Source organism: Sneathiella limimaris (genome assembly GCF_012932565.1).
Classification (GTDB): domain Bacteria; phylum Pseudomonadota; class Alphaproteobacteria; order Sneathiellales; family Sneathiellaceae; genus Sneathiella; species Sneathiella limimaris.
Genome location: NZ_JABBYJ010000002.1, coordinates 286,174 through 343,844, shown reverse-complemented (window position 1 = coordinate 343,844; position 57,671 = coordinate 286,174). Strand labels below are relative to the sequence as shown.

Sequence of the window (57,671 nt, the reverse complement as noted above, 5' to 3'; positions counted from 1 at the left end):
TATGGATTTCTCTCTGAAAATGCCGAATTTGCAAAAGCCTGCGCTGCTGCTGGGATCGTATTTATTGGCCCCTCTGCTGATGCCATTGATCTTATGGGGAATAAGGCTGCAGCCAAGCGGCGCATGATCGACGCAGGGGTGCCTTGCGTGCCAGGATATGAAGGGCGCGATCAGTCAGATGAAGTTTTATTAAACGAGGGCGAGCTTATTGGCTTTCCCTTGATGGTCAAGGCCGCCGCCGGTGGAGGTGGCCGGGGGATGCGACTTGTTCATGCAAGAAAGGATCTTGGCGCTGCGCTCAAATCGGCTCGCTCAGAAGCGCTCAACGCATTTGGCTCGGAAGAGTTAATTCTAGAAAAGGCCATCTTGCAACCGCGGCATGTTGAAATCCAGGTCTTTGCGGATGCTCATGGCAACGTTATTCATTTGGGGGAGCGGGATTGCTCTGTGCAGCGACGGCATCAAAAAGTCGTTGAGGAAGCCCCATGCCCAGTGATGACTGAAGAGCTTCGCGATCGAATGGGATCGGCTGCGGTAGAAGCCGCGCGGAGTATCAATTATCTGGGCGCGGGAACAGTTGAATTTTTGCTGGATGCCGCGGGTAATTTTTATTTCTTGGAGATGAATACCCGCTTGCAGGTTGAACATCCGGTGACGGAACTGGTCACGGGGCTTGATCTGGTTGAGCTGCAGCTTCGTGTCGCAAATGGCGACCCCTTGGGCCTTGATCAATCCGACATCAATCTCACAGGCCATGCCATTGAGGTGCGCCTCTATGCCGAGGATCCCTCAGAAGATTTCCTGCCATGTGCGGGTGACATTGCACTTTGGCAACCAGCGACAAGTCCGGGTTTGCGGATAGACAGCGGGATAACTAACGGTCAGGCAATCTCTCCTTTTTATGATCCCATGCTGGCAAAAGTAATTGCTTACGGGTCAAACCGGGAAGAGGCGATCGCCAAGCTTATTCAAGGGTTGGAAGAGACGGTTCTATTTGGTTTTGCGACGAACACGAGCTTCCTTCTCGACATTCTCAGGCGTGATAAATTCCGTCAAGGAGAGGCAACAACAGCATTTATCGCTGAAGAATTTACTGAGGATGACCTGAAGGCGCCTGTTCCATCAATTTCCGAATTGGCGGCGAGTGCTGTCCTGACTTATGAGCAGGAGAGAAATATGGCTAAGGCCATGAGCCTTGATGTTCCTGAAGGCCTTCTCAATTGGTCAAGTGGGGGTCTGTTGCAGTCAAATTATGCCTTTAGTTTCGGTGGGATACGCACTGCCGTGACAGTTGCACCTGCTAATGCGGATCATTATTCCGTCTTTGTGGATCAGGAAAAAATTCCTGTCAAAGTCCTCTCGCGAGGCGAGCATAACTATCGTGTGGAGGCTGATGGCACGCGCTTGGATGTGGCTTTTGCCGCAGCGGGTCCGGGACAGATGCATGTCGCGATAAGCGGCAAAACCTATTTGTTTAGTGATGATCTGAAAGCTCAGGCAAGCGGGGAGGCTGCTAAAAGTAGTGGAACCGTTCTGGCGCCAATGCATGGAACGCTGCTCGAAGTTTTTGTGGCTGAGGGTGATACCGTTCAGGTCGGTGATCGCCTTGCCGTGCTGGAGGCGATGAAGATGCAGCATGATATTTTGGCAGAGGTTGAAGGGACTTTGCAGACGGTTCTAGCCACGAAAGGTGCGCAAGCGGCCGCCGATGATCTCTTATTTGAAATTGCCGAACAGGCCTAACAGTTAAAATGGTCAGCCTATAAAATCAATAAGAGCTGACCAGGATGAAGGAGGACAGATATGTCTCAATTACCCGACGCGAAACATCTGCTGCTCGAGCAGGTGGGTGGGCGCCTGAATATCACTTTTAACCGGCCCGAGGTTCGAAACGCCATCAACTCGGAAATGGGAGCAGAGTTTTCGGCCGTGGTGGATTGGCTGGCGGACAACTCCGATGTTCGGGTTGTGGTTCTTCGAGGCGCGGGGGGGCATTTCTGTGCCGGCGGTGATATCAAGGAACGCAAATCCATGGCCGTTACGGAAACATCTGGTGAAGATCCTCTGATGGCCCGCAATCGGCAAGCTGGACTGGCTTTCAATAAATTTGAGAACTTGCCGCAAACCACAATCTCGGTGGTTGAAGGGTCGGCCTTTGGCGGCGGAATGGGATATGCCTGTCTGACGGACATAACTATCCTCTCCAAGACCGCTAAAATGGGGATGCCTGAAACCACGCTGGGTGTTGCCCCGGCTCAAATTGCGCCTTACGTGGTGAAGCGCATTGGTTTAACAAGGGCACGCCAACTGGCGCTTACGGCTGAGCGCTTCGATGGTCAGACAGCTTATGATTATGGTATCGGTCAGTATCTTGCTGAACCGGATGCGCTCGATCAAGTAACAGAGGACGTAGTTGCCCGTGTCCTCAAATGTGGCCCCATGGCCAATGCCGCGACCAAGGCCATCATGCTCCGGGTCGGCACCTTGCCCGCCGAAGAGCTGATCAGTTTTTCCGCTGCTGAGTTTGCCAAGCTCAATCGAAGTAGAGAAGGGGTTGAGGGACAGACCGCCTTTGCCGAAAAGCGTAAACCCAGTTGGCAGGAGAACTAGCATGAAGAGCGCGTCTCAAAAAGAAGTGCGCATTGGCGGTGCCTCCGGCTATTGGGGGGACAGTCAGGAAGCTCCAAGGCAGCTCCTCGAAAAAGGCAATGTGGATTATCTGGTCTTCGATTATCTGGCAGAGGTAACCATGTCCATTCTTGTCCGGGCGAAGCAGAAATCCCCGGATCTGGGATACGCCCGCGATTTTGTTGATCTGGTGATGAAGCCTCTGCTTCCGGCGATCAAGGCCAAAGGGGTTAAGGTTGTGGTGAATGCCGGTGGGGTAAATATCGCTGCCTGCGCCGAAGCCCTTCGAAAGGTTGCAGCCGATCAGGGTCTTTCCTTAAAAGTTGGCATTGTCGAAGGGGATGATGTTCTGGATCAGTTGCCACGCCTTGCCGCTGAAGGCACGCGGGAAATGTTTCAAGATAAGCCGATGCCAGACAGCATGATCAGTGCGAATGCGTATCTTGGGGCCTTTCCGATCGCGGCTGCGCTGGATGCAGGGGCAGAGGTTGTCATTACCGGTCGCTGTGTCGATAGTGCTGTCACGCTGGGTCCCTTGATCCATGAGTTTGGCTGGCAACCCACTGATTTCGATCGGTTAGCCGCAGGCTCTTTGGTGGGACATATTATTGAATGTGGTGCGCAAGCCACCGGTGGTAATTTTACTGACTGGAAAGAAGTGGCGGATGGCTGGGATGATATGGGTTATCCCATTGCAGTTTGCCGTGCTGACGGGACTTTCGCAATTACCAAGCCAGAAGGAACGGGCGGCCGCGTTTCCCGTCTCACAGTAGGTGAGCAGATCCTTTACGAGATCGGTGACCCAGCGGCTTATATCCTGCCGGATGTGGTCTGTGACTTCACAGATGTTACGCTTGAAGAGACAAAGCCGGATTGGCTGGAGGTTGCCCATGCGAAAGGGCGCGCGCCAACCAGCACTTATAAGGTTTCTGGCACCTATCGGGATGGCTATCGCTCCACCGCATCGACAATTATCACGGGATTTGATGCGGCTGCAAAAGGTCAGGCCTTTATGGACAGTCTGATCAAGCGAACCCGCAGGCTGTTTGTCGAGCGAAATCTTGGCGATTATAGGGGCATCTCCAGTCACCTGGTCGGGGCGGAAACTTTATGGGGACAAAATGCCCACCCTACCGCACGGGAGAGCCGGGAAATTATGGCTCGCCTAGATGTCCGTCACGATGAGAGGGAAGCGCTGGAGCTGTTTTCAAAAGAGACGACGGGTGTTGCCCTTTCTATGACCACAGGGCGATGTTCCGCCGGCGCGGCGGGACGACCTAAGATTACACCCGTTGTGGCCCAGTTTGCCTTTAAGATTGCCAAAGACAGGGTGCATCCAAAAGTTTCTGTAAACGGTGAGGAGGTTGCGTTTGCGGCACTTGATCCTTCGCTTTTTCAAGATGATCTTATCCAATCACCAGTCGCCGCCGATGACGCGCCAGATCTTTCGGGCCCCTCAAAAGAAGTGGATCTGATTGAGCTTGCCGTTGCCCGAAGCGGGGATAAGGGAAATAATGCCAATGTCGGTGTCATGGCCCGCAATAAATCCTATTTGCCATATATCCGGGCTGCGCTGGATGAAGCGGCGGTTGCTGGATGGTTTGCCCATGTTCTGAAGGGTGAGGTGACCCGCTACGACTTGCCCGGTATGAATGCGTTGAACTTTCTGCTTACCGATTGCCTGGATGGGGGCGGGACGTCTTCCCTACATTTGGATAATATGGGCAAGACCTATGGTCAGCAGATCCTTGCCATGAAGGTAAGGGTGCCAGAAGGATTGCTCTAACCCTTACTCTCTCAGAAATGTTACGAGTGCAGAGGAGACTTCATCCGCGCGGGAGTAGGTGATGGCATGGGTGCCGCCTTCCAAGAAGGTGACCTTGGCCTGCGGGACCTGCGCGGTTAGAAGCTCGGCGTTTTTCGGCGGTACAATACTATCTTCAGTTCCCCACAAAGCGAGGGTTGGAACGTTTAAGTCTCCAACTGTCTGATAGGAGCCCGATAAATCCCCCATCGGGAAATTCCGAAGGGTGGAAAGGAGTGCTGGTAAGTAACCTTCGTAGGACATTTGCAGCTCGTACCGTTCCACCAGATCCGGGATTGAACTGCCCTGGTTTTCAGGTTTGGACATTTCCGCATGCAAACTCCCCCGACCCAGCACATCCATAATCCAATCGCCAAGGAGCGGCACGCGGATCACCTTAGCCAATATTCCATCGTTCACCGGAAAGCCTGCCGGTGCAATAAGGCCCAATTTCCGGACCTGACCGGGATGACTGGCCGTGAAGTAGGTCGCCACGGCCCCGCCCATGGAATAGCCGATCAGACTGATCTGTTTATCGACACCCTGATTTTTCAAGAGGTTGGCAAGTTGGGCGTCAAACAGCTCTGCAGTGTAATCTAAATCCGGACGATCACTCCACCCACGGCCAAAAAGATCATAGGTCAGGACCCTATAACCTGCGCCGGTTAAGGTTCCAACAATGCCGCGCCAAACAAAGCTGGGGGTGGAAAAGCCATGAACCAGGACAACAATCTCGCCATCATCGGGGCCATGCCACTGATAGTGGGTTACGCCGCGGGGCAGTGTTGTGAATTCTCCAGGGGCCTGCGTGCGAGCAGTTTCATCAAGCGGGAGGAGCTGATCTGTCACATAGCCGCGGTACAAAATCGCTGCGCACAGGACAATCACAATCAGGCTGATCACGGTAATGATGAATTTCATAGTGTTCCCCCTTTTTCCCAAGGCTAGGGAAATTTTCGCCATTTGAAAAGGTTTGACTGATCAGAAAACCCAATCAACTCAGCGAAACTGCTTATGGGGGTAAAAGTCTGTCTTCATTTCGTCATTGTGATGGAATTTTGAATTTTCGTTTGTTTTCTATTAATGTTTCTTTTAATTTCATTTGACTTTCATATTTATCTTTTATCTTATGAAAATCCCTAGAATCTGTGGGATTAAAACCGTTACTCAAGAAGCATAGGATCCTACTCGTGCCAGCAGATTTTGACATTTTTATCATTGGCGGTGGTGTGAACGGCTGTGGTATCGCCCGGGATGCGGTCGGACGCGGTTATTCTGTGGCGCTGGCTGAGAAAAACGATCTGGCGAGCGGGACATCCTCAGGCTCGACAAAATTGATTCATGGCGGCCTTCGCTATCTGGAACATTATGAATTTCGTCTGGTGCGCGAAGCCTTGAGCGAACGGGAACTTCTTTGGAATGTAGCGCCCCATATCATTTGGCCACTTCGTTTCGTTTTACCCCATCACAAGGAGTTGCGCCCGAAATGGTTGTTGCGTCTGGGGCTGTTTCTCTATGACCATATTGGCGGGCGCAAGAAACTGCCGGCTACCCGAACTCTGGATTTGAAAAAGGATGTCACGGGTGAGCCGCTAAAAGATATGTTTGAAAGCGGGTTTGAATATTCGGACTGCTGGGTAAACGATGCCCGGCTTGTTGCGCTGAACGCCCGTGACGCGGCTGATCGGGGCGCAGTTATTCGCACCCGGACGAGCTGCATCCGCGCTATTCGCGAAGGTGGGCTCTGGCACGTTACCTTGCTGGATCATCGAAGCGGTGAAGAGGAGACGTTGACGGCCCGCGTGCTCATTAATGCCTCCGGTCCGTGGGTTGATAATGTGTTGCGTCTGCCGTTGGCGGATCAACAGGCCCATAATGTTCGCCTTGTCCAAGGCAGCCATGTGGTGGTGCCCAAGCTTTATAATCACGATCGTTGCTACATCTTCCAAAACGCGGATGACAGGATCATCTTTGCCATTCCCTATGAGGAAGATTTCACCCTTATCGGTACAACTGATCATGATTTCGATGGCAGCCTGGATAATATCCAGATCACCAAAGAGGAAACAGCCTATCTGTGTTCTGCTGCCAGTGAATATTTCAACAGCTCTATCACGCCGGATCAGGTGGTCTGGACCTATTCTGGCGTTCGCCCACTTTATGATGATGGTGCCTCCAAGGCACAGGAAGCAACCCGGGACTATGTGCTGCGCATGGATGGGGATGCCGATGCGCCAAAACTGATCAATGTGTTTGGCGGCAAAATCACCACGTACCGGCGGCTTGCAGAAAGCATGTTGGAAAAAATTGAGGAAGCGATCGGCAAGAAAGGGGACAAGTGGACAGCCACAGCCAAGTTGCCTGGGGGCCATTTCGCGCCAGAAGAGTTTGATAAGCTGGTGGATGATTATCATGCCCGCTTTGGCTTTTTGGACAAATCCCTGATCCGTCGCTATTGCCGCGCCTATGGCACGCAGGCCCTTAAAATCCTGGATGGTGTCCAAACCGTCTCTGATCTCGGGACGGATTTTGGGGGTGGCCTTTATGAGGCTGAAGTTCGTTATCTGATTGACAATGAATGGGCTGTTGAGGCGGATGACATTCTCTGGCGGCGCTCCAAACTGGGCCTTCGCTTAACCGAGGCGGAGCGCGTGGCCTTTGCCGACTGGATGGGCCAGCAAGAGATCCCGACGAGAGCCATCAAGTCAGCCTGATTTTGCTTGTTTCTGCTGTTGCAGAAGGACAATTGCGACCCCGCCCAATGTGGCGACTGAGGCGATGACAAGCCGCGCAGATAGAGGCTCGCTCAAAATCAGGACACCTCCAATTGCGGCAATCGCCGGCACCGTTAGCTGCACTGTCGCCGCTTGGGAGGCTTTCAGCGCGGGCAGTACCGCATACCAGATCACATAGCCGCAGCCCGATGCCAGTGCGCCAGAGGCGATAGCAAGAATGATACCCGTCTGGCTAATCGCGACCTGATCGATAAAAACAAGGCTGACAATGATCACAAGCGGAATGGAATAGGTGAAATTCCAGGCAGATGCCTTTAAGGGATCTGTGGCCCCTTTGCCGAGCAAGGAGTATATGCCCCAGGCAATACCGGCAACAATCATCATAACCGCGCCCATGAGGTTCGGTGCAGCCACCCCCGGGGAGACCAGATAGACGAGGCCGCCAACAGCCGCCAGAAGACCAAGCCAACCAATTAACGTAAATCGCTCCCCCCGGCGGATTGCAAAACTGAACATGGTGATCTGTACGGCGCCAAAAAGAAGAAGCGCACCTGTTCCGGCTGCCAAAGACAGGTAAGCGAAGGAGAAAAACACCATATAGGTAAAAAGCATGGCAGCGCTTTTCCAACTGGCTGCTTCCGGTTTACTGATCCCGGATTTAATCGCCAGAATAAGCATCAGGGTGATCGCCCCTGAAATCATGCGAAGGCTGGTGAAGCTTGCCGCATCCATATGACCCTCTCCAAGGGCTTGCCGACAGAGAACAGAGTTTGCGGCAAAGGCAATCATCGCCACGGCAGTGAGCAGAACTGTTCGGGCAAGGGACGGGGTTTCTGACATGTTATTCACTTCATTGGCAGGCTGGCTTGGGCGCAGATCCTCTCACAGGAAGGGTCTGTTGGCAAATGCCAACCTGTCAAATTGTCCCGCCTTTTTTATTTGCTGTTACCGGGATCGCAGACGCCTTGGGTTTCGATAATCACTTCGCCGGTGGTTTGTGGGAAGTTCTTGAATAATCCATCCAATAACTCCGGCATAACCTGTGACAATAAAGGGCAGCTTCCCCGGCTGACGATCCGCCCTTCATAAAGCGGCTTTAAGTCTTCAGCTTTCCAGTCTGTCATGCGATAGAGTTTTAGATCCACGGTGCGGGAGTAAATATCCCGCGCAACAACAGCGGGTCTTGTAGGGTAGGGGTAATAATAGGTTGCACCAAAAAAGGAGCGACTACCTGATCCGAAATAAGCATGCGGATAAAAACGACCGTTATCCCGAACCTCGGATACCGTCACGCCGTCATCTGTATTATAGGTCAGAACCGCAACCAAGTCAGATCCCCCTAAAGTCGGGGAAAGGGAAAACCCTTCAGCGGTAAGCTTGCGCCCAAGCAATTCCCGATAGCTTTTAAACTCGAGACTGTTATCGGTCAGGGTGGAGCCTGATGTCATGTAAACGGATGATCCGGCGTCCCACTTTTCAGGGGCTGTAAAAGATTGTACCTGCCCTTTGAGGGAAGGCGCAGCGCACCCGGCGAGTAATGTCAGGGCACAGAGGATTGATAAGATCAGGCGCGGCATGATCGGCTCCTTTGAATTTCACACGACAAGTCTCAGCCTAGACCTGCAAGAGATCCAACTCCACTCTCCATATTCTAAACATAAGCTCCTGCAGTGCTCTTCACAAGGGTGTGCAACAAACTGTCGCATGTGAAACGGATAAAAAAACACCCCGCTTTTGAGGCGGGGTGTTGGATTAGCAGATAACGGTTTTTATCCGGTACCCCGAACTTGGTTTAGAAAACGACTGACTTCCCTCTTCAGATCCCCGGTGCTACCGTCCAGTTCCCGCACGGCTTCCAGAACTGTGCTGGAGACCTGTTCGACTTCGTGGGAGGCATCTGTCACGCCACTGATGTTGGAGGAGACTTCTCGCGTTCCCGCAGCAGCCTGCTCCACATTCCGGGCAATCTCTTTGGTGGCGGCTGTCTGTTCTTCCACTGCCGCCGCAACAGAAGAGGCGATCTCCTCTATCTGGTGGATAGTGGTGCTAACGCTTTCAATGGAAAGGGCAGCTTCTTCGGTTGAAGATTGAATGCCGGCAATCTGGTTGCTGATATCTTCTGTTGCCTTGGCTGTCTGATTTGCAAGGTTCTTCACCTCGCTTGCCACAACGGCAAAGCCTTTCCCCGCATCACCGGCTCGGGCGGCTTCAATGGTGGCATTCAGGGCCAGAAGGTTCGTCTGCTCCGCAATATCAGTAATGATATTCACAACCTCTCCGATCTTGTGGGAGGCTTCAACCAAGCTATCAATATTTCCTTTGGAAACACTGGCCTGCTGAACCGCATTTCTGGCAACCGCAGTGGATTGGTTCACTTGATGGCTGATCTCGTTTCCAGAGGCCGTCAGCTCTTCGGTTGCGGCTGAGACCGTCTGCACATTACGGGAGACTTCCTCGGATGCGGCAGCGACAGAAGTCGCCCGGCCTCTGGAGGTTTCCGCCGTTTGGTTCATAATCTCGGTAGTGGAGTTCAACTTGCCAGACGCTACAGATACCGCCTCGACAACACCACCGACACTGGCTTCGAAATTATCGGCCATTTCATTCAGCAATCGGCGCTGATTTTCCTGGTTCTGCAATTCGGCCAGACGTTTTTCTTCCCGTGCGCGCTCTTCGGTTTCCTGCTTTTCAAGGCGGGCTTTTTCCTCAGCTTGGCGTTGAGCTTCTTCTTTTTCCCGCTGTTCAATTATGCCAACCCGGAAAACTTCAATCGCCTTGGCGATGGCGCCCACTTCATCTTCCCGCTCCTGAGAGGGGACTGCGACATCTGTGTTGCCTTCGGCCAACTCGCCAACCACACCGGTGACTTCCATAATCGGCTCAGAAATCTGGCGAGCGATCACAGTGGCGACATAAATGGCAATCCCGAGTATGACCAAGACAATGGCCAGCACCAAAAGCATAGAGGTGTTAATTTCGCCAAAAACCTCGCTGGCAGGGATTTCAATAAAAACGAAGGATTGGATGGTTGGGATCCAGGCAGCGCCTACAATCATTTCCCCATTTGGTCCACTATAATGATCCAGCTTTACTTCCCCGGCCTTACCGGTCAGCAAAACAGCTGCGACCTCATTGATGCCTTGCGCATCCTTGATGTTACGCTCTCCGATCAGGGATTGGTCCCGATGCAGTTTATAAGTACCATCCGCCGCGGTCAGCCACACATAGCCGGTTTCACCGACCTTGATGGCTTCAATTTCCTGGGCAATGGCTTTGGCATCCACGCCAAGTCCAACTGAAGCCAGTTTTCCGCCCACATCAACACGGATGTTGGTAAACAGCTTCCATTCATTGCCGGTACTATCACTCTTATCCAGTACCATCTCATATGGTGCGCCACTTTGAATAAAGCCGTCGAACCAGTATTTCATATTGTCACTACCGGCCTGATTAAAGCCATTTTGATCGTAGTATTTGCGTGTCACGTTGGAGGCGAAAGTCGCACTAAATGCATCAACGGAATTAACGAGACGACTTGCATATGCCGCCCAGTCTTTTATGCCCTCTTCAGGCTCTCCTTTGGCGAACCAGTCCAGAACGTAGGTGTTGCTGGCAATGCCTTGTGATGCGGTGAGATAAACACCGAGGCGTTTCTCGATCTGGTTTCGGATGGCGACCACATTGGCTGGTAGCTCACTTCCATATAAACGATCAGAGACGAGAGAGCGGACCTGCAGATAGCTGGTCGTGCCAGCAATTATGATCGTCGCTGCCAAGAGGGCGGCGATAAGATAAATAAGTTTCTTCTGGATAGACATGCGTTTTCTCCGCACTTGATCGCTGCCCCCCGATGGGGTTACGACCTGCGCTGCATGCCGTAAGCTATTTCAGAAATTTATTAGAGATTAATTAATATTAGAATTAATTTGAGTTGCGCGTTCCTGAACTGCGATTTTATCGCAGCGCTGCTTAGCGGTAATCCAGCTCAAGATGGATTGGCTCAGGATTTCCAATGGCCTCAACTGATGGGGCGGTCTGCTGGTTCCACTCAAATAAAGTGATATGCCAAAGACCAGGTCTTCGCCGAGAGGGGTCTATCAATCCCTTGTAGCCCATCGCGCGGATATGATCCGCTGCTTCCCAGGAGGCGGGCGTCACGCCAGCTGCGACATCAGCAAGCCAGGGTTGGCGTGCGGCTTCATAGACGTCAGCATTTTCAGGAAGACGTAAATCAAACAATTCACAAGCCGATACCTCAAATCGCAATAGAACGCGCGCCGGATCGTCCAATCTTACATATTGACCAATGGCAACGCGGGCCGCCTCCTCATGGGGGCTGAGATAGAGGGCGTCCTGTCCCTGACGATTAAACCGGGCTGCTGGCCGCATTGGATCTGCTTGGGTAAGTGTGAGGTCTGCTTGATCCGCGAAAGCGATTTTCACAAACTCTCCAGCGATTGGTGTAATCAAGGGATTTCCCTAGGCTAACATGGTTAATTCGAATCTATATCATGATTCCGGAAATTAAGACTCTACTAAAGGTGTAGTTTCGAAATTTTTTTTACCTTTTACGCGCGTAAATAGACTGGATCTGGATTTTTTTTATGCCATTTGGCGAATAGTTTTGCAGAAATGCATCACACGTTGTAAAAAATTTGACATAACTTTTACGTATCTGGACAAACAGGTTTTTAACCAACTCCAGATCCCGGTTAAGAGGAATACCCCTCGGCGGTACGGTTCCGAAATTGAGTACTCGGGAACGTGCCGCCTACCTCTTTCTTCTGCTGTAACTCTCAGTTCAGTCTGAGCACTGTCAAGATTTCCAGCAGAAATGACCTTCTTATAATTTTTTTTCTCAATTAGGACTTGAAAATATTCATGTCCGTTCTTACCTAAACCAGTCTTCGAAGAGAGGGGGGAGATATCCTCCAGGGGGACGCATCCAGAAATCGAGCGGTAGGGCGCTCAGATAATCCTGAAAACAGTTAGGGCCAGGCGGGAGCTATCGACCTGTTCTGCCACTGTCAGTTCTTCTGGGTTGTTGTTTCTGGCGGATTGTTTTGTCCGGATCAATTTCCAGAATGGATTGAAAAGGACCGACAGCCACGCCAACCCGAACAAGACTGCAATTGCAACTATGGCGATTGATCGCAAGGATCGCCGGTGATGCAGATTTGCTATGAACCTAGAACAAAAATTTAGAAAAAAGGCTCTGAAAGGGAGCCCAAGTTAGGGGTAAGTCCCCGCATCACCGGCACCTTTGCCAACTCGTGATGAGTATCGCCTGAAATCCGCTGGGCAAAACCCAGCCTTAACCCTGAAAATCTGATCCCCTTGCCAAGCACCCCGCTTCGCGAGGTTTTTTGGGTTGGAGAAATATGGTCATCACATATCCGCGCGAATTTGGCTGAGAATATTATCGTATTTCCCGTTCGCTTTGATCTTGGCGAGGCCTGTGTTGAAGCGGGCGAGCAGGTCTTTTGCTTTCGGGTAGGATTTGGAGACGATCAGGTAATATTGATCCCCGGGATTGATAATTTCTTTCAAGAACCGAAGGCCGCTAATGTCGAGGTTTAGCTGTTGGGAAAGCCAACCGACCACATGCTCAGTGGTCACCGTGGCATCGCTTCGACCCTCCAACACGATTTCTAGACATCCAATCGCGGTTTTCGGCCGAACGAGATTCAGCTCGCCTCTTGCCTCCAGCTTGGCAATCCCCTCGGGCAGGGCATATCCAAACGGGTAACAGATCAGGCGACCTGCTAGATCCTCTGTCGTTTCCACTTTAAAATCGATATCCTTGCGCACCAGGAGAACCGCAGGCGGTGACCACATGATGGGATCAGAGTAATAAAAGGCTTCCTTTCGGTCTGGGGTCGCGACATAGGGGAAGGTGGCGACGATGGGGTCTGCTTTTAAGGTTTCCTCATAACCGCGCCGCCAGGGAAGGATCTGGATCTCTATCTCCTGATTGATGGCCGCAAATGCAGCCTCAACCACCTCTCGGGTAACGTCGCCGCCGGGCATTTTGCTTTCAATATACGGCGGAAAGCCATCACCTGTTGTCAGCTCAAGGGATAGGCTAAAAAAGTTGGAGGGTTTTAATCCGAGTAGAAATTTTTGGGTAGCATGCTGCGACCACCATTACGGAAATCATTCAGTACATTGACGTAAGGTAGGCCTGTAGTTCTTACCTTGCGTTGCTGTAAGGATATCAAGTTGATGTAGTGGTCTGTCAGGTGGATCATAAGGCGTGGTATTCTAGACCAGCCGACTGGTCGAAAGTTTCCGGACATCGAGCGCCTGACCGCGTTGGTCAAGATATCGACAGCTTCTAATCCAAACTCGGGGGCCGATGAGAAGCGGAAGTCTTCCATCATTACTTTTTTGAGATCAAAGAAGGACCCTTTCGTGGGGTTTTTTGCATACTGTTTCTTGTGTTCGCTTATGGTGGTTTGGAAGCGTTTTTTGGTAGCTGAAGTCCCCGCCTTCGATTTCCAAGAAAGGTTTTTTAAATGATCGGCTTTCTAACATGGGCATGACCACATCTGACCACCAATCTTCCCATGATGTGGTTCCGTCCTTGCTCTTTGCGTCTATGGTCCAGTGGTAAGAGGCTAGCTCGGGAGGATTCCTGAAAGAGTGATAGATGGTTGCGTGGTTAAGGGTGTTGTAAATAAGCTGGTTCATGGCTGTCGACTGCACATACAATTGTTCTGACATTGCTTCCAGTTGTTCCCGGAGGCCTTCTACGTGGGCTTTTAGTTTTGGTTTGTGCGCGTCAGTCAGGTTCTCAGTAATAGCTTTTGCTTGATTATTTCTATGCTCTCGAACCTCTTGAAGTGTATGTAATCCAACATCAATCGCAACCACTTCGAAAATGCAGCCAACTGTGTAAAGGAGATTAGCAACGTCTCCTACCTGTCTTTCTGAAAGTAGTCGACCCTTTACTTCCCCTTTGTCTTTGGGGAGCTTTAATCTTGCACGGTTATACAATCTGGCAAAGTCGTCCATTGACTTTGAAGGTATGATCAACGCGCCAACAGTAGAAATGCTACTTGTCTCGCCAGTGCCGGTAACAAAACTTCCCGACTCATCAATGAAGATATGCAAGTTGGTTCCAGCCTTGTTAGTTGTTGTTAAGAATACGATACACAGAGGCACGTCCAATCCCAAGTCTTTGAGCAATTGCATTGGCGCTCATACCCTGGGCTTTAAGTCTTATCACCTCTGGAGTCTGGTTTCTAGCTGTGGGCTTTCTACCTTTGTACTTCCCTTCGCTTTTAGCCTTGGCAATGCCCTCTCTCTGTCTCTCCAGCATGATCTGACGTTCGAACTGGGAGACAGCTCTATGAAGGTTTAAAACAAGTTCTCCATCATGAAACTGGTCGGGGCGAGAGGATTCGAACCTCCGACCCCATCGTCCCGAACGATGTGCGCTACCAGGCTGCGCCACGCCCCGACCGTGGACTGTTCAGGCCGCCTTTATTTTCGGAATGATTGCCGCGATATGGCCGCTTAATAGGCCCGGTCGATGGCAAAATCGACGGCACTGAGCAAGGCTGTTTTTACGTCACTTTCCGGGAAGATATCAAGAGATTCCTTCGCTTTGAGGCCGTAAGACTTGGCGGCTTCAAAGGTGGCGCCGATGGTATCATATTTCGCGATCAGGCGAAGGGCTTCGGCCAGATCTTCGTCGGTCTGGTCATTCTCAATCACCCGCTTCCAGAAGGCCTGCTCATCGGCATCGCCCTGCTGATTAGCCAGAAGAACGGGCAGGGTCACTTTTCCTTCGCGGAAATCATCACCGATGGTTTTACCAAGGGCCTGCTGCTCCGCTGAGTAATCAAGCGCATCATCAATAAGCTGGAAGGCAACACCGAGGTGCGTGCCATAATCAGCGAGGGCTTTTACCTCGTTCGCTGGGCGGTCCGCAACCACAGCGCCCACTTCGCAGGCTGCGGTGAACAGTGCAGCAGTTTTCGCGCCGATTACTTCGTAATATTGATCTTCTGTCAGGCTGATATCGCCCACATTCATCAGCTGCAGGACTTCGCCTTCGGCAATCACGGCGGAAGCATTGGAAAGGATCCGCAAAACTTCCAATGAGCCATCTTCGACCATTAACTGGAAAGAACGACTGAAGAGAAAATCGCCAACGAGAACACTGGCCTGATTACCCCAGAGCGCATTGGCTGTTTCATTGCCGCGCCGGAGGTTGCTTTCGTCCACCACATCATCATGAAGCAGGGTCGCTGTATGAATAAACTCAACGCAGGCGGCCAGCTTTTTGGCCCGGTCTCCTTCATACCCACACAGACGAGCAGCGCCGAGGGTCAGGACAGGCCGAAGCCGCTTGCCACCGGCAGCGATCAGGTGCCGCGCCAGCGTCGGGATCAGTTCCACATCGCTATGCATCCGCTCGAGGATAATCTGGTTGGTTTCCTCAAGATCCGTCCGGATGATATTCATCAGCGGTTCCAGCGATGCATTGCGGGCTGGTTTCAGTTGTTTATTCAGGTCCGATACAGAAGACAAAAGCGCCTCATCATACTATTTTGGCGGGGATCTAAATTCAGCGGTGAGCATAGCCGAACTTCCCCATTGGTCAAGTGAACATATACCTCTTTAGCCTTAATCTGGGCCTTGGCTGAAATGTGGTTTTCCCGTAATGTGAAAGCAAGAGTAAGGGGATTTGAATTTGGTAGAACTATTTCGGACGAATGATGCTGTGACGCTGTCCTATCTGATGGCTGTGTTGCAGGACGAGGGGATTGACGCGGTTCTGCTGGATCAGCATACCTCAGTTCTGGAGGGGAGCATCGGTGCCATCATGCGCCGGGTTGTTGTGCCAGAGAAGGATGAAGAGGCGGCAAGGGCCATTCTTGCCGACATCGCGCCCCATGAGCTACCAGAGAAAAAAGGCGAGGGCGCCTGATAGGGCCAGATCTGAAAGACAGGACTCAAGACAAGTATGGATTTGGCACTGACCCGGGATGGTTTCCTGGATGGAAAATTACAGATCACTCAGCCAGAGAGCGGCTTTCGGGCGGGATCTGATGCAGTTCTGCTGGCGGCATCTGTTCCGGCGAAGCCTGGTGACATGGTGCTGGATGTTGGGGCCGGTGTTGGCACAGCTGGACTGTGTCTGAAATACCGGGTGCCGGACTGCGTGCTTTTTGGGATTGAGCTGCAGGAAAGTCTGACAAAGCTTGCGGGTCAAAATGCGGCCGATAATCATCTGGAAAAGGGGACGCAGTTTATAGCGGCGAACATTACCCACCGGCGTGATTTTAATGGCCAGAAAGTGGCGGGCGATAAATCCCTGTTGGAAGCTGGATTTGATCACGTGCTAACCAATCCGCCATTTTATGAAGAAGGCCGCGCGCAAGTCTCAACCCATGCGATAAAAGGGCCGGCTCATGTGGAGGCCGATGCGGATCTGGCCACCTGGATCCGCTTTTGTGTGGCGCGCCTGAAGCCCAAAGGGCAAATCAGCTTGATCCACCGTACAGAGCGGTTAACCGAAATATTAACCTTTCTCGGGGAGAAATGTGGGCGGATTGAGGTTCTACCACTCTTGCCGTCGGCAACCAGGCCCGCTAAACGGGTGTTGGTGCGGGCTGAAAAGGGATCGGGAAGTCCCTTAAAGTTGTTACCTGGGCTAGTTCTGCACGAGGAAGACGGGACGCCCACTGAAACGGCAAATGAAATCCTAAGACGGGGGGCTTCAATTGCAGATCTTATTAAATAAAACTTGTGCGCGCACCAAGTCTGATTAAGTTAAGTGGCATGAAGAAAATGAAATCTATACTTGCAAAAACACCTTTGAAGCGCTGGATCAAAAAAGATCCGGTTGTTGCTGTTCTGCCGCTCCATGGCGTGATTGCCTCCGGCGGCAGTAAATTGCGCGGAGAGAACCTCAACCTGATGGGCCTCGCCGAAAGCATCAATGATGCGTTTGAGAAAAAAGGGGTAGTTGCAGTTGCCCTCTCCATCAATTCACCGGGTGGTTCTCCGGTGCAGTCGGCGCTCATTGCTGGGCGCATTCGCCAATTGGCTGATGAGAAGAAGATCCCGGTCTATGCTTTTGCTGAGGATATTATGGCCTCCGGCGGCTATTGGCTGGGATGTTGCGCGGATGAGATTTACGCGGATCAAAACTCGGTGGTTGGTTCCATCGGTGTGATCTCCGCTGGTTTTGGCTTCACAGGCCTGATGGAAAAGCTTGGCATTGATCGGCGGACCTATGCGGCTGGCGAGAATAAATCCAAGCTGGATCCGTTTAGCCCTGAAAAAGAAAGCGATGTGGAGTGGCTGAAGAAGCTGCAAACGGAAATCCACGACAACTTCAAGAATTTTGTAAAGGACAGCCGGGGTGAGCGCTTGAAAAAGCGTAAAGATAAAGAGCTTTTCTCTGGGGATGTCTGGACCGGCACCAAGGCCGTTGAGCTTGGGCTGATCGATGGGATTGCGGATCTTCGCAGCTTCATGCGTGAAAAGTATGGCGAGAAGGTCAAACTGGAACTTCTGGAAGAGAAGAAGAGCTTCATTCAGCGGACATTGGGGCTTGGGTCCCAGTCTATGGTGGACCGGGCTGTTGATAGCGCCATTGGCGCTGCAAAGCGCGAAGCTGCCTTTAATAAATATGGTCTGTGATTCGCTGAAATCAGCAGGGATATGAGAATCAGATGTTGTCTCCAATTAAACTAATTTTGCTGGCTTTGGTTATCGGGGCGGTCTTTATGGCTGCCCGGATGTTCCGTGGGAAAGGCAAAGATGGCGGAATTCTGGGGAAAAGAGACGATGATGCTTCCCTGAAACGGGGCGGTAAATCCACGGATCTTATCAAATGCCCTGATTGCGGGACTTATGTCTCTACCCTTGAAGATCACACCTGCAAGGACTGAAACACCGATCTTTTGACAGGCTTGTTGACCGCTCGATAACTGGGCTCTATGTTGCGGCGCACCTACTAGTAACAAAAATACGGTTTGTTTGATGACGGCACCAACGACGTCGAAATCAGGTTCTTCCTTTCAGGACCTGATCCTAACCCTGCAGCACTTTTGGGCGGAACAGGGATGTGTGATTTTGCAGCCTTACGATATGGAGGTCGGGGCTGGAACGTTCCATCCGGCAACAACGCTGCGCGCGCTGGGTCCTGAGCCTTGGAATGCGGCCTATGTGCAGCCATCCCGCCGGCCAACTGATGGTCGTTATGGTGAGAACCCGAACCGGGGTCAGCATTACTATCAATTCCAGGTCATTATGAAACCGTCCCCTGAGAATATTCAGGAACTCTATTTACAGAGCCTTTATGCCCTTGGCATTGACCCGAAGAACCATGACATCCGCTTTGTTGAGGATGACTGGGAAAGTCCGACCCTGGGTGCTTGGGGTCTTGGTTGGGAAGTCTGGTGCGATGGCATGGAAGTGAGCCAGTTTACCTACTTCCAGCAGGTTGGTGGCTTTGACTGTAACCCGGTATCTGGGGAACTAACATATGGTCTTGAGCGGCTTGCCATGTATGTGCAGGGCGTTGACCGGATGTATGATCTGAAATGGAATGACGACGGAGTGACTTACGGCGATGTTTTCCTACAGAACGAGCAGGAACAGTCCGCGTTCAACTTTGAGCATTCAAATGTCGATATCCTGCTGCGCCAGTTTGAGGATGCCGAAACCCAGTGCCAGACCATACTTGAGGCGGGCCTTTGCCTGCCCGCATATGATCAATGCATGAAAGCCTCGCATCTGTTTAACCTGCTGGATGCACGCGGAGTGATCAGTGTGACTGAACGGGCTGCCTATATTGGACGGGTTCGCGCCCTTGCCAAAGGCTGCGCAGAACAATGGCTGCGTAACCGCGGTCATCTAGGCGAGGAGGGTTAAGATGGCGGATCTGTTGCTTGAACTTTTCTCCGAAGAAATTCCCGCCCGTATGCAGGTGAAAGCCGCTTCCGATCTGGAACGGCTGGTCACGGCTGCCTTGAAAGAGGCTGGGATCGCCTTTGAGGCGTCAGCCTCTTATTCAACACCACGCCGTTTAGCTCTCTCTATCACTGGATTGCCTTTGTCGCAGCCTGACACGTCAGAAGAACGTCGGGGTCCTCGTGTGGGCGCGCCGGAAAAAGCGCTGGAAGGTTTCCTTCGCTCAACAGGTCTGACGCAGGACCAGTTGGAAGAGCGGGAAACACCTAAGGGGTCTTTTTATTATGCGGTGGTGGAAACCAAGGGTGGCCAGACCAGCGATGTGCTTCTGAAGATCATTCCGGAAGCCATGAGCAATCTACCGTGGCCAAAGCCCATGAAATGGAGCGACCATAAAGCCCGTTGGGTGCGGCCGCTTCATAATATCCTCTGCCTTTTCGATGGGGCAGCCCTCCCAGTGACTTGGGAACATTTAACGGCCAATGATCAAACTTTTGGTCATCGCTTCATGGCGCCGGAGGCCATCGCGGTTAAAGGTTTTGAGGATTATAAAGCAAAGCTTCGCTCCGCCTATGTGGTGCTGGAAGATATCGAGCGGCGGGAGATTATCGCCAAGGATGCTGCCAGCCTCGCCGAAGATGAAGGCCTGAAGCTGATTGAGGATCCGGGCCTGCTGGCTGAGGTGGCCGGTCTTGTGGAATGGCCGGAAGCGCTGATTGGGGCGATTGATCCGCAGTTTATGGATGTGCCGCAGGAAGCCTTGATTTCCGCGATGCGCAGCCATCAGAAATATTTCTCTCTCTCCGATGCAAGCGGCAAGATGGCGCCGCGCTTTATCACGGTTGCCAACCTTCGGGCTGAAGATGGCGGGCAGAAAATTACGGCCGGTAATGAACGGGTGTTGAGCGCACGTCTTTCTGATGCGAAATTCTTCTGGGATCAGGACCGTAAAAATACCCTGGAAAGCCGGGTGCCTGCCCTTGAAAAAGTGGTGTTCCATGCGCGTATGGGTACCGTTCGGGAAAAGGTTGAGCGCATTGTGGCTCTCGCCAAGATCATTGCCCCGTATGTTGAGGGTGCCGATGAAGCGCTTTGTGCCCGCGCCGCCCTTCTGTGTAAAGCGGATCTGACCACTGAAATGGTGGGCGAGTTTGCGGATCTTCAAGGCTTGATGGGCCGCTATTATGCTGTCCATGATGGGGAGGAGGCTGCTGTTGCCGCCGCCCTTCAGGATCATTACTCACCGCTTGGACCCAATGACAATTGCCCGTCTGAGCCTGTGAGCGTGGTTGTTGCTCTCGCCGATAAGATCGACACATTGGTTGGCTTCTTCGCCATGGATGAAAAGCCAACAGGTTCAAAAGATCCATATGCGCTTCGCCGTGCCGCCCTCGGGGTGATCCGGCTGGTGCTGGAAAACGGTTTGCGCCTGCCTCTGGTAGAGGTTTTTAAAGCCGCTGATGAGCTGCAGATCGTGGATGATAAACTGGTGCCCGAGGAGCTCTTGGAATTCTTCGCAGACCGGCTGAAAGTCCATTTAAAAGAACAGAACGTTCGCCATGATTATGTGTCGGCTGTTTTTGCTCTTGGTGGAACCAGCGATCTGGTGCGCCTGATGGCACAAGTGAATGCGCTTTCCGGCTTTTTGGAAAGCGAAGATGGAGCCAATTTGTTGACGGCATATCGCCGGGCAGCCAATATTCTGCGGATTGAAGAGAAGAAGGACGGTGTCTCCTATGACAGCCAGCCAGATAAAAAACTTCTCGTTGAGGAAGCGGAAATTAACCTTTTTGCGCGTATTGAAGAGGTTTCCGGTCTAATGGCCGGTGCATTGGGGGCTGATGAGTTCGAGGTTGCCAGCAAGGCAGCAGCGACTTTGCGTAAACCCGTCGATGCCTTTTTTGACAGCGTAATTGTAAATGCGGATGACGCCGATACCCGGTCGAACCGCCTGCGATTGCTGGCCAGCATTCGCAACTCTCTGGACCAACTGGCTGACCTTTCGAAGGTGGAAGGCTAGCCTAAAGATAACTTTGAGCGATAAGTGGACATTAAAATGACGAAGTGGGTATATTCCTTTGGTGACGGTGCAGCAGACGGAACTGCTGATATGCGGAACCTCCTGGGCGGAAAAGGGGCCAACCTTGCTGAAATGAGCAACCTTGGCCTGCCAGTTCCCTCCGGTTTTACCATCTCCACTGAAGTCTGTACGGCCTATTATGATAATGACCGGCAGTATCCGGAAGATCTGGCGGCGCAGGTTGATGCAGCCATTGCCAAGATCGAAAGCTCGGTTGGGGGCAAGTTTGGCGACAAGACCCAGCCGCTTCTGGTTTCTGTTCGCTCTGGTGCGCGGGCATCCATGCCGGGCATGATGGACACGGTCCTCAACCTTGGCCTTAATGACGAAACTGTAGAAGGGCTCGCCGCCCAGTCCGGTGACCGTCGCTTTGCTTATGACAGTTATCGCCGTTTTATCCAGATGTATTCCGATGTGGTTCTGGAAGTTGAGCATCATCATTTCGAGGAACTTCTCGAAATCCTCAAAGAAGAAAACGACTACCATTTGGACACTGACCTGTCCGCTGATGACTGGGAAAAACTGGTTGGTCAGTATAAAGACAAGGTTCAGGAAGAGCTGGGACGTCCGTTCCCGCAAGATGTGCAAGACCAGCTTTGGGGGGCTATTAGTGCGGTGTTCGGCTCCTGGATGAACCAGCGGGCGATCACGTATCGCCGCTTGCATGACATCCCTGCCGAATGGGGCACAGCCGTCAACGTACAGGCCATGGTGTTTGGTAACATGGGTGATGACAGTGCAACTGGTGTTGCCTTTACCCGTGACCCTTCAACTGGCGTTAAACTGTTCTACGGTGAGTTCCTGGTGAACGCGCAAGGTGAAGACGTTGTGGCCGGTATCCGGACACCACAGAACCTGACCAAAGCCTCCCGCGAGGAAGCTGGCTCAGAAGATCTTTCCATGGAAGAGCTGTTCCCGGCCGTTTTCAGTGAGCTTGTTGACGTCTACAAGAAACTGGAAGCCCATTACCGGGACATGCAGGATATTGAATTTACCGTTCAGCAGGGCAAGCTTTGGATGCTGCAGACCCGTTCCGGTAAACGAACAGCCAATGCCGCACTGAAAATTGCTGTGGATATGGTCGAGGAAGGCCTGATCAGCAAGGAAGAAGCGGTGAAACGGATTGAGCCTCAATCCCTGGATCAACTTCTGCATCCAACTCTTGATCCAAATGCAGACAAGAATGTGATTGCCCGTGGATTGCCAGCCTCTCCAGGTGCAGCCTCTGGCCAGATCGTCTTTAACAGTGACGAGGCTGAAAAGCTCGCAGGTGAAGGTGTTTCTGTTATCCTTGTGCGGGTGGAAACCAGCCCCGAAGACATTCACGGCATGCATGCTGCAAAAGGCATCCTGACCAGTCGGGGCGGTATGACCTCCCACGCGGCAGTGGTTGCTAGGGGTATGGGCCGGGCTTGTGTCTCCGGCGCAGGATCGCTCAGCATTGATTATCGGGATGAGACATTAAGCGTTATGGGTCAGACCCTGAACAAGGGCGATATCATCACCATTGATGGCGGTACCGGCGAAGTGATGCTGGGATCCGTTGACATGATCCTGCCAGAACTTTCTGGTACATTTGGTGCGCTGATGGAATGGGCAGACGATATTCGCCGCTTGAAAATCCGGACCAATGCGGAAACACCGCTCGATGCAGAAACCGCCCGCAAATTCGGTGCCGAAGGCATTGGCCTTTGCCGGACAGAGCATATGTTCTTTGATGCGGATCGCATCGTTGCCGTTCGCCAGATGATCCTGGCCGACAGCCTGGCAGAACGCGAAGAAGCCCTTGCCAAATTGCTGCCAGTACAGCGCGCCGACTTTGTTGAGCTGTTCCGCATCATGTCTGGCTTGCCAGTGACCGTGCGTCTTCTGGATCCACCGTTGCATGAGTTCCTGCCAAAAACCGATGAGGAAATTGACGAACTGGCAGCAGCCTTGAATGCGGATGCCAAGAAGCTGCGTCACCGCGCCCTGCAACTGCATGAGTTCAACCCAATGCTGGGTCATCGCGGTTGTCGTCTGGGTATTTCCTTCCCGGAAATTTATGAAATGCAGGCTCGGGCCATCTTGGAGGCCGCAGCCACAGTTTCAAAAGAGCTGGGCGAGACGGTGATCCCAGAGATCATGATCCCACTGGTCGCGACCGAGCGGGAGCTTGAAATCCTTAAAGGCAAGATCGAGGCGGTTGCCAAAACGATTGAGGGTGAAACCGGCGTTGCCGTTGAATACCTGATCGGTACTATGATCGAGCTGCCGCGCGCAGCCCTGCAGGCCGGTCACATCGCCAATCAGGCAGAGTTTTTCTCCTTTGGAACGAATGACCTGACACAAACCACTTACGGCATCAGCCGTGATGACAGTGGCTCTTTCCTTGAGGAATATGTGAACCAGGGCATCTATGAGGTGGATCCGTTTGTCTCGCTCGATCAGGATGGTGTGGGCGAACTGGTGAAAATCGCTGCTGAACGCGGTCGCGAGACCCGGAAAGACATCAAGCTTGGTATTTGCGGTGAGCATGGTGGTGACCCAAGCAGTATCGATTTCTGTGAAAAAGTCGGGCTCGACTACGTGTCCTGTTCTCCTTACCGGGTGCCGATCGCTCGCCTTGCCGCCGCGCAAGCCGCCCTCGGCGTCAGCAGAGAATCCGAAGCGTAAGCGAAGACAATATCGTCAATAAAAAAGCCCGGGAATTTCCCGGGCTTTTTTGTTCGAAAGATGAGGCTGTCTTACTCCACCACAAATGCGGGGCCGGAATTGGCGAGTTCGGCTTCGATTTTGTCCTGCACTTTGGCAGCCAGAGCTTTGTAGATCTTGGCGTGGTCGCTGTCGGGCTCTATTGCGGTGATGGGAGTGCCCGCATCGGAGGTTTCGCGGATCTGCATATGAAGCGGAACCTCGCCAAGGAAATCAACACCGAGTTGTTCGGCGGTCTGTTTCGCGCCGCCATGACCAAAGATGTCGCTGCGATCGCCGCAGGACGGGCAGAGAAAATAGCTCATATTTTCAATCACGCCAAGGACAGGGACTTCCACTTTGCGGAACATGTTAAGGCCTTTGCGCGCATCCAGAAGGGCAATGTCCTGCGGGGTGGAGACGATTACCGCACCGGTCAGTGGCACCCGCTGCGCCATGGTTAGCTGTGCATCGCCGGTTCCGGGTGGCATATCCACCACCAGCACATCCAGCTCGCCCCAGTTTACATCAAAGATCATCTGTTGCAGGGCGCTCATCACCATCGGGCCGCGCCAGATCATTGGGGTGTCTTCCTCGACAAGGAAACCCATGGACATGACTTTAAGTCCCCATTTTTCCATTGGCTCCAGTTTCTTGCCATCGGTTGTTTTGGGCTTGCCGGTAAGGCCCAGCATGCGGGGCAGGGAGGGGCCGTAAATATCCGCATCCAAAATCCCGACATTGAGGCCTTGCGCCTGCAGTCCGAGCGCGAGGTTGACCGAGCAGGTGGATTTACCCACACCGCCCTTACCAGAGGCCACTGCGATAATCGCGGCAACGCCTGGGACTTCGGGTTTTTGTTGCGGCTGCTGTGGGGCTTGTGGTTGTTGTGGCTGGGCCTGTGCCGCTGCTTTTTCAGCTGTTAGTACAACACTGACGGAGGTTACGCCATCCATGCCATAAACGGCCTGTTCAGCCTCTTTTCGGAGGATTTCCATCTCGCCTGCATCTTTGGGGTCGATCTCAAGGGCGAAGGCAACATTGCCCTCTTTGATCACGAGACCAGTCACCATGCCTAAGGAGACAATGTCCTTGCCGCTTTTTTTCTCAATAATTCGGCCTAAATGGTTCAGAATTGCCTGTTCAGTTACGGTGGCCATACTTGAAAACTCCAAGATCCTTACAAAATGGGTATACAACGTCCTGCAGGTACATTGCAGAATGGTTCAGGGTGTCATATAACCCTTGTTACACAAGTTAGCAATTTTGCTGAAGAATAAAGAGGAGAGAATATCTCATGCCTTGGAGCAATCAAGGTGGTAATGGTGGAGGATGGCAAGGCGGCGGTGGTGGAAACCGCGGTCCTTGGGGTCAGGGCCCCAGCGGACAGCAGCCTCCTAATCTGGAAGACATTATCAAAAAAGGTCAGGAAAAGTTAAAGGATACTCTCCCCGGCGGTGGCGGTGGCAAACTGGGTATTTTTGTTGTTTTACTGGTTCTCGTCGTCGGCTGGCTGATCAGTGGCTTCTATAAAGTGGAAGCGAACCAGCAAGGCGTTGTTTTGCGCTTTGGTGAAAAGGTTGCCATTACCCAGGCGGGTTTGAACTATCATCTGCCTTATCCGATCGAAACCGTTCTGACACCGAACGTCACCAAGGTGAACAGTGTGGAAATTGGCTTCCGTCGTGATTCCCGCGGGAACAAGCAACCAATTCCGCAGGAAGCTCTGATGCTCACCGGTGATGAGAATATTGTCAGCATTGGTTTCACTGTTCTTTGGAAAATAAAAGACGCCAGTGACTTCCTTTTCAACGTGGCCCAGCAGGAAGCGACGATTAAAGCGGCTGCTGAAAGTGCCATGCGTGAAGTGGTTGGCCGGTCTCAGCTGATTTCAGCCATTACGGATGGTCGTCTGAAAATTCAGAATGACGTGCAGGTCCGTCTTCAGGAAATCCTCGACGGTTATGAAATGGGTGTTGAGGTCACTGAGCTGAAACTGGAAGATTCTGAAGCGCCAGCCGCTGTTCGTCCAGCCTTTATTGACGTGCAGGCTGCTGCCGCTGATAAAGAACGGGTGCAGAACGAGGCTTTAGCTTACGCAAATGATATTGTTCCGCGGGCCCGTGGTCAGGCAGAGCAAATGCGTCAGGAAGCTGAAGGTTACAAACAGCAGGTGATTTCCGAAGCGCAAGGTGATGCGGCTCGCTTTAACTCCATCTTTGAAGAATATCGGAAAGCCCCTGAAGTCACTCGGGAGCGGATCTATCTTGAAACCCTTCAGCAGGTTCTGAAAGGCAAAAACAAGGTGATCATCGATGGTGAAGGTGGCGGACAAGGCGTTGTGCCATACCTGCCGCTGAACGAGCTGAAAAAGGGAGGGGCAAACTAATGGGTAAAGTCATCGGTATCGTACTTGCCATTATTGTGGTTGCCGCCGGTCTTCTGGCCAGCAGTGCCCTTTACACGGTTAATGAGACCCAGCAGGCCATGGTCATGCAGTTCGGTAATGTGGAACGGATTGTCAGCAAGCCGGGCCTCAAGTTCAAAGTGCCGTTCGTGCAGAATGTGGTCTATGTGGACAAGCGCGTTCTGAATGTGAGCACCTTTGCAGGCGCCCAGACAGAGCGAAGCGAATATCTGACCCGCGACCAGAAGCGTCTGCAGGTGGACAGCTTCGCTCGTTTCCGGATCATCAATCCACTTCTTTACTATCAGTCATATGGTAGCCTGAATGTGGCCTATGACCGGATTGAGACCCTGCTGAACTCCCAGGTGCGGGAGGTGCTCGGTCGTGAGCTTCTGAACAACATTGTGTCAGGGGAACGGACCCAGCTGATGAACCAGATCAAGCAGCAGGTGAACAAGGAAACTGCCTCCAGCGGTGTGGAAATTGTGGACGTGCGGATTGTGCGTGCGGATCTGCCGAAGGAAAACGCTGACAAGGTGTTTGACCGGATGCGGACCCAGCGTGAGCAGGAAGCCCGTGAAATTCGCGCCGAGGGTGCGGAGATTGCGCAGCGTATTCGCGCCAACGCCGATCGGGAACGGACTGTTCTTCTGGCGGAAGCCCGCCGGGACAGTGAGATCCTTCGCGGTGAAGGCGATGGTGAGAAAAACAAAATCCTCGCCGAAGCTTTTGGCAAGGACCCTGACTTCTTTGGGTTCTATCGCTCCATGCAGGCATATCTGGATGCCATGTCAGACGATGACACGACTTTGGTCCTGTCACCAAACTCTGACTTCTTTAAATATTTCGGATCCCAGTCTCGGGATGTACCGGGTCGATAATCGGGCCGATCGAATAATGGCCTGCAAGGACACCCCCTTGCAGGCCTTTTTTTGTTTTCAGGCCTTCTCCTTCAAGGCCGTTTTAATGAGGAAAAAGATTTGTTAGAGCATCTTCTGCTGGCGGCAGCCCTGGTCCTCTTTATGGAAGGGGCGCTTTATGCACTCTTTCCCAATGGCATGAAACGGATGATGATTTCCGTTCTGTCTATGCCCAGCATGAGCTTACGGATTACCGGGCTTGTGTGCGCAATTCTCGGCGTTGTGTTCGTCTGGCTTTTGAAAATGTGATCCTGCCGACGTTTTTTTCGGGAAAATTTTAAAAAAAATCTGAAAAGATTGGATTTACACAATTATGCCATAATTGACTTCCAGTTATGGGAAGCCAGAGAATTTTTGCGAGATGACTTGAGACCATTCTCAAATCTTCAAATGGCGATAAGAAAGTGTTCTGTATCAGGAAGGCGCCTCTCTCCTCGTTCGGTGAAACGCATAAAGGCCAGCCTTCCTCATTGGCAAATTGGAAAGGACGACGACGTTGTATACTCCCTATCGTATCTCACGAGATCATAGAACAACACCTGTCGGACGGTCAGATCAACAAGTGAAAGCGGCATCCCGCTCTGGCCAGTATGTCGTTATGGGTCTTGTCGTTTTGGCGGCCCTGATCTTGAGCTCCTTGAATGCAATGGCCAAGGCGGCGCCGGAAAGCTTCGCTGACCTTGCTGAAAAGCTGTCCCCAGCAGTTGTGAATATCTCAACAACTCAAACGGTCAGGAATGACCGCGGTGGCGTTTTCCCGCAGCTGCCTCCCGGCCACCCGTTCGAGGATTTCTTTAAAGACTTCGGCCGCAAAGGCAAAGAAGGCCAACGGGAACGCAAAGCAACGTCTCTTGGCTCCGGTTTTGTGATCGACGCCAAGCAAGGCTATGTGATCACCAATAACCACGTGATCGATGGCGCTGACGAAATCCATGTGATTTTCCAGGATGGCGACAAGCTGAACGCGGAACTGGTGGGCACGGATCCAAAAACAGACGTTGCGGTTCTGAAAATTGATCCCAGTGAGAAAAAAGGCATCAAGGATGTTGATTGGGGCAATAGTGACAAAGCCCGCGTTGGTGACTGGGTGATGGCTATTGGGAACCCCTTTGGCCTCGGCGGGACGGTAACAGCCGGTATCATTTCTGCCCGTGGCCGGGATATCCGCTCAGGTCCTTATGATGACTATATCCAGACGGATGCGTCCATTAACAAAGGGAACTCTGGTGGACCGCTCTTTAACATGGACGGCGATGTGATCGGGATTAACACCGCAATCTTCTCCCAATCAGGGGGCAGCATCGGTATTGGTTTCGCTATTCCGTCCCAGATGGCGAAAAGTGTTGCTGAACAGCTGATCGAGTTTGGTCAGACGAAGCGTGGCTGGCTCGGAGTTGTTATCCAGAATGTAACAGAAGAGCTGGCTGAGGGCCTTGGCCTTAAAAACACCGATGGTGTTCTGGTCGCAGGTGTCCCAGAAGATGGTCCAGCTTTCAAAGCCGGGATCAAGGCTGGTGACGTGATCCTGAAATTTGACGGCAAAACCGTGAGTGAAACACGTGAGCTATCCCGTGTTGTCGCAGAAACAGATGTTGGCGCTTCTGTCGAAGTGGAGCTGTGGCGAAATGGGGAACAGATTACCAAAACCGTCAAACTGGGCGAGCTTGAAAAAGCAGAAACCAAGATGGCCAAAGCGACCGGTGATGTGGATGACGCCCCAACTGCAGACATTATGGGTATGACCCTTGCCACTGTGAATGATGCACTTCGCCAGCAGTTTAAACTGGCAGACGATGCCAAGGGTGTTCTGGTGATCGATGTGGATCCGAACAGTGAAGCCGCGGAAAAAGACATCCGCCCTGGGGACCAGATCCTGGAAGTGCAGCTGAAACCGGTGAGTGATGTCTCCGACGTGAAAGCCAGCCTAAAAGAGATCGAAAGCACCGATCGGAAATCTGTTCTCATGCTCACTCGCCGGGGGCTCTCCTCCCGCTTTGTGGCCCTGAGCACGGAAAGCTGATCACCTCTAAAAGGTGAGAGTGAACCTGAAAAGCCCCGCAGATCGCGGGGCTTTTTTTGTGGGCGTTTGATATGGAATGCCCTACTTTAGGGACAAAGGATAAAACAGGAGATAGTCTAATGGGAAAACATTCCGGGGGATGCTTGTGCGGGGCCGTGCGCTTTGAGATAGAGGGCGACTTTGATGCCTTTTTTCTCTGCCATTGTGGTCGCTGCCGAAAAGATACGGGATCGTCCAATGCGGCCAACCTCTTCGCATCGGGTGCCGCCTTGACCTGGCTTCAGGGGAGGGATCAAACAAATCTCTACCAGGTGGCGGATACCCGCCACGCCAAGTGTTTTTGCAAAACCTGCGGATCAGCCGTTCCCATTGAGCATGAAGCCGCTGGACTTATTGTCGTTCCGGCAGGGGCTCTTGAGACGGATATTCCCATCCGGCCAACGGCCCATATTTGTATGTCCAGCCGAGCCAATTGGGATGATACATTGGAAGAACTTCCCAAAATGGACGGTATGCCGGGCTAGGCCCAAAAGCGTTTAGCTGTCCACAAATTCTTCAGCCTTATAACCCTGATAATAGAGCAGCACCGTCAGATCGCCGTGGCGGATGGCGGCGTTGGCGGCGGCTTGGGCTTTGGGTTTGGCGTGAAAAGCAATGCCGAGGCCGGCCGCCTCGATCATCGGAATGTCATTGGCGCCATCTCCAACGGCGAGGGTCTGGGAAGGGGTGAGGCCGAGTTCCTTCGTCAGGCGCTTGAGGTTTTCAAGCTTGGTTTCTGAATTGACGATTGGCTCTTTTGCCTTACCGGTGAGCTTGCCCCCCTCAAACACCAGTTCGTTCGCATCATCCATATCGAACCCAGTGAGCGCCCGGACCTTTCCGGTAAAGTAGGTAAAGCCGCCGGAGACGAGGGCGGTGTAGGTGCCGTTTTGTTTCTTCACGGTCTGGATCAGGGTGCGTGCGCCTGGGGTCAGTCTGACCCGCTCCTCAAAGGTTTTTTCAAGGACGTTTTCAGGCAGGCCTTTCAGCATGCCGACGCGGGCGATAAAGGCTTCGTTGAAATCCAGTTCGCCCCGCATGGCCTGTTCCGTAATGGCGGAGACTTGTTCCTTGATGCCGGCAAAATCGGCCAGCTCGTCAATGCATTCCACGGTGATGATAGTGCTGTCCATATCGGCGAGCAGCAGTTTTTTGCGCCGGTCCTCTGTGCCTTGCAGGCAGAAGTCACAAGCGTCTGCGGCTTCCTGAATGTCGTCCTTGGCAAGGGTGCCGTCAAATTCCAGATCGAGGGCAAAGTCCTGCTTTAGCCAGGTTTCTTTCAGATCCATGATGCCCAGCGCTTGCAGTCTGGCTTTGACTGCGGCGATTGTGTTAGGAAAGGAAGACGGATTTGCAGGATCCGCGACAAGCGTCAGTACAGAATTCATGAAAAGCGACCCGTAAGAGTTAAATGCCAAACCAGCTTGAGACCCCTTCACAGCAAAAGGGCTGTGTCCTTTTAGCAGGCCCGACAGCCAGCGGCAAATCCGCATTGGCTATCGCCATCGCAAAAGAGTTCGATGGGGTGGTGATCAATGGTGACAGCATGCAGGTTTATTCGGGTCTGCGGGTGATTACGGCGCGCCCCAGCGAGGAGGAGGAGGCCGAATGTCCTCACAAGCTATATGGGGTGCTGGAGCCGGATGATTTCTGTTCGGCTGCGCGCTGGCGGGATATGGCGCTGGCTGAAATTGAAGCGGCGCGGGCAGCCGGAAAGCTGCCCATCATCTGCGGCGGTACCGGCCTTTATTTCGAAATCCTGACCAAAGGCATTGCAGAGGTCCCTGCCATCAGTGATGAAGTGCGAGACGGATTGCGCGAATTGCAGCGAAAAGAGGGGAACCAGGTTATTTATGACCGGCTGATGGAAAAAGATCCTGAAATGGCGGCAAAACTGAACCTGGGGGATTCGCAAAGATTGCTGCGTGCCCTGGAAGTGGTGGAGGAAACCGGCGTGCCCCTTGGGGAGTGGCATAAAAAAGCGCCGGAAGGACCCGTTTTGGAAGGGCCGCGGCTATGGTTGGCGCTGCTGCCGGATCGGGCATGGCTTTATGAGCGATGCGAGCGGCGGCTTGACTGGATGGTGGATGATGGCGCCGCAATCGAAGAGGTTGCCGAGGTTTTGAAGCACAATCTGGATCCGGAGCTGCCTGCGATGAAGGCCCTCGGTGTCCCGGAAATCCGGGCTTTTCTGGAGGGGGAGCTGACGAAAGAAGAGGCAAAAGACCGGATCAAGCTATTAACCCGGCGGTATGCCAAACGGCAGATGACCTGGGTTCGAAACAAGATGACAGAGGCCAAAATCTCGTCCGCGCAAGATTTGGAAAGTTTGAAGGCAGAATTCTTTCCATTTATTCGCCAATTTTTGTTGACGACGCAGGAATGAAAGTCTAGGTTCCCATCTGTTGACGAGGAGGAAACGGCTGTTTACTTCCTTGGATCGACCAAAGTGTCGCTCGGATCAATCTCCGGGCGCTTTTTCTTTTTACATTAATGCCACCGCTTTATGACAGTTTGAGGGGTGGTGACCGGTTCAGGCCAACAACAGATTAGGGAAGTCCCATGGCTAGCAAGGAAATGACAGGAGCGGAAATCGTTATCAAGGCACTCATTGATCAGGGTGTCGAGGTGGTGTTCGGCTATCCTGGCGGTGCTGTGCTCCCCATTTACGATGAGCTGTTCAAGCAAAATAGCATTCGCCACATTCTGGTTCGTCAGGAAGGCGGCGCGGTTCATGCTGCCGAAGGGTATGCCCGCTCCACCGGTAAGCCAGGTGTTGTTCTCGTGACCTCTGGTCCGGGTGCGACCAATGCAGTGACCGGCCTTGCCGATGCCAAGCTCGACAGTATTCCGATTATCTGCCTCACCGGGCAGGTGGCAACTCATTTGATTGGCAACGATGCGTTTCAGGAAGCGGACACCGTTGGTATTACCCGCCCTGTGACCAAGCATAACTATCTGGTCAAGGATGCGGATGATCTGGCCCGCACTATGCACGAAGCGTTTCATGTGGCGACAACTGGCCGTCCGGGCCCGGTTGTGATCGACCTGCCAAAAGACGTGCAGTTCCAGCCAAGCAAGAATTATACACCGCCAAGCCTTGTCCAGCATAAGAGCTATAACCCGCAAGTGAAGGGCGATCTGAAAGCTATCAAGCAGGCAGTGAAACTGATCGCAGGCGCCAAGCGGCCGATCTTCTACACAGGCGGCGGCGTCATTAACTCTGGTCCGAAAGCGGCAAAGGTTCTGACCCAGTTTGTCCGTATGACCGGTTATCCGATCACAAATACACTGATGGGCCTGGGTGCCTATCCTGCGTCTGACAAGCAGTTCCTTGGGATGCTGGGTATGCATGGCACGTTCGAAGCCAACAACGCCATGCATGATTGCGATGTGATGATTTGTATCGGCGCGCGCTTTGATGACCGGATTACCGGGCGTCTGGATGCGTTCTCCCCCAACTCGAAGAAAATCCATGTGGATATCGATCCTTCCTCCATCAACAAGAATATCAAGGTGGATATTCCGATTGTTGGCGATGTGGGCCACGTGCTGGAAGATATGGTCAAGGTCTGGAAGTCAGAGGTCTGTAAGCCCGACGCCAAGGCGCTTGAAAAATGGTGGAAGCAGATTGAAGGCTGGCGGTCCCGCAAATGCCTCGGCTTTGAGCAAAATGGCGATGTGATCAAGCCGCAATATGCGCTGACCCGCCTGAACGAGCTGACAAAAGGGATGGATCGCTATTTCACGACTGAGGTTGGCCAGCACCAGATGTGGGCTGCCCAGTATCTGGAATTTGAGGAACCAAACCGGTGGATGACCTCTGGTGGCCTTGGCACCATGGGTTATGGTCTGCCCGCTGCCATGGGTGTGCAGATTGCCCATCCGGATGCGCTTGTGGTGGATGTGGCCGGTGAAGCCTCTACCATGATGAATATTCAAGAGATTGCCACCATCATCCAGTATCGCTTGCCGGTGAAGATCTTCATCCTCAATAACGAATATATGGGCATGGTGCGCCAGTGGCAGGAACTGCTGCATGGCGGCCGCTATTCCGAAAGTTACATGGATGCCCTGCCGGACTTTGTGAAACTTGCCGAAGCCTTTGGGGCAACCGGTCTTCGCTGTCATGAGGCGGGGGAAGTGGATGACTGCATCAAGGAGATGATCAAGATCAAGGGGCCGGTTCTGGTAGACATGCTGGTCGACAAGCAGGAAAATGTATTCCCAATGGTGCCTTCTGGCGCGGCGCATAATGAAATGCTGCTGGCGGATCAGGAGGAAGGGGAAGGACCTGAGGTTTCTTCTCAGGGCATGACGCTGGTGTAAGGGGTGTTGCCGAACGGTTTCATCATTCTGTTATAAATTCGGTCGAACATGACCCCCAAGAGAATACCTGGACAAAATGAAAGATATTGATTTTCACAGACATACCATCGCGGTACTGGTTGATAATGAATTTGGTGTGCTGGCGCGCGTTGTCGGGCTGTTTTCCGGACGCGGCTATAATATTGAAAGCCTGACAGTGGCGAAGGTGGACGAGGCACAGAACCTCTCCCGTATTACAATTGTCACGACAGGCACCGAGATGGTGATCGCCCAGATCAAGGCTCAGCTTGAAGGGCTGGTGCCGGTTCATAAAATCGTCGATTTGACTATCGATGGGCCAAGCGTTGAGCGGGAAATGGCCCTGGTTAAAGTCGAGTGTAAGGGAGAGAAACGGGTTGAGGCCCTGCGCATGGCGGATATTTTCCGGGCTCATGCGGTGGATACCACGGAAACCTCCTTTGTTTTTGAGGTTACAGGGAACCGCGACAAGGTGAAAGCCTTCGTGGAACTGATGGAACCTCTTGGAAAAACGGAAGTTTGCCGCACGGGTATTGTGGCAGTCAAACGCGGCAGTGGCACCATTTAAGGTCACGGGTCCGAACCAGAAATAAATTCAGAACATACAGAATATTTTTTAGTCAGAAGGAAATAGAAAAATGCGCGTTTATTACGACAGCGATGCCGACGTAAACCTGATCAAAGGCAAGAAAGTTGTCATCGTCGGTTATGGTAGCCAAGGCCATGCCCACGCCAACAACCTGAAAGATTCCGGTGTGGCAGAGGTGGCCGTTGCCCTTCGCGCGGACAGCTCTTCCGTTCAGAAAGCTGAAAATGCAGGTCTGAAAGTGATGACACCGGCTGACGCGGCCAAATGGGGCGACGTGATCATGATGCTGACACCGGATGAGCTGCAGGCTGACATCTACGAAGCTGATCTTGCACCAAACATGAAAGAAGGCGCTGCCCTTGTTTTCGCTCATGGCCTCAATGTTCACTTCAACCTGATCGAGCCACGGGGTGATATGGACGTCTTCATGGTCGCGCCAAAAGGTCCAGGCCACACTGTTCGCTCTGAATATCAGAAAGGCGGCGGGGTTCCTTGCTTGGTTGCCGTTTATCAGGACGCTTCCGGTAATGCGCTTGACATCGCACTCTCATACGCATCTGCCATTGGTGGTGGCCGCGCTGGTGTGATCGAAACAACCTTTAAAGAAGAATGTGAAACTGACCTGTTCGGTGAGCAGGCTGTTCTTTGCGGTGGTTTGGTTGAACTGATCCGCGCTGGTTTCGAAACATTGGTTGAAGCCGGTTACGCACCGGAAATGGCTTATTTCGAATGCCTGCATGAAGTGAAACTGATCGTTGACCTGATGTATGAAGGCGGCATTGCCAACATGAACTACTCCATCTCCAACACAGCGGAGTATGGCGAGTATGTAACTGGCCCGCGCATCATCACACCAGAAACCAAAGCCGAAATGAAACGCGTCCTCACCGACATTCAGACCGGTAAGTTCACCCGTGACTTCATGCTGGAAAACAAGGTTCGCCAGCCATACCTGAAAGCCACACGGGCGCTGAACGATGCCCACCAGATCGAGGAAGTCGGCGCCAAACTCCGCGGCATGATGTCCTGGATCGGCGAAAACGCCATGGTCGACAAATCCAAAAACTAATCTGGATTTAGGATTGAGTTACAGAAACCGGCTCCTGAAAAGGGGCCGGTTTTTTTGTTTTTGCAAGGCTTTGCCTCCTCCCTTAGACTTGGGGACAAACCAAGTTTTAAAAATCCAAGGTATAAGAAAAATGATAAACGCCTTTGAGGAATTGATGCGGGTGCGGGGGCTCGAGGATGAGCCGTCTGTATCCATCACCGGGTCTGACCCCATATATGAGACCCGCTTTCGGGTGGCCGAGACGGGGGCTGCCATTCTGGCGGCGAACGGCGTTGCCGTTAGTGATATCTGGAAATTGAAGACAGGCCGGAGCGATGCCGTTTCGGTGGATGCGCGCCATGCAGCGGCGGCGCTCGCCAGTGCCAATCATCTGGAATTCAAGCAAGCAGATGGATCTTATGTGCCGATGCGGGACTCAACGCTCGCCCAGCAGGCCTATGCTACTATCGCCCCTTATCACACAAAGGATGATCGGCTCTTTATGCCGCATTTTGGCATGGCCCATATGAAGGCAAAGGTGCTGGAGATTTTGGGTTGTGATTTTAATCCGCAAAGTATTGGCAAGGCTGTCGCCAAATGGACGGCTGAGGATCTGGACCGGGCCATTGCCGAGGCGAACTGCTGCGGCGGGATCGTCCGGACGGAGGAGGAATGGCTGGCCCACCCCCATGGGCAAGCATTGACCGCCCAAGCTGTTGTGGAGATTGAGAAAATCGGCGAGAGCGATCCGGAGCCATTTCTGACAGATGGACCGCCCCTCGCCGGGATCCGCGTACTCGATCTTACGCGTATCCTTGCCGGACCAGTGGCAGCACGCACCCTTGGGGAATATGGGGCGGATGTCTTAATGATCGGGGCGGATCATGTTCCGCAGATCAAGAAATTCGTGATTGATCTCTCCCATGGGAAGCGAAGTTGCTATCTGGATATGCGGGACGCCGCGGAGGCAGAAGCGTTGAAAACGCTTGTGAAGGATGCGGATGTGTTTAGTCAGGGTTATCGGCCGGGCGCCTTGGAGGGGAAAGGATTCGGTCCTGAAGAGCTAGCGGCATTGCGTCCGGGACTGATCTACACGTCCATCAACTGTTATGGCAGCGGCGGTCCGTTCAGCGACCGGGCCGGGTGGGAGCAAATCGCCCAGACCGTCACCGGAATTTCCCATGAAAACGGGCTGGACCACGGCGGATTTCCAGAGCTGCTACCTGTCTATTTCACAGACTATGGAACCGGATATCTGGGAGCCTATGGTACGATGCTGGCGTTGGCCCGCCGGGCAAGAGAAGGGGGCAGCTACCACGTGAAAGTCTCTCTTTGTCAAACGGGTATGATGCTCCAGCGTCAGGGACGGGTCGAAAATCCAAAGGAGGCGAAGTCCCTGAGCCCCGAAGAAGTTATCGCCCTGCAACAAACAAGCAAGACATCTTATGGAGATATCCGGCATCTTGCGCCGCTTGTCCGGTACACAGAAATTCAGCCGCGATATGCCGGCCCGTCGCCTGCACTTGGGTCTTCTGCGCCTGTTTGGTTGCAGTAAAACTATTCCGTTCTAAGATCTGAATAATCGGAGCCGGCGTCATAATGATGCCGGTTTTTTTCTTTAAGCGTCGTCATTGTCGGATCAGGCTAGAAAAATGCGACTGATTTGCATTAGTGGTTGATAGCTTAAGGGGAAAATCGTATCCAATATGCAATTTCTGCTTTAATGCTCGAAAAATATTAACCATTATCTGTCATATAGATTGAACTGTTGGTAAATACTGGTATTTTCAGGTATTTCGTTGTCCGAATTGTCATCTCGGAGCAGCAGTACAGGTATCAGGACGGTTGTTTAGCGGCGCCGTCAACTGGAAATTGGAAGTTATTGTAGAGGGCGGGGGTTCTTGCTCTTCAAATTTATGGGTGAGGCAATTTAATGTTTTCCAAAATGCTCGGCATGATGTCAGCGGATATGGCAATCGATCTGGGAACAGCGAACACGCTGGTTTATGTAAAAGGTCGCGGGATTGTCCTGAATGAGCCGTCAGTTGTGGCGATTATTCACAGGCAGGGAAAGAAACAGGTTCTGGCCGTTGGTGACGAAGCCAAGATGATGCTGGGCCGGACGCCTGGAAATATCGAAGCCATTCGCCCCCTTCGTGATGGTGTGATTGCCGATTTTGAAATTGCCGAAGAAATGATCAAGCACTTTATCCAGAAAGTGCATAACCGCCGCGCCTTCACCCGGCCACAGGTTATTATCTGCGTTCCCTCTGGTTCCACAGCGGTTGAGCGGAAAGCCATTCGGGAATCTGCTGAAAATGCGGGCGCCCGGGAAGTTTACCTGATTGAAGAGCCAATGGCAGCCGCGATCGGCGCTGGCCTTCCTGTTACCGAGCCAACGGGTTCCATGGTTGTGGATATTGGTGGCGGCACGACTGAGGTCGCTGTTCTCTCCCTTGGCGGTATCGTCTATGCGAAAAGCGTTCGGGTTGGTGGTGACAAGATGGACGAGGCGATCATTGCTTACATCCGCCGGAACCATAACCTGCTGATCGGTGAAAGCTCTGCTGAACGCATTAAGAAAACAATCGGTTCCGCCTGCCCACCAGAAGATGGCAATGGCGAAACCATGGAAGTAAAAGGCCGGGACCTGATGAACGGTGTGCCCAAAGAGCTGATCATCAGCCAGCGGCAAATCGCAGAAAGTCTGGCTGAACCTGTCGGGGCAATTGTGGAAGCCGTTAAGGTTGCTCTCGAACACACAGCGCCGGAACTGGCCGCGGACATCGTGGATAAAGGTATCGTGCTCACCGGTGGTGGTGGATTGCTTGGCAATTTTGATCATGTTCTTCGGAACGCGACAGGTCTGCCTGTATCCATTGCGGATGAGCCACTTTCTTGTGTGGCAATCGGTACCGGCCGTGCATTGGAAGAGATCAAGACACTTCGCCACGTTTTGAGTGGGGAAGGTGGCTGAGAGAATTAAGCAGGAGAGTTGATGGTCCTTAGTTGGGAGTTTGGTGAATGGCACTAGGTCAGGATTCAGCCTGGAAACTGGCGATCCCGCTGAAAGTCTTTTTTCAGCGCTTTGCCTTTCTGTCCCTGATCGGTCTGTCCATCGTTCTTCTGGTCCTCGGTAAAGTGGATCTTGTTCTGATGGAACGGGTTCGGACGATCAGCACGGATACCCTGTCGCCGGTCTTAAGCACTTTGTCTCAACCCATTAATGCCTTGAACAAGGGTATTGAGCGGGTGCAGGAGCTTGCGAGCCTTGTTGAGGAAAATGAGCGTCTCCGCCAGCAGAATGAGAGATTGCTGAAATGGCAATCCATCAGCCGGGTTCTGGAGAAGGAAAACGATTATTATCGCCGCATGCTGAACGCGCTGGAGGATCCGCTGGTTCTGCCGATTACAGCGCGGGTTGTCGGTGATAGCGGCGGCCCTTTCGTTCGGACACTGTTATTGGGTGCCGGAACTCTGGATGGGGTTCGTGTGGGACAGGCAGCAGTAGGTCCACATGGTGTCATTGGCCGAGTGGTCGAGGTGGGGCATCAGTCCGCCCGTGTTCTGCTTCTGACTGACCTTAACTCCCGCATTCCCGTGGCGCTTGAAAATTCCCGGTATAAAGGAATTCTGGTGGGGGATAACTCGACCTCACCAAAGCTTGAATTTTTGCCGACAAATGCCCAGGTATCCCCCGGTGACCGAGTGGTGACAAGTGGCGATGGCGGCTTGCTACCTGCCGGCTGGCCGATCGGAATTGTCTCCTCTGTTGTTGAGGGGCAGGTTCGGGTTCAGGCTTATGCCGACTGGTCAAGGCTTGAGCATGTCAGCGTTCTGCGCTACGACCTGCCGGGTTTGACAGATAAACACACCAACCCTGGTGATCTTGGTGAAAGCCAATTGGTAAACTGATAAGGTGACACGAAGGTGACGCCCACCATTTCATATCAAATCAACAGACTGGCAAGAGGCAGTATTCCATTTCTGCTGTCTTTTCTGCTGATCCTGCTGAGCGTTGTTCCCATTCGGATCAGCGGATATGCGACGGTGACCCCGTCTTTTTTGATGATCGCGGTTTTTTACTGGAGTTTGCATCGTCCCTATCTGTTGCCGGCACCCATGGTTTTTATCTTGGGTCTTCTGTTTGATATCCTGACTGGGACGCCGATGGGACTGAGTTCGCTAACCCTTCTCGTGGTTCATGGCATAGCGATCACTCAGCGTCAGGTTTTTGTTGGTAAGGCATTTATTTTGACCTGGTGGGGATTTCTTTTGGTCGGTGCGGCAATTGCAATCCTGAGCTGGCTTCTGGCTTGCATCATCTCCTTCACCTTCTTGCCGATCATACCTGTGCTCGTTCAGTATGGATTGACGGTCCTGATTTTCCCGCCTGTGGTCTGGTGTTTCGCTTTGGTCCAAGGCAGTTTGCTGAGGCATATTTAAGATGTCCCGTGCACGTGATAAGGAAAAAGTTGGTACCTTTACCCGCCGGTCCCTAATCCTGGCAGGCGGGCAGGCCGCCTTGATGTCGGTTCTGGCCGGACGGCTTTATTACCTGCAGGTTATCCAATCCGACGAATACGCCATGATGGCGAACGAAAACCGGATGAACATCCGGCTCCTGGCGCCTCTTCGGGGGCGGATCCATGATCGCTTCGGTGTGGAAGTTGCAAGCAATCGCCAGAATTATCGGGTTGTGATTATTCGTGAGCAGACCAAAAGCGTTGAAAAAACGTTGGATCGGCTATCGCAATTGGTTCCTGTCTCTCCCTCTGATCGGGAACGGGTTTTGAAAGAAACCAAGCGAAAACGGGGTTTTGTTCCTATTCCAGTCATGGAGAACCTGACATGGGAGGAATTCTCTCGGATCAATATCCACAGTCCTGAATTGCCGGGTATTCAGCTCGATGTGGGTGAAACCCGCCATTATCCATACGGTCCGCTGTTTGCGCATACCGTTGGATATGTTGGATCTGTATCTGAGCGCGACCTGAAGAATTTGGAACCGGATCCGTTGTTGGAATTGCCAGGTTTCAAAATCGGCAAGAATGGAATTGAGAAATACTATGATCATGCGCTTCGCGGAACAGCGGGGACAAGTCGGGTAGAGGCGAATGCCTATGGCCGCGTGATCCGCGAACTGAGCCGTCAGGAAGGAACAGCGGGCGCCGATATCGAACTGACTATCGATGCCAAGCTGCAGCAATATGCATCGCGCCGGATGGGTGAGGAAAGTGCGGCTGCAGTGGTGATGGATGTGCATACCGGCGATATTTTATCCATGGTATCTGTTCCAAGCTTTGATCCGAACAGCTTTACCACCGGTATTAGCGTCCGTGAATGGCGGGAGCTGCAATCCAATCCGAAACATCCATTGAGCAACAAGGCTGTGACCGGTCAATATCCGCCCGGATCCACTTTCAAAATGATTGTTGCGTTGGCAGCCGTTGAATCCGGTGTGATTACACCTGAATACACGACTTTTTGCGGTGGTCATACGATGTTGGGCCGTCACAAGTTCCACTGCTGGAAGCGGGGTGGGCATGGCAAGATGAACTTGCGAGAGGCAATTGAGCAATCTTGTGACGTTTATTTTTATGATATTGCCCGCAAAGTCGGTATTGACCGCATAGCAGAGGTTGCCGAACGCTTTGGTCTTGGCGATCGGCAGGGGCTTGATCTTTATGGTGAGAAGCGGGGCCTGATCCCAACGACGAACTGGAAACAGGCTGTGCGCGGAGAGCGCTGGCAGGTTGGGGATACATTCAATGCAGGCATCGGGCAGGGATATGTGCTGACAACGCCGCTGCAACTGGCTGTCATGACAGCGCGATTGGCCAACGGTGGCAAGAAAGTCAGCCCCCGATTAATTAAACAGAAATATCATATCCTTAACGCGGAGGAGGGACAGGAAGCTGAAATTCCAGTGCAACCTCCGGCGCCAGACATGGGTGTGGATCAGTCGGCCCTTCGAAGTGTGCTTGCTGGCATGTATGATGTGATGAACGGGGATAAAGGAACAGGCCGTGGATCCAGACCTGATCGGGAATGGAAAATGGCGGGTAAGTCCGGGACGGCACAGGTTCGCCGCATTTCCAAGAAAGAACGACTGACCGGGGTTCTGAAATCTGATGAAAAGCCCTGGGAATACCGGGATCATGCCCTGTTTGTGGCTTATGCTCCTTATGATGAGCCGCGCTATGCTGTCTCTGTGATTGTAGAACATGGCGGAAGTGGTTCAAAAGCGGCTGCCCCGATAGCACGTGACCTGCTGCAGGAGGCTATGCGGCTAAAATCTGCCCGTAAAGGCGGTGTTGAGAGTAAGGTTTCTGAAACTCCTTTGAATAAGGAGGATCAGGATGCTTAGAGAATTGGGTGCACCGGAGCGAAATGTTCCGCTGTCCAAAAAGATCTGGGATATCAACTGGGGTCTTGTCCTGCTGATCTGCGTGACGGCTTCTGTTGGGTTCCTGATGCTGTATTCCGCGGCAGATGGAAACGTACAGCCCTGGGCATCTCGTCAGATGATCCGTTTTGCGGCTGGGCTTGTGATCATGTTGATCGTTGCCCTTACGGATATTCGAATATGGCTCAGGCTCGCATATCCTCTATATTTTATTGCCCTTATGATGCTTGGTGCTGTTGAGGTCATGGGTGTTATCGGCATGGGCGCCAGGCGCTGGGTGGAGGTTGGTCCCATTCAGTTGCAACCATCTGAGGTTATGAAAATCACATTGGTGATGGCACTGGCGCGTTATTTCCATGGACTTGCGATTGAGGATGTTCGGCGGATCCGCTGGCTAATCCCGCCGCTTGTCCTCGTGGCAATGCCAGCCTTGTTAGTGTTGCGGCAGCCAGATCTTGGCACCACGCTTCTGATCGTGGCTGGGGCAGGGATTGTCTTCTTTGCAGCTGGGGTTGCCTGGTGGAAGTTCGCAGCCGTAATCGGTGTCGCTATTCCGGCTGGCTTCTTTGCCTATCAGTTCCTGCATGATTACCAGAAGAAGCGGATCCTGATCTTCCTCAATCCAGAGTCAGATCCGTTGGGTTCAGGCTATCATATCATGCAGTCCAAGATTGCGCTTGGCTCTGGCGGGCTGTTTGGTAAGGGATTTGTACAAGGAACCCAAAGCCATTTGAACTATTTGCCGGAAATGCGGACAGACTTTATCTTCAGCATGCTGGCGGAAGAGTTTGGTATGGTCGGCGGGCTGATCTTGTTTGCCCTATATATCCTGCTGATGGCTTATGGATATGCCATAGCCTTCAGGTCTCGCAATCAGTTTGGACGGTTGCTGGCGCTCGGCCTGACAGGTGTGTTTTTCCTTTATGTCTTCATCAACATTGCCATGGTGATGGGATTGGTACCTGTTGTTGGGGTTCCTCTGCCGCTTATTTCCTATGGCGGAACTTCCATGCTTACCCTGTTGGTCAGCTTTGGTTTGATCATTAGTGTGTATGTCCATCGTGACGTTGAAATCCACCCCAAGAAGTATTGATCACTGATCGTGAGTCGAATTGGGTCGGCTTATTTTGGATCGTAACGACCTATGTGGGTGTCGGCATAAAAGTGATGCAACCATCCTCCGTTATTCCTGCCCAAATGGTCAGAAATATTGCCGAAAATTTAGCCATTTTCATGCTGTTTTTAGCAGTTTTTACTTAATAAGAATAGGTTGAAGTAAAACAATAATGATTATGCTAACTAACATAACTAATTGAAAAAATTAGATTAAATAAGATGCTGTTCATTTCGCTAGTATTTATTGGAAAAAATATCAGTAAAAAAAATTGTTTTCTCCTAAACAATGCCTTTGACACTCAATATTTGAATGCATAGAGTGCCGCCAAGAATTAACAAGAACGAAATTTAGAAGGCGTTTGGTGCGCTTCTGCACCAACTTTCCAATCCCCAGGAAGAGCGGCCACGACAGCCTTGTCGTGCTGTTTTTCTATCAAACTAAAACATTTGCATTACTAGTGGGAGTAAACGCATGCTTAAATTTATCCGCAGCACTAAGAAAGCATTGGTAACAGCTGCCGCCGGCGCTCTGTTGCTTGGTATGTCCGCTTCAGTTGTTCAGGCAATTGAGCTTCGCTTTAGTGAACTTGGTCCACCTCGGGGACCCCGTGCAGAAGCCCTGCAATGGTGGGCTGACGAGTTGGCAAAACGGACCAATGGTGAAATCACCGTCAAGTTCTTCTGGTCCCAGTCACTTGTGAAAGCGAAAGAAAACCTGAAAGCCGTTGGCGCAGGTCTTGCCGAAGTTGGCACTGTTATGGGAATTTATACCCCACGTGAACTGCCAGTTTGGAATTATGCCAACGCACCCTTTGGTGTAGGCGATCCATGGGTTGGTATGCGCACCTGGTATGAACTTCGCCAGACAAGTGAAGAACTTCAGGCTGAAGCGAAAAAGCGGAACATTAAAATCTTCACCAACTACACAACAGGTCCTGTTGATCTGATGTCCAAAGAGCCGATCAAGTCTGCAAAAGACATCGATGGCAAAAAAGTCCGCGTGAGCGGTGGCTGGGTCGACATGATGAAGAACCTAGGTGCTTCTCCGGTGAACATCGGCTTTGGTGAGCTTTACCAGGCTCTGGATCGCGGCACTGTTGATGCGACTACAAACTACATTGCCTTGGCGAAAGCCTACAAAATGTATGAAGTTGCCGGCAACTTCTCTGTTCTGAAAATGGGTCAGGTGCTGGGCTATGGCGCGGCTATTAACTTGAACCTCTACAACAGCTTTACAGCTGAACAGAAGAAAATCTTCGATCAGTTGGGTGTGGAATTCATGGACGAATACGGACGCCGTTTCGTGGAATCTGAAAAGTCTGCTCAAGCTGCCATGGAAGCTGGCATTGACGGTCATAAAGTTCAGTTCCACGAAGTCAGCGACATTGATGTCTGGAAAGAAGCTGCTTCTGGATACACAGCTGAATGGATCAAGCAGGTTGCCAAAAAGGGTGTTGATGGTGAAGCTTTCATCAAAAAGTTCGAAGAGGTTCGGGCTAAATATGAAAACGAGCTGAAAACCAAAGGTTATCCTTGGGATCGCTAAGATCTGTCTTGTTGGGGATGCAGTTATGGAACTGCATCCCTTTTTCTGCCTAACAGGTGTGTAAATGTTCAAGATTGTCGACTTGATAAGCAAGGCCTTCGCCGTTTTGGGGATGTGCGTGCTTATGTTTATGATGATTTTCATTACCGTGTCCGTGTGCGGACGCTACTTCTTCAATGCTTCCCTTCCGGATGATGTTGTCATCATGCAGGCGTTGCTGGTTGTCGTTGTATTTATTCCTTTTGCTTTTGTTCAGTATCAGAAAGAGCATCTGGCTGTAACGATCCTGACGGACGTGATGCCACCAAAAGGCCAGTATCTTTGTGAATTGCTGGGCCTGTTTGTTGGAATAGCTTTCATGGCAATTGTGACCGTCTCTTCCTATGGGGACGCCATGATGGCCTTTGAGGATGATGCTGTGTTCGATGGTCTTTTGGATGTTCCGTCCTGGCCAGCGCGGGCATCGGTCACTGTTGGAACAGGCTTACTTACCCTCAAGCTTATTACGGACCTGATCAAGGCGCTGATGGAAGGGCCTTCATCTGTTCAAAAATCTCACTACCCTGATCACTAGGAATAAGTCGCATGGATCCTCTCTTATTGGGTGTTGCAGGGCTTGTTATCCTGCTTCTGTTAATTTTTCTTCGTGTTCCGATTGCTTATGCGCTCGGCCTCGTAGGATTTGTTGGTCTCATCCTGGCTGTTGGTTGGCCGCAAGGAAGTGAGTTAGACCTGGATCGCGGTTTCAACGCCGCCTGGGCATTTCTGAGTTTTGAGCCGTTTTCGTTTATTGCCTCTTTCTCGCTGGTTGCAGTGCCGCTGTTTCTGTTGATGGGATATGTAGCTTTCCATGCCGGCTTCACAAAGGACATCTACAATACAGCACGGATGTGGCTGGGTGGCCTGAAAGGGGGGCTTGCCATGGCATCCGTTGCGGGTTGTGCCATGTTTGCAGCCGTTAGTGGGTCCAGTCTGGCAACAGCCGCCGCGATGGGTAAGCTGGCAGTTCCGGAAATGCTTCGCTACAAGTATGAAAAGGGATTGGCAACAGGTGTTGTCGCAGCCAGTGGTACGCTTGGCTCCCTCATTCCGCCAAGCATTCTGATGATTTTGTACGGTATTTTCACTGAGCAATCCATTAGTGCCCTGTTGATGGCGGGTTTCATCCCGGGCCTTCTGTCCGCGCTTATCTACATGGCGATGATTTGGGTTCGGGTGGCGATTAATCCTGAACTTGCCCCAAGCCCTGAAAAAGTCAGCTGGAGTGAGAAAGTTCACTCCCTGAAAGGCACCTGGTCAATCATTGTGCTCTTTACCCTGATCATGGGTGGTATTTACACCGGTTTTGTCACCCCGACTGAAGCCGCGGCTGTCGGTGCCATCGGTGCGTGGGCGCTTGGGTTTATTTCCAAACGATTGAACCGGGAAAATACCAAGACGGCACTTGTCGAAACCATCACGCAGATCAGCAGTATTTTCGCTGTTGTACTTGGCGCCAAGATCTTTGTTGGATTTATTGCGATTACGGGTGTTGCCAACGTATTGGCAGACTGGGCAGTGACACTTGATCTGCCACCCATCGGTATTCTGCTGGCCTTGTCACTGGTTTACATCATTCTTGGAACTTTCATGGATCCCCTTGGGATCATGTTGCTGACCTTGCCTGTTGTGACCCCTGTGGTTGAGCAGTTGGGTTATGATCTGATTTGGTTCGGGGTGATCATGGTGAAGTTCCTGGAGATTGGCCTGATTACGCCGCCGGTGGGATTGAACGTTTATGTCCTGAAAGGGGTGGTGGGGGACAAGGTGCGCCTCGAGACTATCTTTAAAGGGATTAGTTGGTTCCTGTTGATGGATGTTTTGACGCTGGTCCTGTTGATCGTCTTTCCGCAAATTACGCTCTGGCTACCCAGTTTGTTATAGGCGATAGGTTTAGTTTCACACTCAAAAAACCGGTTTGGAAATTTCCAAGCCGGTTTTTTTGTCGCACCCCTCAAAATTTTGAAGAAATCGGTTGAAGCGGGGAGGTGGAAAATGTCATAACGCTAACCAGTATTTAAGAATGATTATCATTCCCATGATTAACTGGGGATTGATATCACAAATTACACACAACTTCTCGGGAGTGAGAAAATGGGTCTCAAGACAACTGTCACTGGCACGTTATTAGGTATATTGGCCGTTGGGGCGGCGAGCCTTCCGCTATCAGCATCCGCTGAGAGCAAACCAGACTTGGCAGCTATCACGCAAAATTACGCAGATATTGCAGAGGCGATCTATTCAGACTCGCTAACGAGTGCGGAAGCCCTGAAAGCGGCATTGGTTACATTGACAGAAAATCCATCTGCAGCGTCGCTGGCTGCGGCCAAAGCGGCCTGGATTGCCGCCCGCGCACCCTACCAGCAGAGTGAAGCTTTCCGGTTTGGTAACCCGATTGTTGACGATTGGGAAGGTAAGGTAAACGCCTGGCCACTAGATGAAGGTTTGATTGATTATGTGGACGGATCCTACGGGGATGCGTCCGATGAAAATGCACTTTATACGGTCAATGTTATTGCCAATAAGAAGCTGACAATTAGTGGCAAGGAAGTTGACGCTAGCAAGATCACGCCAACCCTACTGTCAGATACACTTCATGAAGCAGAAGAGGTAGAGGCCAATGTGGCAACCGGCTACCATGCGATTGAATTTTTGCTGTGGGGGCAGGATCTCAATGGAACAAGGGCCGGTGCCGGTAGTCGCCCATATACGGATTTCGATGTGAAAAACTGCACGGGTGGAAATTGTGACCGGCGAAATGAATATTTGCTGGCCGCAGCGGACCTGTTGATCAGTGACCTTAAAGACATTACAGCTGAATGGAAAGCTGACGGAGCCGCCCGTGCTGCCGTCACAGCAAAACCAGAAGCCGGAATTACGGCCATTCTAACCGGTATGGGATCTTTGTCTTATGGAGAGTTGGCAGGTGAGCGGATGAAGCTTGGCCTTCTGTTGAAGGATCCCGAAGAAGAGCATGACTGCTTCTCCGACAATACCCATAATTCCCACTATTTTGATCAGATTGGCATTCAGAATGTGTATCTCGGCAGTTACAAGCGCCTCGACGGTTCAATCGTATCCGGTCCCTCTTTGGCAAGTCTGGTTGCGTCAAAAGATGACAATCTGGACAGCGAAATGCGCGGCAAGTTAAGCGCCACTGTGACGGCAATGGCTGTGATGAAAGCGCGGGCTGAAAGCATTGAAGCCTATGACCAGATGATCGGTGAAAATAATCCTGTCGGTAATGCTGTCGTTCAGAATGCGATTGATGGACTAATTGCCCAGACGCGCGTGATTGAGCGGATCGTCACAACTTTGGGCTATGGTGAAATTGCCATCGAAGGATCTGACAGTCTGGATAACACATCAGCCGTGTTTAAATAATATCTCCCTTGGGTGGCGGCGAGTTCGCCACCCTTCATCCCGTGGTCTGAGCAACCCTATGATGACACACAAAACGATTTCAATCTGGTGCGCCTTCTTTGTCATGGCGCCCTTTGTCCTGTCTTCTGCTAATGCAGATCCCTTTACCCGTGATGATCTGAACAGTCGGGATAAAGCCCGTGTCGCCGCTATAGTCAAGGCAACCGACAATTTTACCCGTGCTGAACAGTTCGAAAAAATGCAGGGCGGGGCTGCAACAACCCTACACTCAGTCGGTCGGGATTCTTTTTCTCAATTTTCAGCGAACCTGGACTTTGAGGGAGAGCAGCAGTTTAAATTGGGTAATGGCCTGTTTCGAAAACTATGGGTGTCTTCGCCCTCCTCAACAGCGGCCTCAGATGGACTTGGTCCTCTGTTCAATGCGCGGTCCTGTCAACGCTGTCATTTAAAAGATGGCCGGGGGCATCCTCCGGAATCCATGGAAGACAGCGCCGTTTCCATGTTTCTTCGTCTGGCGATCAAACCTCAAACAGCTGAAGATGAGGCTTTAATTCAAGCCGGGACGAAAGTCCTGATCGAAGAGCCGACCTATGGCGGACAGCTACAGGATTTATCGATTTCAGAAATTCCGCCTGAAGGTAAGATGGTCATCACCTATGAAGAGGTTCCTGTCGAGTTGGCAGGTGGTGAAATTATCTCCCTCCGAAAGCCGACTTACTCAGTGAGCCAGTTGGGTTATGGGCCGCTTCATAAAGATGTTCTGCTGTCTCCAAGGGTTGCGCCCCAAATGATCGGCCTCGGACTTCTTGAGGCAATCCATGTGAATGATATCCTGTCTAAGGAAGATCCCGAGGATAGAGATGGTGATGGCATCTCCGGCAGGGCGAGCTGGATTGGAGATGACAAGGCAAGTCCAAGACGCCTTGGGCGCTTTGGATGGAAGGCTGGCGCGGCTTCTGTGCGGGAACAATCAGCGGGCGCCTTTGCTGGTGATATTGGGATTTCAACAATTTTGGATCACCGGCATTATGGTGACTGCACGGCTGCTCAATCGGCTTGCCTTGAGCAGAAAACAGGTGTGCAAAAGCGTCTCGGCGATGTGGAGGCCCCTGATCCAGTTTTAAAACTTGTGACTTTCTATTCGAAAAATTTGGCACCTCCTGCCCGGCGGGATTTTGACGATCCAGAGGTTCTGAAAGGCAAAGCGCTCTTTTATGAGGCGGGATGTGTTTCCTGTCATACGCCAAAATTTGTGACGAGCCGGAATGCGGAGCAGAAAGAGCATCGTTTTCAGTTAATCTGGCCCTACACGGACCTGTTGCTCCATGATATGGGGGAGGGGCTTGCGGATCATTTTCCGGTTGGAAGTGCAAGTGGTACTGAATGGAAAACGCCACCCCTTTGGGGGATCGGTTTGACAGATGAAGTGAATGGGCATACCTATTTCCTCCATGATGGGCGCGCACGGAACTTAACCGAAGCCATTCTCTGGCATGGCGGCGAGGCTGAAGCCGCCAAAGAGCAGTTCCGCTTAATGAGCCCCCTAAACCGAACCCGCCTGATCCGTTTCCTGGAGTCTCTCTGATGGTTAGAAAGTTCTACCGCCGCTCCCTTTTGTCCGTTTTGTTGATTGCAAGTATCTTCATCGCAGAACGATCGACAGTGAGTGCAAGAGAGCTTGGACCAGATCAGACCAGGGCCTTTATTGAGGGATATATTCATCCAATCTATCAGGGGCTTGCCCAAAGGGCGGAAACATTGACCCTTCAGCTTGAGGGGTTTTGTGGTGAGCCATCGGAGAAAGGCCTGGAAGATATTCGTCTGCGTTTTAGGGACTTGGTTTTGGCTTGGTCGGCGGCCGAACCGATCCGCTTTGGCCCCGTGCGGGATGATAACCGACTGGAGAAGGTCTTTTTCTGGCCGGATCCAAGGTCCCGCGGACTGCGGCAGGTTCAAAAGCTTCTTTATGATGCGGAGAAAAACCCGGCTGAAAATGTCTCTGATTTCAGTGGCAGAAGCGTAGCTGTCCAGGGGTTGCCTGCGCTGGAATTTCTGCTGTTCGGAAAAAACTCAGAAAGATTGGCAACAACAGACGGCGCTCGCCGCTGTGCCTTTGCGAGAGGTATAGCTGCGAATATTGAGCAGATTGCCGACACAATTGATGCGAACTGGAGCGGCATGGGCACCTTTGGTGGCTTGATGATCCAGCCATCTGCGAGTAATCCGCTCTATCGTTCCACTGACGAGGTATTAAAAGAAATCCTCAAATCCGCGGTCGAGTTCATTGAAATCGCAAAAGCCATTAAACTGCAGCCATCCCTCGGGGAGGAGATGACAAAGGCAAATCCAAAGAAGGCGTCATTCAGGCGATCTGGGATGACGCTACCCGCTTTGTTGGCAGGATTTCAGTCACTGGAAAAATTGCATGATACCCTTGGTTTTCGCAAATTACTGAGCGAGGAAGATCGCGGAACAGCGGACCAATTCCATTTTGAAATTAATCAGGTGATTAGCTCTCTTCAGAAGCTGATTGCAACAGGAAAGGACTATCCAAGCCTGCTCAAGGATCCGGAGACTTACGCGCTTTTGCAATATGTGACCGTTCCCATGCAAGGGGTTGAAACCCTCCTCGCTGAGATTTATCCAGAGCTTCTTGGTCTGAATTTGGGGTTTAATTCACTTGATGGAGATTAATCGCCGACAAATCCTGAAAGGGATTGCAACAAGTAGTGCCTTGCTGACCCTAAAACCGGCATGGGCCGCTAAGGAGCGAGAGCTCCTGTATTTATCCAGTAGTCAGATAAAGGATCGTCAATATGCGACGGTCATATCAAGTGAGGGGGATATCCGCTGCAATGTGGAAATTCCAGTTCGGGGGCATGGCGGTGCCTATAGTGCGTTAAGGCAGGAAGCCGTCCTGTTTTCACGTCGGCCGGGAAACATCGCGACGGTCATATCCCTGAAGTCAAATGCCCAATTAGCTGAATTTACCTGCCCTGAAGGGCGGCATTTCTTTGGACATGGATTTTACTCCCCGGATGGTCATTTCTTATTTGCTACCGAAAATGACTATGAGGCTGACCGAAGTTACCTTGGGGTTTATGAAGTTGAACAAGGTTATCGGCATGTGGGGCAGATCGATTGTCTTGGGATTGGTGCCCATCAGGTTGTCCTGATGTCGGATCAGCGAACGGCTGTCGTTGCAATCGGTGGCATTTCCACACACCCAGATTATCCCCGTCAGAAGCTCAATATTCCGATGATGGCGCCCGGGCTGACCTATATCGATGTGCGGCAGGGTAAAGCGATTGCCCACTACCCTGTCCCGAAGGATTTACATAAACTCTCTCTGCGTCACTTAGCAGAGGGGCCGGATAAATCGATTGTTTTCGGTTGCCAGTATCAAGGGAACAAGCTTGATACAGTCCCGCTTCTAGGTCTCAAAAAATGGGACAGACCGACACTGGAATTTGTTGACCTTCCCAACGAGAAGACCAGATCCCTGCATCAGTATATCGGCTCAGTCATGAGCAGTCTCGATCATTCAAAAGTTGCTATTTCCAGTCCGCGTGGGGACAGTCTGATTGTGCTCGAAGGGCGCAAACTGGTGCCAGTTGAGATGCGCCATATCGCAGATGTTTGTGGTGTTGGACCTACTGAGAAGGGGTTCGTTTTCAGTTCGGGCCGTGGGGCTTTTGGCACTGAAGAGACGGGAAAAGCCGAAGTTCTGGAAGGGGCATGGGATAACCATTTAACCCCGCTAATCTAAGCCTTTTCCAGAGATCTCTCTGCGGTTAGTCGAGGGAAATAGAAACTGATCCGGGTGCCGATATCCTGTTCAGTGGTGATTTGCAGATACCCTTTTGACTGTTTGATAAATCCATACACCATGGAAAGACCAAGTCCTGTGCCTTTGCCAACTTCTTTTGTAGTGAAGAACGGTTCAAAAACGTGAGGGAGCTGGTCTACAGGGATACCACAACCAGTATCGGTTATGGTCAGGCAGGCATAGTCACCGGGAATGGGTTTTTCCTCATCCAATGTCTCCTTCCCGTCCAGATAGACATTGCGGGACGTGAAGATAAGTTTGCCGCCATTTGGCATCGCATCACGAGCATTGAGGGCAATGTTCAGGATTGCGTTTTCAAGTTGTCCGGGATCCGCTTTGCAGGGCCAGAGTTCCTCAGAAATATTTTCCTGGATTTCAATATTCTCTTCCAGAGTACGTTCCAAAACCCGTACCATTTTTTGAACATGATTATTGAGGCTGATTTCACGTGGCTTGAGCATCTGAGTGCGGCCAAAAGCCAGCATGTTCATCGTCAGGTCGCTGCCTTTTTCCGAGGCATTGAGAATGGACTCAATATGGCCTCTGAGGTGCGATAGATTTTCGGGGATAGATTCCAAAAGCAACTCTGCATTGCCAATAATGACAGCGAGTAGATTGTTGAAGTCATGGGCAATCCCACCGGTAAGTTGGCCGATGGCTTCCATCTTTTGCGAATGTTGAAGCCTGTTTTCAAGTTCCCGTCGTTCAGTGACGTCCTGAGAAACGCCGAAAACTTCAGTAATTGTTCCGGCGCTGTCGAAGGTCGGGTGAACTTTCCCTTCCAAATACCTGATTTGACCGTCTGCACGAACGATCCGGGTCTTGTATTCCTCTACACTCCCGTTCTCAATGCAGTTCTTTAAGATTTGGCGAAGCCTGGGTTGGTCTTCTTCGTGAATGAAAGAGGCCGCATATGAAAAGTTGATGTCAACTGAACCTGGTTCCAGTCCATGAATCCTGAAGAGTTCATCCGACCAATAGAGACCACTATTGTCAGTGTTCATGCGCCAGTGACCGAATTTGCCGATGGCTTGGGCAAGCTGCATCTCATTTTCGTTTCTGATCAACTGCTCTTCGTAGGCGATCTGGGTATTTAGGTCCCGAATAAAGCTCAGTGTTCCTTTTTCCCCATTCCAGGAAACTGATTGAGAAAAAAGTTCGGAGTGAAAAACTTCGCCGCCATATCTGACATGCTTGGAGCGGATCATGTCAGGGGTTTGGGACGTCATGGTTTTGGATCGGAACTTTAGAATTTCATCCCTGACTTCAGGTGCTGCCAGTTCCAGACTTGGGTTGCCGATCATGTTCTCCACACTACCTGCATTGAAAATATGCACTGCTGCGGGATTCACATATTTAATAACACCATCAACCTGAACAATAAGGGCATCGGGGACCATCTCCAGCAGGTTTCGGTTCTGCTCTTCACTGAGTCGCAACGCGTTTTGAATATCAACCAGCTCTGTGACATCAATAAAGGAGACGAAATAGGCGTCCTTCCCTTCGAAAGTCAGACTGCGCACAGACATCATTGAACTTTTCTTGTTCCCTTTAAGGGATACAAGTTCCTGTTCAATGTTATCCAGGTGACCAAATTCACGAACGTGGGTCACCACCTGTTTCCGGGATTCTATATCGGGACTGATTTCCTCAAAACTCATTCCGACCAGCTGACCTTCCTCAGCATCCAGAAACTCTTCTGCTGTGGCATTTGCATAAAGGATCTCTGTATCGGAAATTATGACAAGGGCGATTGGGGCGCCAATCAATAGAGCGCGGAAAAGTTGTTCATTTTCGAAGGCTTTTTGGCGTGCAGCCACAAGCTCAGTTATGTCGCTGCGGACGGACACGGCACCGCCAGATGGTGTTTTATGTGTCGTCAGCCGTATGGTTTCACCACTGCCGAATTTTTGCTCTTCCTGATGAGTATCCTGGCGCAGCTGCCTTTTGCGTTTTTTGACCCAGTCCTCATGCTGATCCAGAGGGATGTTGAGCGGGTTAACCTCCAGCTGTTTGCGCAGTATTGTATCATATGCGACACCCACAGACATGGAACTGGCGACAGAAGGGAAGAGGCGTTTCTGCCTTTTGTTAAAGGCAACCACATTCAGATCAGAGTCGTACACAATGATCCCATCATCCATGGCATTAAAGGCGTCCACAATCATGGCCGCTACTTTATTGTCTGGCGAAATTTGCTCCCGCATTTTTTGCGATAGGGCCTGACACGCCATCCTCAGGAAGAGTTTTTCAGTTTCCAAGAGGTTGATGGAGAGATCACCCCAAAGCGTCACATCATAAACAAGTTCACCTTGCTGGTCTTGAAAAGCGAAAGATTTAGCCCGAAAAGAAGATCCTTCAAAGTTTCTGCACTGGGGATGAGTGTCGTAGTCTTCTGAGTGATCGACCAGGTATTCATCTGTTAAGGCACGAAAATTAGTTGAGAGGTTTTCTGGAGCCTGCCAGCTCTGAAGAATGGTTTTGTCTTTTTTGGAAAGAACGCTGGCAATTACGCAGGTCGCGCCGAAACAGTCGGCTAGTATTTTTAAACCACCAGATAGGTTGGTTTCGTCCAGACTGCTCCAGTCCAGAAAGGCGCTGACAAACTGGTCTAGCTTTTGCGTTTCTGTCATACTTGGTACTCAAATTTTCTCTTATGAAATAGTAGTCTCAGAGAGTTAGCTCCATACTATATTTCAAGTTACCCAGGTCTTTTAGAAGCTGATTTTTCACTTCACCCCCATGAAGTTCGCCCGGAAGATGTATTATATTGTAAAATATCTTTCGGAATAATAAACTCTTAAAATAAAGAAAATAACACCTGCAGGCCAGTGAAATAAACAAGAATGGGCCAGCAAACAGGGGCTGAGCATGAACGGGAAAAACAAATATCCACATATTTTCGAGCCATTGGATCTCGGGTTTACGACAATCAAGAACCGGATTCTGATGGGATCCATGCATACGGGCCTGGAAGAGGCTGAGCATGGGTATGAACGCATGGCCACTTATTATGCCGAGCGAGCAGCCGGTGGTGTTGGCATGATCATCACGGGCGGAATTTCACCAAATGTGGAAGGCGGAGCTGGGCCCAAACTCTCTACATCGGAGGAAGCAGCCGAACATAAACTGATCACGGATGCGGTTCATGCGGCAGATCCTGATGTGAAGATTTGCATGCAGATCCTGCATATGGGACCGCTCGCCCGTAATCCGGAACCGGTAGCCCCATCACCCGTTCGCTCCCGTATCGCGAGATCTGCACCGATTGAACTGGATGAAGCCGGTGTGGAAAAGCAGCTTGCCGATATCGTCAATTGCGCCGTCAAAGCGCAGGAGGCTGGCTATGACGGGGTGGAGGTTATTGGATCTGCTGGCTATTTAATTAGTACATTCTTGGTCGAAAAGACAAATCAGCGAAAAGATAAATGGGGCGGCCCATTTGAAAACAGAATGCGGTTTGCGCTTGAATGTATCCGCCAAATTCGAGAGGCGGTTGGCCCTGAATTCATTCTGATCTTCCGGATTGCGGCAATGGATATGCTGCAAGGTGGAATGTCCTGGGAGGAGGTTGTCACTCTGGCTCAAGCGATTGAAAAAGCGGGTGCCAATATCATCAGTACTCATTTTACCTGGCATGAAGCAGCGGTTCCAACAATTGCAACCATGGTTCCAAGAGCGGCTTTTACAAGTGTGACAGGGCGTCTTCGTAAAGAGGTCACGGTTCCGTTAATTACCAGCAACCGCATCAACATGCCCGATGTAGCGGAAGAAGTGCTGGTGCGGGGGGATGCCGATATCGTTTCCATGGCGCGCCCAATGCTTGCTGATCCTGAATTGGTGAAAAAAACCATCGAGGGACGGGAAGACGAGATAAATACCTGCATTGCCTGTAATCAGGCTTGCCTTGATCATACCTTCACAGGGCAGATTTCAAGTTGCCTGGTTAATCCGCGGGCCTGTTATGAAACAGAGTTAAATTATCCGATGACAGACGCACCTAAACGCATTGCGGTTGTTGGTGCTGGGCCGGCGGGGCTTGCCTATGCTGAGATAGCAGCGCGTCGCGGCCATCAGGTTACACTTTATGATGGAGCCTCGGAAATTGGCGGTCAGTTTAACCTGGCAAAGAAAATCCCGGGTAAAGAGGAGTTTTACGAGACACTCAGATATTTTGGCCGGATGATGGATGTTCGCAAAATTGAGGTAAAGCTCAATCATTATGTGACGGCGGAAGAGCTGAAATTAGCGGGTTATGATGAAGTGGTCGTTGCCACTGGAATCATGCCGAGAACACCAGACATTCCTGGTATCGATCACAAGAAAGTTGTGAGCTATATCGATGTGATCAGAGGCAATGCCCCCGTTGGGAAGAAGGTCGCCATCATCGGTGCTGGAGGGATCGGGTTCGATGTCGCTGAGCTGATTTCCCATAAAGGTAAATCTGCTTCACTGGATAGAGATATATTTGCCAAGGAATGGGGAATTGATTTTGAAAACCATCCACGTGGTGGGGTAACCGGTGTGACACCGGAAGTCGCCGCGGCGGACCGGGAAATATATTTGATGCAGCGAAAGGATACACCCGTTGGCCGCGGGCTTGGGCGGACAACCGGTTGGACCCACAGAATTTCCCTTAACCGACGGAAGGTTAAGATGGTCAATGGGTGTGACTACCAGAAAATAGATGATCAGGGCCTGCATTTGACCATTCAGGGGGAGTATCAGGTTCTGGATGTGGATACGATTATCATCTGTGCGGGGCAAGAGCCGGATCGACGTCTTTATGACGCCTTGAAAGCTGAGGGTGTGGAAGCCACTCTGGTGGGCGGTGCCTATGAAGCGCTGGAGCTGGATGCCAAACGCGCCATTAATCAGGCGTCATATCTGGCGGCGGCAGTGTAGCTGAAATCAAGCTATAGCCAGATTTTGGCTCCTCAGGAGCACAGGTCCGAATGAATGCCTGAGCGATCGCATTAGAGGTGAGGCGGTGTGTTGCAATGGACATGGTCGTTCGCAACTCCTCTCCATCATCCTCAAAATAGCGGAAAGTGACATTGGGATGTGTAATGCGGCTCGCACATTCCGGAACCAGAGCAACCCCTAGCCCGGCAGAGGCCAGGCTGATATGGGTTTGGATCTGCGGTGCGGTTTGAGAAATCCGCGGAATAAACCCTGCATCGGCACAGGCTTTGAATACCAAATTGTGCAAATTGGGCGAGGTTTCTGGTGCGAAGGTTATAAAATCTTCGTCCGCAAAATCCTGAAGGTGGATTTTCTTGGCTCGGGCCAGAGGATGTGTTGTTGGCATGGCGATGACCATTTGCTCAACCCGCAGAGGGTACAAAACAAACAAACTGTCATTAGAGATCGGTGGGCGTAACAGTCCAATGTCCAGATTACCTTTGAGCATTGCTTCTATCTGGCTAAGGGTCGACATTTCTGTGATATCCAGCTGGATATGGGGGTAGGAGCGTCTGAATCGCCGAATACTGACGGGCAAAGCCTCATAAATGGCGGAGCCGGAAAATCCAATTGACAGCTTTCCAATCAATCCTTGAGCTGCACGTTTTGTATCCTTTTCAAGTGCCTCCATCCGCTCGAGGGTTTCATAAGCGCCTTTCAGGAAAACTTGCCCCGCACTTGTGAGCTCAACTTTTTTACGGGTTCTGCTAAGTAATATGACACCTAATTCCTCCTCAAGTTTGCGAATGGCCATACTTAAAGGAGGTTGGGTCATGTGCAGTCGATCAGCGGCAATTCGGAAGTGTTTTTCCTCAGCAACCGCAATGAACTGTCGAAGTTGGCGAATATCAGGCATTAAGGTGATATATAAAATATATCAAAATTTGTCGAATAATATATTGGATGATGCCTCAATATTTTGAGATAGTTAGAAAAAATAACGACAAGGTAGGACGAGCCCTGTTTCCAACCTACCCAATTTCCTCTTTACTATGCAAAGCTGCTGAGACAGTTGATAGGAAGAGTGATCCAAACAAAAAACAAAGTAGAGCCTCATGAATTTTGAACTGACAGAAGATCAACGGGCCGTGCGGGATCTTGTCCGTCGCGTGGCTAATGAGAAAGTTGCGCCCCGCGCGAACGATATCGACAAGAC

The 57,671-nt window shown here is 51.6% G+C and carries 47 protein-coding genes, 1 tRNA gene and 1 pseudogene (2 of these 49 only partly in view); 35 read left to right on the top strand and 14 right to left on the bottom strand.

Annotated features, from left to right (window positions below; genetic code table 11):
* The 3 genes in view from HH301_RS15255 to HH301_RS15245 are tightly spaced (at most 60 nt apart) and all read left to right on the top strand, a layout consistent with a single transcriptional unit that may run on beyond the window.
* Positions 1-1,743, top strand: the 3' portion of a protein-coding gene (locus tag HH301_RS15255; RefSeq protein ID WP_169569882.1) for an acetyl-CoA carboxylase biotin carboxylase subunit. Its footprint begins 249 nt before the window's first position; only the last 1,743 of its 1,992 coding nucleotides appear in the window; its start codon lies off the left edge, out of view; it ends in the stop codon at positions 1,741-1,743.
* Between the two features lie 60 nt (positions 1,744-1,803).
* Positions 1,804-2,610, top strand: a complete 807-nt coding sequence (locus tag HH301_RS15250; RefSeq protein ID WP_169569881.1) for an enoyl-CoA hydratase/isomerase family protein — start codon at positions 1,804-1,806, stop codon at positions 2,608-2,610.
* 1 nt (position 2,611) lies between these two features.
* Positions 2,612-4,414, top strand: a complete 1,803-nt coding sequence (locus tag HH301_RS15245) for an acyclic terpene utilization AtuA family protein (RefSeq protein ID WP_169569880.1) — start codon at positions 2,612-2,614, stop codon at positions 4,412-4,414.
* A gap of 3 nt (positions 4,415-4,417) precedes the next feature.
* Here HH301_RS15245 and HH301_RS15240 read toward each other — a convergent pair whose 3' ends face one another.
* A complete protein-coding gene (locus HH301_RS15240) occupies positions 4,418-5,353 on the bottom strand; it encodes an alpha/beta fold hydrolase (RefSeq protein ID WP_169569879.1) in 936 nt (311 codons plus the stop codon).
* Between the two features lie 269 nt (positions 5,354-5,622).
* Between HH301_RS15240 and glpD the strand changes: the two genes are divergently transcribed.
* Positions 5,623-7,146 (top strand): glycerol-3-phosphate dehydrogenase, encoded by a 1,524-nt coding sequence (gene glpD / locus HH301_RS15235; protein WP_169569878.1) that lies wholly within the window; start codon positions 5,623-5,625, stop codon positions 7,144-7,146.
* On the opposite strand, the gene HH301_RS15230 is transcribed toward glpD, so the two are convergent.
* The 9 genes and pseudogenes from HH301_RS15230 to HH301_RS15190 form a co-directional block, all read right to left on the bottom strand.
* Complete coding sequence (locus HH301_RS15230) at positions 7,138-8,007, bottom strand: DMT family transporter (RefSeq protein ID WP_169569877.1); 870 nt, start codon at positions 8,005-8,007, stop codon at positions 7,138-7,140. The genes glpD and HH301_RS15230 overlap by 9 nt on opposite strands.
* 95 nt (positions 8,008-8,102) lie before the next feature.
* Complete coding sequence (locus HH301_RS15225; RefSeq protein ID WP_169569876.1) at positions 8,103-8,744, bottom strand: DUF4136 domain-containing protein; 642 nt, start codon at positions 8,742-8,744, stop codon at positions 8,103-8,105.
* Positions 8,745-8,936: 192 nt separating this feature from the next.
* The gene (locus HH301_RS15220) at positions 8,937-10,985 is read right to left on the bottom strand and encodes a methyl-accepting chemotaxis protein (RefSeq protein ID WP_169569875.1); all 2,049 of its coding nucleotides are present in this window, start codon (positions 10,983-10,985) and stop codon (positions 8,937-8,939) included.
* A gap of 151 nt (positions 10,986-11,136) precedes the next feature.
* A complete protein-coding gene (locus HH301_RS15215) occupies positions 11,137-11,637 on the bottom strand; it encodes an RES family NAD+ phosphorylase (RefSeq protein WP_169569874.1) in 501 nt (166 codons plus the stop codon).
* 918 nt (positions 11,638-12,555) lie between these two features.
* Positions 12,556-13,197, bottom strand: a complete 642-nt coding sequence (locus tag HH301_RS15210; RefSeq protein ID WP_169569873.1) for a substrate-binding periplasmic protein — start codon at positions 13,195-13,197, stop codon at positions 12,556-12,558.
* A gap of 366 nt (positions 13,198-13,563) precedes the next feature.
* Entirely contained in the window at positions 13,564-14,364 is an 801-nt protein-coding gene (locus HH301_RS15205) for a hypothetical protein (RefSeq protein ID WP_169569872.1), read from the bottom strand.
* Positions 14,300-14,545, bottom strand: a pseudogene (locus HH301_RS17995) (helix-turn-helix domain-containing protein); the annotation flags it as partial. The gene HH301_RS15205 and the pseudogene HH301_RS17995, both read right to left, overlap by 65 nt.
* A 10-nt stretch (positions 14,546-14,555) precedes the next feature.
* A tRNA-Pro gene (locus tag HH301_RS15195) sits at positions 14,556-14,632 on the bottom strand.
* 56 nt (positions 14,633-14,688) lie between these two features.
* Positions 14,689-15,708: a polyprenyl synthetase family protein gene (locus HH301_RS15190; protein WP_206378362.1), complete on the bottom strand. Its 1,020-nt coding sequence runs from the start codon at positions 15,706-15,708 to the stop codon at positions 14,689-14,691.
* A 163-nt stretch (positions 15,709-15,871) separates the two neighbouring features.
* Between HH301_RS15190 and HH301_RS15185 the strand changes: the two genes are divergently transcribed.
* The 7 genes from HH301_RS15185 to ppdK all read left to right on the top strand — a co-directional run bounded on the left by HH301_RS15185 (position 15,872) and on the right by ppdK (position 23,839).
* On the top strand, positions 15,872-16,108 hold the full coding sequence (locus HH301_RS15185; RefSeq protein WP_169569871.1) for a putative signal transducing protein: 237 nt from the start codon (positions 15,872-15,874) through the stop codon (positions 16,106-16,108).
* A gap of 36 nt (positions 16,109-16,144) precedes the next feature.
* Positions 16,145-16,924, top strand: a complete 780-nt coding sequence (locus HH301_RS15180; protein WP_169569870.1) for a tRNA1(Val) (adenine(37)-N6)-methyltransferase — start codon at positions 16,145-16,147, stop codon at positions 16,922-16,924.
* 38 nt (positions 16,925-16,962) lie between these two features.
* Entirely contained in the window at positions 16,963-17,829 is an 867-nt protein-coding gene (locus HH301_RS15175; protein WP_169569869.1) for a S49 family peptidase, read from the top strand.
* A 32-nt stretch (positions 17,830-17,861) separates the two neighbouring features.
* Complete coding sequence (locus HH301_RS15170) at positions 17,862-18,080, top strand: hypothetical protein (protein WP_169569868.1); 219 nt, start codon at positions 17,862-17,864, stop codon at positions 18,078-18,080.
* Positions 18,081-18,171: 91 nt separating this feature from the next.
* Positions 18,172-19,065, top strand: coding sequence for a glycine--tRNA ligase subunit alpha (locus HH301_RS15165; protein ID WP_169569867.1), 894 nt, complete (start codon positions 18,172-18,174; stop codon positions 19,063-19,065).
* A 1-nt stretch (position 19,066) separates the two neighbouring features.
* Positions 19,067-21,124, top strand: a complete 2,058-nt coding sequence (gene glyS / locus HH301_RS15160) for a glycine--tRNA ligase subunit beta (protein ID WP_169569866.1) — start codon at positions 19,067-19,069, stop codon at positions 21,122-21,124.
* A gap of 36 nt (positions 21,125-21,160) precedes the next feature.
* Positions 21,161-23,839 carry a pyruvate, phosphate dikinase gene (ppdK, locus tag HH301_RS15155; RefSeq protein WP_169569865.1) on the top strand — a complete coding sequence of 893 codons (2,679 nt, stop codon included), beginning with the start codon at positions 21,161-21,163 and terminating at the stop codon, positions 23,837-23,839.
* A 71-nt stretch (positions 23,840-23,910) separates the two neighbouring features.
* Here the strand turns inward: ppdK and apbC are convergent, their stop codons facing one another.
* The gene (gene apbC / locus HH301_RS15150) at positions 23,911-25,017 is read right to left on the bottom strand and encodes an iron-sulfur cluster carrier protein ApbC (RefSeq protein WP_169569864.1); all 1,107 of its coding nucleotides are present in this window, start codon (positions 25,015-25,017) and stop codon (positions 23,911-23,913) included.
* Positions 25,018-25,154: 137 nt separating this feature from the next.
* Between apbC and hflK the strand changes: the two genes are divergently transcribed.
* The 5 genes from hflK to HH301_RS15125 all read left to right on the top strand — a co-directional run bounded on the left by hflK (position 25,155) and on the right by HH301_RS15125 (position 29,728).
* Positions 25,155-26,246 (top strand): FtsH protease activity modulator HflK, encoded by a 1,092-nt coding sequence (gene hflK, locus HH301_RS15145; protein ID WP_169569863.1) that lies wholly within the window; start codon positions 25,155-25,157, stop codon positions 26,244-26,246.
* Entirely contained in the window at positions 26,246-27,145 is a 900-nt protein-coding gene (gene hflC / locus HH301_RS15140) for a protease modulator HflC (protein ID WP_169569862.1), read from the top strand. The genes hflK and hflC overlap by 1 nt, the downstream gene beginning before the upstream one ends.
* Before the next feature lie 99 nt (positions 27,146-27,244).
* The gene (locus HH301_RS15135) at positions 27,245-27,433 is read left to right on the top strand and encodes a DUF2065 domain-containing protein (protein WP_206378360.1); all 189 of its coding nucleotides are present in this window, start codon (positions 27,245-27,247) and stop codon (positions 27,431-27,433) included.
* 247 nt (positions 27,434-27,680) lie between these two features.
* Positions 27,681-29,204, top strand: coding sequence for a DegQ family serine endoprotease (locus HH301_RS15130; RefSeq protein ID WP_206378359.1), 1,524 nt, complete (start codon positions 27,681-27,683; stop codon positions 29,202-29,204).
* A gap of 119 nt (positions 29,205-29,323) precedes the next feature.
* The gene (locus HH301_RS15125; protein ID WP_169569861.1) at positions 29,324-29,728 is read left to right on the top strand and encodes a GFA family protein; all 405 of its coding nucleotides are present in this window, start codon (positions 29,324-29,326) and stop codon (positions 29,726-29,728) included.
* A 12-nt stretch (positions 29,729-29,740) separates the two neighbouring features.
* Here HH301_RS15125 and serB read toward each other — a convergent pair whose 3' ends face one another.
* Complete coding sequence (serB, locus tag HH301_RS15120; RefSeq protein ID WP_169569860.1) at positions 29,741-30,631, bottom strand: phosphoserine phosphatase SerB; 891 nt, start codon at positions 30,629-30,631, stop codon at positions 29,741-29,743.
* Positions 30,632-30,654: 23 nt separating this feature from the next.
* Here serB and miaA point away from each other — a divergent pair, with 23 nt between their 5' ends.
* From miaA to HH301_RS15035, 17 genes are all read left to right on the top strand, one after another.
* Complete coding sequence (gene miaA / locus HH301_RS15115; protein ID WP_169569859.1) at positions 30,655-31,629, top strand: tRNA (adenosine(37)-N6)-dimethylallyltransferase MiaA; 975 nt, start codon at positions 30,655-30,657, stop codon at positions 31,627-31,629.
* Positions 31,630-31,805: 176 nt separating this feature from the next.
* Complete coding sequence (locus HH301_RS15110) at positions 31,806-33,572, top strand: acetolactate synthase 3 large subunit (protein WP_169569858.1); 1,767 nt, start codon at positions 31,806-31,808, stop codon at positions 33,570-33,572.
* Positions 33,573-33,648: 76 nt separating this feature from the next.
* Positions 33,649-34,158, top strand: coding sequence for an acetolactate synthase small subunit (ilvN, locus tag HH301_RS15105; protein WP_169569857.1), 510 nt, complete (start codon positions 33,649-33,651; stop codon positions 34,156-34,158).
* A 70-nt stretch (positions 34,159-34,228) separates the two neighbouring features.
* Positions 34,229-35,248 carry a ketol-acid reductoisomerase gene (ilvC, locus tag HH301_RS15100; protein WP_169569856.1) on the top strand — a complete coding sequence of 340 codons (1,020 nt, stop codon included), beginning with the start codon at positions 34,229-34,231 and terminating at the stop codon, positions 35,246-35,248.
* A 130-nt stretch (positions 35,249-35,378) separates the two neighbouring features.
* Positions 35,379-36,782 carry a CoA transferase gene (locus HH301_RS15095; RefSeq protein WP_206378358.1) on the top strand — a complete coding sequence of 468 codons (1,404 nt, stop codon included), beginning with the start codon at positions 35,379-35,381 and terminating at the stop codon, positions 36,780-36,782.
* A 378-nt stretch (positions 36,783-37,160) separates the two neighbouring features.
* Positions 37,161-38,204, top strand: coding sequence for a rod shape-determining protein (locus HH301_RS15090; protein ID WP_169569855.1), 1,044 nt, complete (start codon positions 37,161-37,163; stop codon positions 38,202-38,204).
* 47 nt (positions 38,205-38,251) lie between these two features.
* Positions 38,252-39,142 carry a rod shape-determining protein MreC gene (gene mreC, locus HH301_RS15085; RefSeq protein ID WP_169569854.1) on the top strand — a complete coding sequence of 297 codons (891 nt, stop codon included), beginning with the start codon at positions 38,252-38,254 and terminating at the stop codon, positions 39,140-39,142.
* Between the two features lie 15 nt (positions 39,143-39,157).
* A complete protein-coding gene (gene mreD, locus HH301_RS15080; RefSeq protein WP_169569853.1) occupies positions 39,158-39,673 on the top strand; it encodes a rod shape-determining protein MreD in 516 nt (171 codons plus the stop codon).
* Position 39,674: 1 nt separating this feature from the next.
* On the top strand, positions 39,675-41,597 hold the full coding sequence (gene mrdA / locus HH301_RS15075) for a penicillin-binding protein 2 (RefSeq protein WP_169569852.1): 1,923 nt from the start codon (positions 39,675-39,677) through the stop codon (positions 41,595-41,597).
* On the top strand, positions 41,590-42,729 hold the full coding sequence (gene rodA / locus HH301_RS15070; RefSeq protein WP_169569851.1) for a rod shape-determining protein RodA: 1,140 nt from the start codon (positions 41,590-41,592) through the stop codon (positions 42,727-42,729). The genes mrdA and rodA overlap by 8 nt, the downstream gene beginning before the upstream one ends.
* 495 nt (positions 42,730-43,224) lie before the next feature.
* Positions 43,225-44,298, top strand: coding sequence for a C4-dicarboxylate TRAP transporter substrate-binding protein (locus HH301_RS15065; protein ID WP_169569850.1), 1,074 nt, complete (start codon positions 43,225-43,227; stop codon positions 44,296-44,298).
* 64 nt (positions 44,299-44,362) lie between these two features.
* Positions 44,363-44,872, top strand: coding sequence for a TRAP transporter small permease (locus HH301_RS15060; protein ID WP_169569849.1), 510 nt, complete (start codon positions 44,363-44,365; stop codon positions 44,870-44,872).
* 11 nt (positions 44,873-44,883) lie between these two features.
* A complete protein-coding gene (locus HH301_RS15055; protein ID WP_169569848.1) occupies positions 44,884-46,221 on the top strand; it encodes a TRAP transporter large permease in 1,338 nt (445 codons plus the stop codon).
* Positions 46,222-46,431: 210 nt separating this feature from the next.
* A complete protein-coding gene (locus tag HH301_RS15050) occupies positions 46,432-47,721 on the top strand; it encodes an imelysin family protein (protein WP_169569847.1) in 1,290 nt (429 codons plus the stop codon).
* Between the two features lie 61 nt (positions 47,722-47,782).
* Complete coding sequence (locus HH301_RS15045; protein ID WP_420821191.1) at positions 47,783-49,306, top strand: di-heme oxidoreductase family protein; 1,524 nt, start codon at positions 47,783-47,785, stop codon at positions 49,304-49,306.
* Positions 49,306-50,415 carry an imelysin family protein gene (locus HH301_RS15040; RefSeq protein ID WP_169569845.1) on the top strand — a complete coding sequence of 370 codons (1,110 nt, stop codon included), beginning with the start codon at positions 49,306-49,308 and terminating at the stop codon, positions 50,413-50,415. The genes HH301_RS15045 and HH301_RS15040 overlap by 1 nt, the downstream gene beginning before the upstream one ends.
* Complete coding sequence (locus HH301_RS15035) at positions 50,405-51,490, top strand: DUF1513 domain-containing protein (RefSeq protein ID WP_169569844.1); 1,086 nt, start codon at positions 50,405-50,407, stop codon at positions 51,488-51,490. Before HH301_RS15040 ends, HH301_RS15035 begins: the two co-directional genes overlap by 11 nt.
* Here HH301_RS15035 and HH301_RS15030 read toward each other — a convergent pair.
* Positions 51,487-54,183 carry a hybrid sensor histidine kinase/response regulator gene (locus HH301_RS15030; RefSeq protein ID WP_169569843.1) on the bottom strand — a complete coding sequence of 899 codons (2,697 nt, stop codon included), beginning with the start codon at positions 54,181-54,183 and terminating at the stop codon, positions 51,487-51,489. The genes HH301_RS15035 and HH301_RS15030 overlap by 4 nt on opposite strands.
* A gap of 238 nt (positions 54,184-54,421) precedes the next feature.
* Here HH301_RS15030 and HH301_RS15025 point away from each other — a divergent pair, with 238 nt between their 5' ends.
* Complete coding sequence (locus HH301_RS15025) at positions 54,422-56,455, top strand: NADPH-dependent 2,4-dienoyl-CoA reductase (protein WP_169569842.1); 2,034 nt, start codon at positions 54,422-54,424, stop codon at positions 56,453-56,455.
* On the opposite strand, the gene HH301_RS15020 is transcribed toward HH301_RS15025, so the two are convergent.
* Positions 56,421-57,371 (bottom strand): LysR family transcriptional regulator, encoded by a 951-nt coding sequence (locus tag HH301_RS15020; protein WP_169569841.1) that lies wholly within the window; start codon positions 57,369-57,371, stop codon positions 56,421-56,423. The genes HH301_RS15025 and HH301_RS15020 overlap by 35 nt on opposite strands.
* A 199-nt stretch (positions 57,372-57,570) precedes the next feature.
* Between HH301_RS15020 and HH301_RS15015 the strand changes: the two genes are divergently transcribed.
* A protein-coding gene (locus HH301_RS15015; protein ID WP_169569840.1) for an acyl-CoA dehydrogenase family protein crosses the window boundary here: on the top strand, positions 57,571-57,671 show its start. 1,045 nt of this gene lie beyond the right edge of the window; only the first 101 of its 1,146 coding nucleotides appear in the window; it begins with the start codon at positions 57,571-57,573; its stop codon lies off the right edge, out of view.

What these genes read in the sequence shown, in the direction of transcription:
- HH301_RS15050 (WP_169569847.1), top strand. Translation starts at nt 46,432, where the DNA reads ATGGGTCTCAAGACAACTGTCACTGGCACGTTATTAGGTATATTGGCC.
- glyS (WP_169569866.1), top strand. Translation starts at nt 19,067, where the DNA reads ATGGCGGATCTGTTGCTTGAACTTTTCTCCGAAGAAATTCCCGCCCGT.
- HH301_RS15205 (WP_169569872.1), bottom strand. Translation starts at nt 14,364, where the DNA reads ATGCAATTGCTCAAAGACTTGGGATTGGACGTGCCTCTGTGTATCGTA.
- HH301_RS15180 (WP_169569870.1), top strand. Translation starts at nt 16,145, where the DNA reads ATGGATTTGGCACTGACCCGGGATGGTTTCCTGGATGGAAAATTACAG.
- HH301_RS15220 (WP_169569875.1), bottom strand. Translation starts at nt 10,985, where the DNA reads ATGTCTATCCAGAAGAAACTTATTTATCTTATCGCCGCCCTCTTGGCA.
- HH301_RS15030 (WP_169569843.1), bottom strand. Translation starts at nt 54,183, where the DNA reads ATGACAGAAACGCAAAAGCTAGACCAGTTTGTCAGCGCCTTTCTGGAC.
- HH301_RS15055 (WP_169569848.1), top strand. Translation starts at nt 44,884, where the DNA reads ATGGATCCTCTCTTATTGGGTGTTGCAGGGCTTGTTATCCTGCTTCTG.
- HH301_RS15035 (WP_169569844.1), top strand. Translation starts at nt 50,405, where the DNA reads ATGGAGATTAATCGCCGACAAATCCTGAAAGGGATTGCAACAAGTAGT.
- hflK (WP_169569863.1), top strand. Translation starts at nt 25,155, where the DNA reads ATGCCTTGGAGCAATCAAGGTGGTAATGGTGGAGGATGGCAAGGCGGC.
- HH301_RS15040 (WP_169569845.1), top strand. Translation starts at nt 49,306, where the DNA reads ATGGTTAGAAAGTTCTACCGCCGCTCCCTTTTGTCCGTTTTGTTGATT.
- mreC (WP_169569854.1), top strand. Translation starts at nt 38,252, where the DNA reads ATGGCACTAGGTCAGGATTCAGCCTGGAAACTGGCGATCCCGCTGAAA.
- HH301_RS15095 (WP_206378358.1), top strand. Translation starts at nt 35,379, where the DNA reads ATGATAAACGCCTTTGAGGAATTGATGCGGGTGCGGGGGCTCGAGGAT.
- HH301_RS15045 (WP_420821191.1), top strand. Translation starts at nt 47,783, where the DNA reads ATGACACACAAAACGATTTCAATCTGGTGCGCCTTCTTTGTCATGGCG.
- HH301_RS15210 (WP_169569873.1), bottom strand. Translation starts at nt 13,197, where the DNA reads ATGCCCGGCGGCGACGTTACCCGAGAGGTGGTTGAGGCTGCATTTGCG.
- ilvN (WP_169569857.1), top strand. Translation starts at nt 33,649, where the DNA reads ATGAAAGATATTGATTTTCACAGACATACCATCGCGGTACTGGTTGAT.
- HH301_RS15065 (WP_169569850.1), top strand. Translation starts at nt 43,225, where the DNA reads ATGCTTAAATTTATCCGCAGCACTAAGAAAGCATTGGTAACAGCTGCC.
- HH301_RS15240 (WP_169569879.1), bottom strand. Translation starts at nt 5,353, where the DNA reads ATGAAATTCATCATTACCGTGATCAGCCTGATTGTGATTGTCCTGTGC.
- mrdA (WP_169569852.1), top strand. Translation starts at nt 39,675, where the DNA reads ATGTCCCGTGCACGTGATAAGGAAAAAGTTGGTACCTTTACCCGCCGG.
- HH301_RS15025 (WP_169569842.1), top strand. Translation starts at nt 54,422, where the DNA reads ATGAACGGGAAAAACAAATATCCACATATTTTCGAGCCATTGGATCTC.
- HH301_RS15170 (WP_169569868.1), top strand. Translation starts at nt 17,862, where the DNA reads ATGTTGTCTCCAATTAAACTAATTTTGCTGGCTTTGGTTATCGGGGCG.
- hflC (WP_169569862.1), top strand. Translation starts at nt 26,246, where the DNA reads ATGGGTAAAGTCATCGGTATCGTACTTGCCATTATTGTGGTTGCCGCC.
- HH301_RS15060 (WP_169569849.1), top strand. Translation starts at nt 44,363, where the DNA reads ATGTTCAAGATTGTCGACTTGATAAGCAAGGCCTTCGCCGTTTTGGGG.
- HH301_RS15125 (WP_169569861.1), top strand. Translation starts at nt 29,324, where the DNA reads ATGGGAAAACATTCCGGGGGATGCTTGTGCGGGGCCGTGCGCTTTGAG.
- ilvC (WP_169569856.1), top strand. Translation starts at nt 34,229, where the DNA reads ATGCGCGTTTATTACGACAGCGATGCCGACGTAAACCTGATCAAAGGC.
- HH301_RS15225 (WP_169569876.1), bottom strand. Translation starts at nt 8,744, where the DNA reads ATGCCGCGCCTGATCTTATCAATCCTCTGTGCCCTGACATTACTCGCC.
- HH301_RS15175 (WP_169569869.1), top strand. Translation starts at nt 16,963, where the DNA reads ATGAAGAAAATGAAATCTATACTTGCAAAAACACCTTTGAAGCGCTGG.
- serB (WP_169569860.1), bottom strand. Translation starts at nt 30,631, where the DNA reads ATGAATTCTGTACTGACGCTTGTCGCGGATCCTGCAAATCCGTCTTCC.
- HH301_RS15165 (WP_169569867.1), top strand. Translation starts at nt 18,172, where the DNA reads ATGACGGCACCAACGACGTCGAAATCAGGTTCTTCCTTTCAGGACCTG.
- ppdK (WP_169569865.1), top strand. Translation starts at nt 21,161, where the DNA reads ATGACGAAGTGGGTATATTCCTTTGGTGACGGTGCAGCAGACGGAACT.
- HH301_RS15250 (WP_169569881.1), top strand. Translation starts at nt 1,804, where the DNA reads ATGTCTCAATTACCCGACGCGAAACATCTGCTGCTCGAGCAGGTGGGT.
- HH301_RS15090 (WP_169569855.1), top strand. Translation starts at nt 37,161, where the DNA reads ATGTTTTCCAAAATGCTCGGCATGATGTCAGCGGATATGGCAATCGAT.
- HH301_RS15020 (WP_169569841.1), bottom strand. Translation starts at nt 57,371, where the DNA reads ATGCCTGATATTCGCCAACTTCGACAGTTCATTGCGGTTGCTGAGGAA.
- HH301_RS15230 (WP_169569877.1), bottom strand. Translation starts at nt 8,007, where the DNA reads ATGTCAGAAACCCCGTCCCTTGCCCGAACAGTTCTGCTCACTGCCGTG.
- rodA (WP_169569851.1), top strand. Translation starts at nt 41,590, where the DNA reads ATGCTTAGAGAATTGGGTGCACCGGAGCGAAATGTTCCGCTGTCCAAA.
- HH301_RS15110 (WP_169569858.1), top strand. Translation starts at nt 31,806, where the DNA reads ATGGCTAGCAAGGAAATGACAGGAGCGGAAATCGTTATCAAGGCACTC.
- miaA (WP_169569859.1), top strand. Translation starts at nt 30,655, where the DNA reads ATGCCAAACCAGCTTGAGACCCCTTCACAGCAAAAGGGCTGTGTCCTT.
- apbC (WP_169569864.1), bottom strand. Translation starts at nt 25,017, where the DNA reads ATGGCCACCGTAACTGAACAGGCAATTCTGAACCATTTAGGCCGAATT.
- HH301_RS15245 (WP_169569880.1), top strand. Translation starts at nt 2,612, where the DNA reads ATGAAGAGCGCGTCTCAAAAAGAAGTGCGCATTGGCGGTGCCTCCGGC.